The 57,375-nt window shown below is 68.4% G+C and carries 47 protein-coding genes and 1 pseudogene (2 of these 48 running past the window's edge); 23 read left to right on the plus strand and 25 right to left on the minus strand.

The features are described from left to right. The 3 genes in view from treZ to malQ are tightly spaced (at most 21 nt apart) and all read left to right on the plus strand, a layout consistent with a single transcriptional unit that may run on beyond the window. Positions 1–1,425, plus strand: the 3' portion of a protein-coding gene (gene treZ, locus VFR90_RS17070; RefSeq protein ID WP_326407366.1) for a malto-oligosyltrehalose trehalohydrolase. Its footprint begins 387 nt before the window's first position; the window shows 1,425 of its 1,812 coding nt (coding positions 388–1,812); its start codon lies beyond the left edge, outside the window; its stop codon occupies positions 1,423–1,425. Then, positions 1,422–4,280: a malto-oligosyltrehalose synthase gene (gene treY, locus VFR90_RS17075; RefSeq protein ID WP_326407367.1), complete on the plus strand. Its 2,859-nt coding sequence runs from the start codon at positions 1,422–1,424 to the stop codon at positions 4,278–4,280. Before treZ ends, treY begins: the two co-directional genes overlap by 4 nt. A 21-nt stretch (positions 4,281–4,301) precedes the next feature. Beyond that, complete coding sequence (gene malQ, locus VFR90_RS17080; protein WP_326407368.1) at positions 4,302–5,804, plus strand: 4-alpha-glucanotransferase; 1,503 nt, start codon at positions 4,302–4,304, stop codon at positions 5,802–5,804. 28 nt (positions 5,805–5,832) lie between these two features. Here the strand turns inward: malQ and VFR90_RS17085 are convergent, their stop codons facing one another. The 3 genes from VFR90_RS17085 to VFR90_RS17095 all read right to left on the minus strand — a co-directional run bounded on the left by VFR90_RS17085 (position 5,833) and on the right by VFR90_RS17095 (position 11,738). Further along, positions 5,833–6,705, minus strand: coding sequence for a hypothetical protein (locus VFR90_RS17085; protein ID WP_326407369.1), 873 nt, complete (start codon positions 6,703–6,705; stop codon positions 5,833–5,835). A 372-nt stretch (positions 6,706–7,077) separates the two neighbouring features. After that, positions 7,078–9,273: a glycogen debranching protein GlgX gene (gene glgX, locus VFR90_RS17090; protein WP_326407370.1), complete on the minus strand. Its 2,196-nt coding sequence runs from the start codon at positions 9,271–9,273 to the stop codon at positions 7,078–7,080. Then, positions 9,270–11,738 (minus strand): glycogen/starch/alpha-glucan phosphorylase, encoded by a 2,469-nt coding sequence (locus VFR90_RS17095; protein WP_326407371.1) that lies wholly within the window; start codon positions 11,736–11,738, stop codon positions 9,270–9,272. The genes glgX and VFR90_RS17095 overlap by 4 nt, the downstream gene beginning before the upstream one ends. 144 nt (positions 11,739–11,882) lie before the next feature. Here VFR90_RS17095 and glgC point away from each other — a divergent pair, with 144 nt between their 5' ends. Both glgC and glgA read left to right on the plus strand, forming a co-directional pair. Then, on the plus strand, positions 11,883–13,151 hold the full coding sequence (gene glgC / locus VFR90_RS17100; RefSeq protein WP_326407372.1) for a glucose-1-phosphate adenylyltransferase: 1,269 nt from the start codon (positions 11,883–11,885) through the stop codon (positions 13,149–13,151). A gap of 5 nt (positions 13,152–13,156) precedes the next feature. Further along, positions 13,157–14,608, plus strand: coding sequence for a glycogen synthase GlgA (gene glgA, locus VFR90_RS17105; protein ID WP_326407476.1), 1,452 nt, complete (start codon positions 13,157–13,159; stop codon positions 14,606–14,608). Here glgA and VFR90_RS17110 read toward each other — a convergent pair. The 3 genes from VFR90_RS17110 to VFR90_RS17120 are packed head-to-tail and all read right to left on the minus strand — an operon-like array spanning position 14,605 to position 16,902. Beyond that, positions 14,605–15,762 carry an FAD-binding domain-containing protein gene (locus VFR90_RS17110; protein WP_326407373.1) on the minus strand — a complete coding sequence of 386 codons (1,158 nt, stop codon included), beginning with the start codon at positions 15,760–15,762 and terminating at the stop codon, positions 14,605–14,607. The genes glgA and VFR90_RS17110 overlap by 4 nt on opposite strands. Beyond that, positions 15,759–15,932: a DUF2256 domain-containing protein gene (locus VFR90_RS17115; protein WP_326407374.1), complete on the minus strand. Its 174-nt coding sequence runs from the start codon at positions 15,930–15,932 to the stop codon at positions 15,759–15,761. Before VFR90_RS17115 ends, VFR90_RS17110 begins: the two co-directional genes overlap by 4 nt. Before the next feature lie 10 nt (positions 15,933–15,942). Continuing rightward, entirely contained in the window at positions 15,943–16,902 is a 960-nt protein-coding gene (locus VFR90_RS17120; protein ID WP_326407375.1) for a LysR family transcriptional regulator, read from the minus strand. Between the two features lie 74 nt (positions 16,903–16,976). On the opposite strand from VFR90_RS17120, the gene VFR90_RS17125 reads away from it, so the two are divergent. The 4 genes from VFR90_RS17125 (at position 16,977) to VFR90_RS17140 (ending at position 22,822) form a co-directional block, all read left to right on the plus strand. After that, positions 16,977–17,939 (plus strand): sodium-dependent bicarbonate transport family permease, encoded by a 963-nt coding sequence (locus tag VFR90_RS17125; RefSeq protein WP_326407376.1) that lies wholly within the window; start codon positions 16,977–16,979, stop codon positions 17,937–17,939. Positions 17,940–18,120: 181 nt separating this feature from the next. Further along, the gene (locus tag VFR90_RS17130) at positions 18,121–20,007 is read left to right on the plus strand and encodes a TOL_0244 family TonB-dependent receptor (protein ID WP_326407377.1); all 1,887 of its coding nucleotides are present in this window, start codon (positions 18,121–18,123) and stop codon (positions 20,005–20,007) included. 6 nt (positions 20,008–20,013) lie between these two features. Beyond that, positions 20,014–20,586, plus strand: a complete 573-nt coding sequence (locus tag VFR90_RS17135) for a TOL_0243 family YfiR-like periplasmic protein (RefSeq protein WP_326407378.1) — start codon at positions 20,014–20,016, stop codon at positions 20,584–20,586. Between the two features lie 46 nt (positions 20,587–20,632). After that, a complete protein-coding gene (locus tag VFR90_RS17140) occupies positions 20,633–22,822 on the plus strand; it encodes a sensor histidine kinase, YfiR-like protein-associated (RefSeq protein WP_326407379.1) in 2,190 nt (729 codons plus the stop codon). 106 nt (positions 22,823–22,928) lie between these two features. Here VFR90_RS17140 and VFR90_RS17145 read toward each other — a convergent pair whose 3' ends face one another. Together VFR90_RS17145 and VFR90_RS17150 are read right to left on the minus strand one after the other, a co-directional pair. After that, on the minus strand, positions 22,929–25,133 hold the full coding sequence (locus tag VFR90_RS17145; RefSeq protein ID WP_326407380.1) for a xanthine dehydrogenase family protein molybdopterin-binding subunit: 2,205 nt from the start codon (positions 25,131–25,133) through the stop codon (positions 22,929–22,931). Continuing rightward, positions 25,130–25,588, minus strand: coding sequence for a (2Fe-2S)-binding protein (locus tag VFR90_RS17150; protein ID WP_326407381.1), 459 nt, complete (start codon positions 25,586–25,588; stop codon positions 25,130–25,132). The genes VFR90_RS17145 and VFR90_RS17150 overlap by 4 nt, the downstream gene beginning before the upstream one ends. Before the next feature lie 711 nt (positions 25,589–26,299). Here VFR90_RS17150 and VFR90_RS17155 point away from each other — a divergent pair. From VFR90_RS17155 to VFR90_RS17180, 6 genes are read left to right on the plus strand one after another with little or no spacing between them, the layout of a single operon-like run. After that, positions 26,300–28,912: a sigma-70 family RNA polymerase sigma factor gene (locus VFR90_RS17155; RefSeq protein WP_326407382.1), complete on the plus strand. Its 2,613-nt coding sequence runs from the start codon at positions 26,300–26,302 to the stop codon at positions 28,910–28,912. Then, positions 28,909–30,408, plus strand: a complete 1,500-nt coding sequence (locus VFR90_RS17160; protein WP_326407383.1) for an ATP-binding protein — start codon at positions 28,909–28,911, stop codon at positions 30,406–30,408. Before VFR90_RS17155 ends, VFR90_RS17160 begins: the two co-directional genes overlap by 4 nt. Positions 30,409–30,435: 27 nt before the next feature. Next, positions 30,436–33,315, plus strand: coding sequence for a Z1 domain-containing protein (locus VFR90_RS17165; RefSeq protein WP_326407384.1), 2,880 nt, complete (start codon positions 30,436–30,438; stop codon positions 33,313–33,315). Further along, positions 33,299–34,303 carry a PD-(D/E)XK motif protein gene (locus tag VFR90_RS17170; protein ID WP_326407385.1) on the plus strand — a complete coding sequence of 335 codons (1,005 nt, stop codon included), beginning with the start codon at positions 33,299–33,301 and terminating at the stop codon, positions 34,301–34,303. Before VFR90_RS17165 ends, VFR90_RS17170 begins: the two co-directional genes overlap by 17 nt. Beyond that, positions 34,300–36,081 carry an AIPR family protein gene (locus VFR90_RS17175; protein ID WP_326407386.1) on the plus strand — a complete coding sequence of 594 codons (1,782 nt, stop codon included), beginning with the start codon at positions 34,300–34,302 and terminating at the stop codon, positions 36,079–36,081. The genes VFR90_RS17170 and VFR90_RS17175 overlap by 4 nt, the downstream gene beginning before the upstream one ends. 40 nt (positions 36,082–36,121) lie before the next feature. Further along, positions 36,122–36,628, plus strand: coding sequence for a very short patch repair endonuclease (locus VFR90_RS17180; RefSeq protein WP_326407387.1), 507 nt, complete (start codon positions 36,122–36,124; stop codon positions 36,626–36,628). Here the strand turns inward: VFR90_RS17180 and dcm are convergent. From dcm to VFR90_RS17215, 7 genes and pseudogenes are all read right to left on the minus strand, one after another. After that, the gene (gene dcm, locus VFR90_RS17185; protein WP_326407388.1) at positions 36,603–38,141 is read right to left on the minus strand and encodes a DNA cytosine methyltransferase; all 1,539 of its coding nucleotides are present in this window, start codon (positions 38,139–38,141) and stop codon (positions 36,603–36,605) included. The two genes, VFR90_RS17180 and dcm, sit on opposite strands and share 26 nt — an antisense overlap. 219 nt (positions 38,142–38,360) lie before the next feature. Continuing rightward, positions 38,361–38,617: pseudogene (locus VFR90_RS17190) on the minus strand (IS66 family transposase); the annotation flags it as partial. Between the two features lie 90 nt (positions 38,618–38,707). Next, entirely contained in the window at positions 38,708–41,812 is a 3,105-nt protein-coding gene (locus VFR90_RS17195; RefSeq protein WP_326407390.1) for an error-prone DNA polymerase, read from the minus strand. 7 nt (positions 41,813–41,819) lie between these two features. After that, the gene (locus VFR90_RS17200) at positions 41,820–43,148 is read right to left on the minus strand and encodes a Y-family DNA polymerase (protein ID WP_326407391.1); all 1,329 of its coding nucleotides are present in this window, start codon (positions 43,146–43,148) and stop codon (positions 41,820–41,822) included. After that, positions 43,090–43,905, minus strand: coding sequence for a translesion DNA synthesis-associated protein ImuA (imuA, locus tag VFR90_RS17205; RefSeq protein WP_326407392.1), 816 nt, complete (start codon positions 43,903–43,905; stop codon positions 43,090–43,092). Before imuA ends, VFR90_RS17200 begins: the two co-directional genes overlap by 59 nt. A 103-nt stretch (positions 43,906–44,008) precedes the next feature. Further along, positions 44,009–44,722: an SOS response-associated peptidase gene (locus VFR90_RS17210; RefSeq protein WP_326407393.1), complete on the minus strand. Its 714-nt coding sequence runs from the start codon at positions 44,720–44,722 to the stop codon at positions 44,009–44,011. A gap of 34 nt (positions 44,723–44,756) precedes the next feature. Further along, entirely contained in the window at positions 44,757–45,176 is a 420-nt protein-coding gene (locus tag VFR90_RS17215) for a DUF1810 domain-containing protein (protein ID WP_326407394.1), read from the minus strand. 573 nt (positions 45,177–45,749) lie between these two features. Here VFR90_RS17215 and VFR90_RS17220 point away from each other — a divergent pair. Beyond that, the gene (locus VFR90_RS17220) at positions 45,750–46,169 is read left to right on the plus strand and encodes a hypothetical protein (protein WP_326407395.1); all 420 of its coding nucleotides are present in this window, start codon (positions 45,750–45,752) and stop codon (positions 46,167–46,169) included. 71 nt (positions 46,170–46,240) lie between these two features. Here the strand turns inward: VFR90_RS17220 and VFR90_RS17225 are convergent, their stop codons facing one another. Further along, positions 46,241–46,756, minus strand: a complete 516-nt coding sequence (locus tag VFR90_RS17225; RefSeq protein WP_326407396.1) for a hypothetical protein — start codon at positions 46,754–46,756, stop codon at positions 46,241–46,243. Between the two features lie 281 nt (positions 46,757–47,037). Between VFR90_RS17225 and VFR90_RS17230 the strand changes: the two genes are divergently transcribed. Genes VFR90_RS17230 through VFR90_RS17240 form a run of 3 tightly spaced genes read left to right on the plus strand, consistent with a single transcriptional unit; the run spans position 47,038 to position 48,720 of the window. Continuing rightward, the gene (locus VFR90_RS17230) at positions 47,038–47,217 is read left to right on the plus strand and encodes a DUF3606 domain-containing protein (RefSeq protein ID WP_326407397.1); all 180 of its coding nucleotides are present in this window, start codon (positions 47,038–47,040) and stop codon (positions 47,215–47,217) included. 8 nt (positions 47,218–47,225) lie between these two features. Then, entirely contained in the window at positions 47,226–47,996 is a 771-nt protein-coding gene (locus tag VFR90_RS17235; RefSeq protein WP_326407398.1) for an exodeoxyribonuclease III, read from the plus strand. 4 nt (positions 47,997–48,000) lie between these two features. Continuing rightward, positions 48,001–48,720, plus strand: a complete 720-nt coding sequence (locus VFR90_RS17240; RefSeq protein ID WP_326407399.1) for an alpha/beta hydrolase family protein — start codon at positions 48,001–48,003, stop codon at positions 48,718–48,720. Positions 48,721–48,739: 19 nt separating this feature from the next. Here the strand turns inward: VFR90_RS17240 and VFR90_RS17245 are convergent, their stop codons facing one another. Both VFR90_RS17245 and VFR90_RS17250 read right to left on the minus strand, forming a co-directional pair. Further along, positions 48,740–49,786 carry a CAP domain-containing protein gene (locus VFR90_RS17245; RefSeq protein WP_326407400.1) on the minus strand — a complete coding sequence of 349 codons (1,047 nt, stop codon included), beginning with the start codon at positions 49,784–49,786 and terminating at the stop codon, positions 48,740–48,742. A 70-nt stretch (positions 49,787–49,856) separates the two neighbouring features. Continuing rightward, entirely contained in the window at positions 49,857–50,564 is a 708-nt protein-coding gene (locus tag VFR90_RS17250) for a hypothetical protein (RefSeq protein WP_326407401.1), read from the minus strand. Positions 50,565–50,654: 90 nt separating this feature from the next. On the opposite strand from VFR90_RS17250, the gene VFR90_RS17255 reads away from it, so the two are divergent. Next, on the plus strand, positions 50,655–50,921 hold the full coding sequence (locus tag VFR90_RS17255) for a helix-turn-helix domain-containing protein (RefSeq protein WP_326407402.1): 267 nt from the start codon (positions 50,655–50,657) through the stop codon (positions 50,919–50,921). Positions 50,922–50,971: 50 nt separating this feature from the next. Here VFR90_RS17255 and VFR90_RS17260 read toward each other — a convergent pair whose 3' ends face one another. The 7 genes from VFR90_RS17260 to VFR90_RS17290 form a co-directional block, all read right to left on the minus strand. Next, positions 50,972–51,460 carry a hypothetical protein gene (locus VFR90_RS17260; RefSeq protein WP_326407403.1) on the minus strand — a complete coding sequence of 163 codons (489 nt, stop codon included), beginning with the start codon at positions 51,458–51,460 and terminating at the stop codon, positions 50,972–50,974. A 74-nt stretch (positions 51,461–51,534) separates the two neighbouring features. Next, the gene (locus VFR90_RS17265) at positions 51,535–52,320 is read right to left on the minus strand and encodes a metallophosphoesterase family protein (protein ID WP_326407404.1); all 786 of its coding nucleotides are present in this window, start codon (positions 52,318–52,320) and stop codon (positions 51,535–51,537) included. A gap of 54 nt (positions 52,321–52,374) precedes the next feature. Continuing rightward, entirely contained in the window at positions 52,375–52,740 is a 366-nt protein-coding gene (locus tag VFR90_RS17270; protein WP_326407405.1) for a hypothetical protein, read from the minus strand. Positions 52,741–52,766: 26 nt separating this feature from the next. After that, complete coding sequence (locus VFR90_RS17275; protein ID WP_326407406.1) at positions 52,767–53,972, minus strand: AAA family ATPase; 1,206 nt, start codon at positions 53,970–53,972, stop codon at positions 52,767–52,769. Continuing rightward, the gene (locus tag VFR90_RS17280; protein WP_326407407.1) at positions 53,969–54,568 is read right to left on the minus strand and encodes an HAD domain-containing protein; all 600 of its coding nucleotides are present in this window, start codon (positions 54,566–54,568) and stop codon (positions 53,969–53,971) included. Before VFR90_RS17280 ends, VFR90_RS17275 begins: the two co-directional genes overlap by 4 nt. Further along, complete coding sequence (locus VFR90_RS17285) at positions 54,519–54,824, minus strand: hypothetical protein (RefSeq protein WP_326407408.1); 306 nt, start codon at positions 54,822–54,824, stop codon at positions 54,519–54,521. Before VFR90_RS17285 ends, VFR90_RS17280 begins: the two co-directional genes overlap by 50 nt. Then, positions 54,821–55,312, minus strand: a complete 492-nt coding sequence (locus VFR90_RS17290; protein WP_326407409.1) for an LAGLIDADG family homing endonuclease — start codon at positions 55,310–55,312, stop codon at positions 54,821–54,823. Before VFR90_RS17290 ends, VFR90_RS17285 begins: the two co-directional genes overlap by 4 nt. 147 nt (positions 55,313–55,459) lie before the next feature. Between VFR90_RS17290 and VFR90_RS17295 the strand changes: the two genes are divergently transcribed. The 3 genes from VFR90_RS17295 to VFR90_RS17305 form a co-directional block, all read left to right on the plus strand. After that, the gene (locus VFR90_RS17295; RefSeq protein WP_326407410.1) at positions 55,460–55,690 is read left to right on the plus strand and encodes a helix-turn-helix domain-containing protein; all 231 of its coding nucleotides are present in this window, start codon (positions 55,460–55,462) and stop codon (positions 55,688–55,690) included. 284 nt (positions 55,691–55,974) lie between these two features. Beyond that, positions 55,975–56,760 (plus strand): TIGR04255 family protein, encoded by a 786-nt coding sequence (locus VFR90_RS17300; RefSeq protein ID WP_326407411.1) that lies wholly within the window; start codon positions 55,975–55,977, stop codon positions 56,758–56,760. Between the two features lie 128 nt (positions 56,761–56,888). Further along, positions 56,889–57,375 carry the 5' portion of a hypothetical protein gene (locus VFR90_RS17305; protein ID WP_326407412.1) on the plus strand. The gene runs 8 nt beyond the window's last position, so the window shows 487 of its 495 coding nt (coding positions 1–487); its start codon is at positions 56,889–56,891; the stop codon falls past the right edge of the window.

Below are 57,375 nucleotides of genomic sequence, written 5' to 3' on the forward strand. Positions count from 1 at the left end.
GGCCGCTACGCGAGCGCCGCGGCGCGCCTGAGCGAGCTGGCGAGCCTGGGCATCACCGCGATCCAGCTGATGCCGCTGGCCGACTTCCCCGGCCGCTTCGGCTGGGGCTACGACGGCGTGCTGCCCTTCGCGCCCTTCCACGGCTACGGCCGGCCCGACGAGCTGAAGGCTTTCGTGCAGGCCGCGCACCGGCTCGGGCTGATGGTGTTCGCCGACGTCGTCTACAACCACTTCGGGCCGGACGGCAACTACCTGCACGCCTACGCGCCGGGCTTCTTCTCCGAGCGCCACGTCACCGGCTGGGGCGCGGCGATCAACGTCGACGACGACGCGCGCGGTGCGGCGACGGTGCGCGAGTTCTTCATCGACAACGCGCTCTACTGGCTCGACGAGTTCCGCTTCGACGGGCTGCGCTTCGACGCGGTGCATGCGATCCCCGACGAGCGCCGGCCGGGCTTCCTGCACGAGCTGTCCGAGCGCGTGCGCGCGGCCACCGCCGGCCGGCACGTGCACTTGGTGCTGGAGAACGATCACAACGATCCGGCGCGGCTCGGGCCGCCGGGCACGCCGGGCCGCTACGACGGGCAGTGGAGCGGCGACGTGCACCACGGCCTGCACGTGCTGCTCACCGGCGAGCGCGACGGCTACTACGCGGAGTACGACGCGCCGCTCGAGCAGCTCGGCCGCGCGCTCGCGCACGGCTTCTCGCGCCAGGGCGCGCCGCATGTCGCCGGCTCGCGCCGGGCCGCCGAGGGCCAGGCGCCGCTCGGCGCGGTCGTCAACATGCTGCAGACGCACGACCAGATCGGCAACCGCGCCTTCGGCGAGCGGCTGCTGGCGCTCGCCGGGGCCGACGCGGTGAAGCTCGCCGCGGCGATCGTGCTGCTCGCGCCGACGACGCCGATGCTGTTCATGGGCGAGGAGCTCGGCGCGACCACGCCCTTCCTCTACTTCTGCGACTGGCAGGGTGCGCTGCGCGACGCGGTGCGCGAAGGCCGGCGCAAGGAGTTCGAGCATTTCCCGCGCTTCGCCGAAGCGGCACGCGAAGGGCGGCTGCCCGACCCGTGCAGCGAAGCGACCTTCGAAGCCTGCAAGCGCTGGCGCGAGGCCGCCGCAAGCGATGCGGCGCGCGCCTGGCGGGACTTCCACGCAGCGCTGCTCGCGCTGCGCGCGCGGCTGCTGACGCCGTCGCTTGAAAGCCTGCCGTTCGACGGCCACGAGGCCCGCTGCCACGGCACGCTGCTTCAGCTGCACTGGCGGCTCGGCGGCGGCAGGCGCTGGCTGATGCAGGTGAACCTGTCGGCCGAGACGGTGGCGCACGATGCGGCGGCCGGCTTCGAGCCGATCGACGCCGATCCGGCCTGCGCGCTCGGGCGCATCGATGCCGACGGCTTCGGCCCCTGGTCCGGTCGCTGGCTCGCATGAGCACGCACGCCCCGCGCATCCCGCGCGCCACCTACCGCCTGCAGTTCCACGCCGGCTTCCGCCTCGCCGACGCGACCGCGCGGCTGCCGCACCTGGCGGCGCTCGGCGTCAGCGATCTCTACGCCTCGCCGCTGCTGCGCGCCCGCCCGGGCAGCACGCACGGCTACGACGTGATCGACCCCGAGCGCCTCAACCCCGAGCTCGGCAGCGACGCCGACCTCGACGCGCTGGTCGCCGCGCTCCATGCGCGCGGCATGCGCCTGCTGCTCGACATCGTGCCCAACCACATGGGCGTGCTCGAAGCCGACAACCCCTGGTGGCTGGAGGTGCTGGAGCACGGTCCCGCCGCGCTGCACGCGCGCGCCTTCGACATCGACTGGCAGCCGCCGCAGCGGGAGCTGCACGGCAAGCTGCTGCTGGCCGTGCTGGGCGGCGCCTATGGCGACATCCTCGAAGCCGGCGAGCTGCGGCCCGTGTTCGACGCGCAGCGCGGGCAGTTCGTGATCCGCTACTTCGACCACCGCTTCCCGATCGATCCGGCCGACTACGCCGCGCTGCTGCGCGCGGTGCCCCTGCCGGCCGGGCTGCAGGCGGTGAAGGCGAAGCGCGTGCTGCCGCTGATCGAAGGCTTCGCGGCGCTCGCGGCGCGCGACATCGAAGGCGAGTTCGGCCGCGCGCGCCGCCGCCGCGAAGCGGCCGCGCTGAAGGCCTCGCTCGCGCAGGCGCACCGCGAGGTGCCGGGCTTCGCGGCCTGGCTGGAGGCCTGCGCGCAGGCGCTCGCCGGCCGCGTGGGCGAGCCGGCGAGCTTCGACGCGCTCGACCGCCTGCTCGAACGCCAGGCCTGGCGCCTCGCGCACTGGCGCAGCGCCGGCGCGCAGATCAACTACCGGCGCTTCTTCGACATCAACGGGCTCGCCGGCCTGCGCGTCGAGCACGACGAGGTGTTCGAGGCCGCGCACCGGCGCGTGCTCGACTGGGTCGGCCGCGGCCTGGTGAGCGGCCTGCGCATCGACCACCCCGACGGCATGGCCGACCCCGCGGCCTACTTCGAGCGGCTGCAGCGCCGCTGCGCCGAAGCCCAGGGATTGCCGGCCGATGCCAGCCCGTCGATCTACCTCGTCGCCGAAAAGATCCTGGCCGACGACGAACCCTGGCGGCGCAGCTGGCCGGTGCACGGCGACACCGGCTACCGCTTCGCGAACCAGGCGCTGGGGCTGTTCGTGGATGCGTCCGGGGCCGAGGCCTTCGACGCGCTGACCGACGCCTTCGTCGGCAGCAGCGTCGGCTTCGACGCCGAACTCGACGCGGCCAAGCGCGCGACGATGAACGTCTCGCTCGGCGCCGACCTGAAGCTCTTGACCGAGCTGGCGCGCAGCCTCGCGCTGCTCGACCGCCACACCCGCGACCTCACGCGCGACGACCTGCGCGACGCGATCGTCGAGCTGGCCGCGGCCTTCGACGTCTACCGCAGCTACGTCAGCGAGCGCGGCGCGGCGCCGCTCGACGTGGCCTGCATCGAGAAGTGCGCGGCGCGAGCGCGGGCGCGCGTGCGGCCGTCGCAGGCGGTGCACGTCGATTTCCTGCGCACGGCCTTGCTGCACGATGGGGACGAGCCCGACGAGCGCCGCGCGCTGCGGCTGCGCTTCGTGCTGCGCTTCCAGCAGTTCACCGCGCCGGTGATGGCCAAGTCGATGGAGGACACCGCGTTCTACCGGCATCACCGGCTGGTGTCGCTCAACGATGTCGGCGGGGATCCGCGCCGCTTCGGGTTCACGCCGGCCGCACTCCACGCGGCCAACCTCGATCGGCTGCGCGACATGCCGCACACGCTGCTCGGCACCTCGACGCACGACAGCAAGCGTTCGGAGGACGTGCGCGCCCGGCTGAACGTGCTGTCCGAGATGCCGGCGCTCTGGGCCGCCGCGCTCGACCGCTGGCACGGCCTCGCCCAGACGCAGTGGCGCATCGGCGAGGTGCCGGAGCCGCTGACCGCGAGCGACGAGCTGCTGCTCTACCAGACGCTGGTCGGCGTGCTGCCGGCCGACTTCGCCGACGACGCCGCGCTGCCGCCGCTGCGCGCGCGGGTGTGCGCCTACATGCTCAAGGCCGTGCGCGAAGCCAAGCAGCGCAGCAGCTGGCTCGAAGGCGACGACGCCTACGAGGCGGCGCTGCAGCGCTCGATCGAGGTGCTGCTCGCGCGCATCGAGCCCAACCCCTTCCTCACCGACCTGCGCCGCTTCGTCGCGCAGATCGCGCCCTTCGGCGCGGCGAACAGCCTGAACCTCGTCGCGCTCAAGCTCACCGCGCCGGGCGTGCCCGACGTCTACCAGGGCTGCGAGGACTGGGCCTTCGCGCTGGTCGATCCGGACAACCGGCGGCCGGTCGACTTCGACGCGATCGGGCGGCGGCTCGCGGCGATCGATGCGCGGCTCGCCGAAGGGGCGGCGCTGCCGGCCGACCTGCACAAGCTGTTCGTCACCCGCGCGCTGCTGCGCTGGCGCGCGGAGGCGGCCGGGCTGTTCGAGCACGGCGACTACCGGCCGATCGAGGCGCAGGGCGCGCTCGCCGAGCACGTGTTCGCGTTCGCGCGCCGCGCGGGCGATGCGTGCAGCCTGAGCGTCGTCACGCGCTTGCCGTGGCGGCGTTGCGAGGGCGATGCCGAGCGGCTCGCCTCGGCCGCGTCCTGGCGCGACACCGCGATTGCGCTGCCCGATGGGCCGGCCACGGGCGCCGCGCCGCACGCCTGGATCGACGTGCTCAGCGGTCGGCGCGTCGACGCCGATGGCGCTAGGCTTTCGCTCGCCTCACTGCTCGCCGGTGGCCTGCCGCTTGCAGTGCTGAGGCCCGCGACCTGAACCCACGCCCTCGTCCTGACCATGCGATTCCCGCGCAGCGCCGGCCTCCTCCTGCATCCGACCTCGCTGCCCGGCCCGCACGGCAGCGGCGATCTCGGGCCCGACGCCTATCGCTTCGTCGACTGGCTCGCGAGCGCCGGCCAGACGCTGTGGCAGCTGCTGCCGCTCGGCAACGCGGGCGCCGGGCATTCGCCGTATTCCAGCCCCTCGGCCTTCGCGGGCAACGTCGCGCTGATCGACCTGGCCGAGCTGCAGCGCCACGGCTGGCTCGACGCCGACGACCTGCGCCCCGAGCCCGGCTTCGACGCGCGCCGCGTCGCCTTCGCGCAGGTGCTGCCGTTCCGCATGCAGCGGCTCGCACGCGCGGCGCTGCGCTTCGCCGCCGTGGCCACGCCGGCGGCGCGCGACGACTTCGAAGCCTTCTGCGCCGCGCATGCGAGCTGGCTGGGCGACTACGCGCTGTTCGCCGCGATCGGCGAGGCGCATCCGGAGCGCGACTGGTGCGACTGGCCGCGCCCGCTTGCGCGCCGCGAACCGGCCGCGCTGGCCGAGGCGGCCGAGGCGCTCGCCGGGCGCGTGTTCTTCTGGCAGTTCACGCAGTGGTGCTTCTTCCGGCAGTGGCGCGCGCTCAAGGCGCACGCGATGCAGCGCGGCGTGCGCATCGTCGGCGACGCGCCGATCTTCGTCGCGCACCACAGCGCCGACGTGTGGGCGCGCCCGCAGCTGTTCGAGCTGGACGCCGAAGGCCGCCCGACGCTGGTCGCCGGCGTGCCGCCCGACTACTTCAGCCCCACCGGCCAGCGCTGGGGCAACCCGCTGTACCGCTGGCCCGCGCATGCGGCCGAGGGCTTCGCGTGGTGGACCGAGCGCATCGGCCGCACGGTCGAGCTGGTGGACGTCCTGCGCATCGACCACTTCCGCGGCTTCGCGGCCTGCTGGGAAATCGACGCGCGCGAGCCGACCGCGATCCACGGCCGCTGGGCGCCGGCGCCCGGCGAGGCGCTGTTCGACGCGGTCGCGCGCGCGCTCGGGCCACTGCCGATCATCGCGGAGGACCTGGGGATCATCACGCCCGACGTGACCGCGCTGCGCAAGCGCTTCGACTTCCCCGGCATGGCGGTGCTGCAGTTCGCCTTCGGCCGTGCGAACCCCGGCGACGTGCGCTACCTGCCGCACAGCCACGAGCCCGACAGCGTCGTCTACACCGGCACCCACGACAACGACACGACGCCGGGCTGGTGGCGCGCGGTCGACGAGGACGTGCGCCACCACGTGCGCGAGTACTTCGCCTGCGACGGCTCGCAAGTGCACTGGGACTTCATCCGCGCGGCCAACGCGAGCGTCGCCGACCTCGCGATCGTGCCGATGCAGGACGTGCTGGGCCTCGGCAGCGAGCACCGGATGAACCTGCCGGGCACCGCCGAAGGCAACTGGTCGTGGCGCTTCGGCTGGGACGACGTGCCGCAGGATGCGGCCTGGCGGCTCGCGCACCTCGCCTCGCTGTACCAGCGCAGGCCGGGTTGAGCGCAGGCCGCCTCGTGGCGGCCTGCGCTCAGTCCTGCGGCGGCTCGATCGGCGGCCGGGACTGCCGGTCCAGGCTGCGCGCCTCGTGCAGCACCGCATCGACGGTGCGCGGGCTCGATGCCTGGCTCTCGCTCAGGCCGTAGGTGCGGGCCGCCATCGATGCCGCCAGGCTGCGCTGGTCCGACGCGGACATGTCGGCCAGTGCGTCGCGCGCGCGCTGCGCGAAGGCCTGCGAGACGACCTGCGCCTCGAGGTGACGCGGCCAGACCGTGGGTTCGCGGCGCTTGCGAAGCAGCCGACCGGCCACGTAGTCGTCTTCGTCCGGATGGACCAGCGGCACCAAGGTTTCATAGCGGGTCGCTTGCTGCACGGCCTGCGACTTGTCGAGCGGCAGGTCGGCGTTCGGCACGACGCCGGCCCAGGCGCTGTCCTTCAAGCGCACCACCGGTCCGTTCGACCATCCGTCCAGGACGGCCGTCGATTCGGGATCCCGGCGGCCTTCGACGCGCAGCTCGCCCCAGCTGTGCCCGCTCTGGACGTCGACCACGTCACCGCCGTCCGCGTACGTCGCGAGCGTGACGCGCCCTCCGGTGCGCGACACCACGTCGCCATCGCGCATCCGGTGCGCGTGATGCACCAGGGTCAGCCCCGCATGCTGGTCGCAGACGCCGGCGCCCATCTGCGTGGCCATGGCCAGCTGGCTCCATGTGTCGTGCCCCGATTCGGCGACCGACGAGCCGATCCCGTTGTGGCCCCGCGACGGCTCGCTGTCGGCCGCCACGTTGCCCCGGCCGTACTTGAGCAGCATGCGCACGTCGTGGACCGTCGCCGCAGCGTCGGCGAAGCGCCGCGGCGAGGCGACGGGATCGCCCACCGCATGCGCGGCGACGTGATAAGCCACCTGCTGTACTTCTTGCATCGCGAGCCGGCCCTGCAGCCGTCGCCCCGGCTCCCGGGCGACGATCGGCGCAGGCCGCGGAGCGAGCGGCGACTCACCTCCCGATGAAGACCTCGGGCTCGAACTGACCGACGAAGATCCGGCGGCATCGCCGCCGCGAGAACCCGGCACCGGCGCATGACGGCCGGCGCCCACCGAGCTCCTCGAAACGCATCCACCCATGCAACGCTCCTGAAGACGACCGCGCCGCAAGGTGGGCCGCAGGGTGCCGATTGAACGCGCCGCGGCCTGCGCGCCGCGCCTGCCAAGCGAAGCCTTGTGGCAAAAGCGGAAGCGACCACGCGGGCGCGGCGCCGTCGGCTTCGCTGCGTCGGCTCAAAGCCGCAGGTTCGCGCCCGCAGCGGCCAGCAGCAGCACGCTCGCCGCCGGCAGCACGAGGTCGCTCTCGCCCTGCCCGCTCCAGGCGCCGAGGCCGCGCGGATGGGTGCTGTCGAGCAGCACCTCCCAGACGCCGGCGGGCAGGCGGTGCGGCCGGGCCTCGGCTTCGGCGTTGAACAGCAGCAGCAAGGGCGCCTGCGCACGGCCCGGCTGGCCGATCAGGCAGCCGAAGGCACGACGATGGCCGTCCTGCCAGGCATGGCCGTGCAGGGGCTCGCCGTCGACGTCGAGCCAGGCGAGGTCGTGCAGGCCGCGCGCGTCGGCGACGCCGTGGTACCAGGCGTCGGCGAAAGGCCGCGCGAGGCGCCGCAGCGCGATCACGCGGCGGGTGTAGGCGATCAGGTCCTCGTCGGCCGCGGCCCAGTCGATCCAGGTGGTCGGGCCGTCCTGGCAGTACGGGTTGTTGTTGCCGTGCTGGGTGTGGCCGAGCTCGTCGCCGGCGCACAGCATCGGGGTGCCCTGCGCGAGCACGGTGGTCGCGATCAGTGCGCGGGCGAGCCGCGCGCGCAGCGCCAGCACCGCCGGGTCGGCGCTCGGGCCTTCGACGCCGGCGTTGAAGCCGAGGTTGTGCGCATGGCCGTCGCGGTTGTTCTCGCCGTTGGCGTGGTTGAGCTTGTGCTCGTAGCTCAGCAGGTCGGCCAGCGTGAAGCCGTCGTGCGAGACGACGTAGTGGATCGATTCGGCGGGAAGGCGCCCGCGCGGCTGGAACACGTCGGACGAGCCGCACAGGCGCTGCGCGAACGCGCCGCGGGTGGACTTGTGGCGCAGCCAGAAGCTGCGCGCCTCGTCGCGGAACCTGTCGTTCCATTCGGCCCAGCCGTTCGGGAACGCGCCGAGCTGGTAGCCGTGCGGCCCCAGGTCCCAGGGCTCGGCGATCAGCTTCGCGCCGGCGAGCACCGGGTCCTGCGCGAGCGCGGTGAAGAAGGCGGCGCGGCGGTCGAAGGCGCCCTGCTCGTTGCGGCCGAGCACCGGCGCGAGGTCGAAGCGGAAGCCGTCGACGCGCATCTCGGCGACCCAGTAGCGCAGCGAATCCATCACCAGCTGCAGCACGCGCGGCTGGGAGACGTCGAAGGTGTTGCCGCAGCCGCTCCAGTTCTCGTGGCCGTCGCGCCAGTGGTGGCGGCCGCGGTAGTAGGTCGCGTTGTCGAGGCCCTTGAAGCTCAGGCTCGGGCCGTCCATCCCGGCCTCGGCGCTGTGGTTGAAGACGACGTCGAGGATCACCTCGAGGCCCGCTTCGTGCAGCGCGTCGACCATCGCGCGGAATTCGTTCCTGACGGCCTGCCCATCGTGCGCGGCCGCCAGCCGCGGGTCGGGCGCGAAGAAGCCGATGGTGTTGTAGCCCCAGTAGTTGCTCAGCCCCTGCAGGTGCAGCCGCTCTTCGTCGAGCCGCTGGTGCACCGGCAGCAGGCTCACCGCGGTGATGCCGAGCGCGCGCAGGTGCTCGATCGACGCCGGATGGCCGAGGCCGGCGTAAGTGCCGCGCAGCGGCTCGGGAATCAGCCCGTTCAGCTTCGAGTAGCCCTTGACGTGCAGCTCGTAGATCACCGTCTCGGCCAGCGTCCGGGCCGGCCGGCGCGGCGGCGGCGCGGCCGGGAGCGGGTCGTCGATCACGCGGGCCTTCAGCGCGGTGGCGGCGTTGTCGCGCGCGTCGGGCTGGCGCGGATGCTGGCGGTCGTGCGCGAAGTGCTCGTCGTGCCATTCGAAGCGGCCGACGATCTCGCGCGCATACGGGTCGAGCAGCAGCTTGGCCGGGTTGAACAGGTGGCCCTTGTCGGGCCGCCAGGGGCCGTGCGCGCGCAGGCCGTAGACGAGCCCCGGCCGCGCGCCGTGCAGATGCCCGTGGAAGACGTCGCCGCTGCGCCCCGGCAGGGCCGCGCGGGCGAGTTCTTCGCGGCCCGCGTCGTCGAACACGCACAGCTCGATCGACTGCGCGTGCGACGACGCGACCGCGAAGTTGACGCCCTGCGCATCGACGCTGGCGCCCAGCGGCCACGGCCGGCCGGGCTGCAGGTCGAGCCCGGCCGGCTCCGGGCCCTCGGCCTCGGGCCGCGACCGCGTCGGCGCTTCGAGCAGCGGCGCACGCGAGGACGGGCTCCACCACAGCCCGCGCAGCGACCGCAGCAGTCGCGTCATCCGCCGGCCTGCTGCACCGGCACCCGCCAGATCTCGCGCGCGTACTCGCCGATCGTGCGGTCGGACGAGAACACGCCCATGCCGGCGACGTTGGTGATCGCGCACGCGGCCCAGCGGTCGGCGTCGCGGAACAGCGCGTCGACGCGCTTCTGCGTCGCGACGTAGTCCTCGTAGTCGGCCAGCAGCATGTAGGTGTCGCCGCCCCACAGCAGCGCATCGACGAGGCCGCGATAGCGAGCCGGATCGTCCGGCGAGAAGGCGCCGCCGGCGATCGCGTCGAGCACGCGCTTGAGCGCCGGGTTCGATTCGTAGTGGCGCATCGGCTGGTAGCCGTGCTGCTTGAACTGCTGCACCTGCGGCGTCTTCAGGCCGAAGATGAAGATGTTCGCGTCGCCGACGGCTTCGCGGATCTCGATGTTCGCGCCGTCGTCGGTGCCGATCGTCAGCGCGCCGTTCATCGCGAGCTTCATGTTGCCGGTGCCCGAAGCCTCGGTGCCGGCGGTGGAGATCTGCTCGGAGAGGTCGGCGCCCGGCATCACGGTCTCGGCCACCGAGACGCCGTAGTTGGGCACGAACACGATCTTCAGCAGCTTGCCGATGCGCGGATCGTTGTTAACGACCGCGCCCACGTCGTGGATCAGCCGGATGATGTTCTTCGCGGCCCAGTAGCTCGACGCGGCCTTGCCCGCGAAGATCAGCGTGCGCGGCACCCACGGCAGGCCGCCCTCGCCTTGCGGGTTCGCGAGGATCGCGTGGTAGCGCGTCACCGCATGCATCACGTTGAGCAGCTGGCGCTTGTACTCGTGGATGCGCTTGACCTGCACGTCGAACAGGCTGGCAGCGTCGACGACGGTGCCGGTCTTCTGCTCGATCAACCGCGCGAGCCGCTGCTTGTTGGCGCGCTTGACCGCGATGAATTCGGCGCGGAACGCCGCGTCGTCGCGGTGCGCGAGCAGGCCCTCCAGCGCGCCGAGGTCGCGGCGCCACGCGGGGCCGATGCGCCGGTCGAGCAGCGCCGCGAGCTGCGGGTTCGCCTGCGCGAGCCAGCGCCGCGGCGTCACGCCGTTGGTCATGTTGGTGAAGCGCTCGGGCCACAGGCTCGCGAAGTCGGCGAACACCGTCTTGACCAGCAGGTCCGAGTGCAGCGCCGAGACGCCGTTGACCTTGTGGCTGCCGACGATCGACAGGTTCGCCATCCGCACGCGCCGCTCGCCGCGCTCGTCGATCAGCGACAGCCGTGCGAGGAAGTCGTGGTCGTCGGGCCGCTGCTTCGCGGCGAAGTCGAGCAGCTCCTGGTTGATGCGGAAGATGATCTCCAGGTGCCGCGGCAGCACGTGGTGCATCAGTGCGACTGGCCAGGTCTCCAAAGCCTCGGGCATCAGCGTGTGGTTGGTGTACGAGAAGACGCGGCCGCAGATCGACCAGGCCTCGGCCCAGGGCATGCCGTGCACGTCGCACAGCAGGCGCATCAGCTCGGCGACGCCGATGGCCGGGTGGGTGTCGTTCAGGTGGATCGCGACCTTGTCGGCCAGGTTGGCGAACGTGCCGTGCTCTTCCAGGTGGCGGGCCATCAGGTCCTGCATCGACGCGGCGACGAAGAAGTACTCCTGGCGCAGCCGCAGCTCGCGGCCGGCCGGCGTGCTGTCGTTCGGATACAGCACCCAGGAGATGTTCTCGTACTCGTTCTTCGCGCTGGCCGCGCGCGCGTAGTCGCCGGTGTTGAAGGCGTTCAGGTCGATGTGCGCCGGCGCCGCCGCCTTCCACAGCCGCAGCGTGCTGACGTGCTCGCTCGCGTGGCCGGGGATCACCATGTCGTAGGCCTTGGCCTGCACCTCGCCGGCCGCCCGCCACACCGGCGCGCGGCCCTCGCCGCGGTGTTCGACCCAGCCGCCGAAGTGCACCGGGTGGCTGACGTTGCCGCGCGGAAATTCCCACGGGCTGCCGTTCTCGAGCCAAGGGTCGGGATGCTCGATCTGCGCGCCCTGCTTGATCTCCTGCGCGAACATGCCGTACTCGTAGCGGATGCCGTAGCCGAACGAGGGGATGCCCAGCGTCGCCATCGAGTCGAGGAAGCAGGCGGCCAGCCGGCCGAGGCCGCCGTTGCCCAGGGCGGCGTCGCACTCGTGGTCGGCGACGTCCTCGAGCCGCTGCGCGCGCGCGCGCATCGCGCCGGCGGCGTCGTCGTGCAGGTCGAGCGCCGCCAGCGCGTTGCCCAGGGTCCTGCCGATCAGGAACTCCATCGAGAGGTAATAGACGCGGCGCGCCTTGTCGGCGCTTTCGCGCGCCTGCCCGCGCACCCAGCGCTGCGACAGGCGCTTGCGCACCAGGTGCGCGGTGGCGTTCATCAGGTCGGCGGGCCGTGCGTCGGCGGGCGGCACGCCGATGTCGTCGATCAGCGCGCGGTCCAGGCCGGCGGCGACGCCGTCGGGTGGCGAGAGATCGTCGGGGGAGTTGGAAGCGTTCATGCGGTGCGGAGATGAAGCGCGAGGATGCGGGACGGGATCGCAATTTATGCGCCGGGCCGCGGATCTTGCGGCAGGGTCCACGGCAGTCCACCACGGCGCGGGGTTTCGCTTAGGCTCGCGGCTCTCCATCGCCAGGGGCAAGGCATGACACCCGATGAACTGGTCCTGAGCCTGGATCTTCCGAAGCGCGCGGTCGCGCTGGTGCTGGCGGGCGGGCGCGGCTCGCGGCTCAAGGGCCTGACCGACGGGCGCGCGAAGCCCGCCGTGCACTTCGGCGGCAAGTTCCGCATCGTCGACTTCGCCTTGTCGAACTGCCTCAACTCGAACATCCGCCGCATCGGCGTGATCACGCAGTACCGCTCGCACAGCCTGCTGCGCCACCTGCAGCGCGGCTGGGGCTTCCTGAAGAACGAGATGAACGAGTTCGTCGACCTGCTGCCGGCGCAGCAGCGCACCGACGACGAGCGCTGGTACAGCGGCACCGCCGACGCCGTCTACCAGAACCAGGACATCCTCGCGAGCTACGGCGCCGACTACATCGTCGTGCTGGCCGGCGACCACATCTACAAGATGAACTACGCGCGGATGCTGGCGGATCACGTCGCCAAGGGGCGACCGTGCACGGTGGCCTGCATCGCGGTGCCGCGCAAGGAGGCCACCGCCTTCGGCGTGATGGCGGTCGATGCGAAGGGGCTGATCACCGGCTTCGTCGAGAAGCCGGCCGATCCGCCGCCGATGCCGGGCGACCCCGAGCGCTCGCTCGCAAGCATGGGCGTCTACATCTTCAACGCCAGCTACCTCTACAGGCAGCTCGAGCGCGACATGCGCGACGCGAGCTCGAGCCACGACTTCGGCAAGGACATCATTCCGCACGTGGTGAAGCTCGGCGATGCCGCCGCGCACCCGTTCGCGTTGAGTGCCGTCGGCACCCGCCACAACGGCCAGCCCTACTGGCGCGACGTCGGCACCGTCGACGCGTTCTGGGACGCGAACATCGACCTCACAGCGACCGACCCGCTGCTCGACCTCTACGACACGCGCTGGCCGATCTGGACCCACCAGCTGCAGCTGCCGCCGGCGAAGTTCGTGCACAACAGCGACGATCGGCGCGGCTCGGCGATCGAGTCGGTCGTCTCGGGCGGCTGCATCGTCTCGGGCGCGGTGTTCCGCTCGGTGCTTTTCTCCAGCGTGCGGGTGCACTCGTTCACCCGGGTCGATTGGTCGGTGCTGATGCCGCTGGTGAAGGTGGGGCGGCATGCGCGCATCAACCGCGCGGTGATCGACCGCGGCTGCGTCATCCCCGAAGGCCTCGTGATCGGCGAGGACCCGGTGGCCGATGCCGAGCGCTTCCACGTTTCGGAGAACGGGATCACGCTGGTCACGCGCGACATGCTCGCGAAGCTGGCCGCATGACGTCGATGCGGGTGCTGCAGGTCGGCGCGGAGATCTACCCGCTGGTCAAGACCGGGGGCCTGGCCGACGTGATGGGCGCGCTGCCGCAGGCGCTCGCGCGCCAGGGCCCCGACGTGCGGCTGCTGCTGCCGGGCTGGCCGGCCGTCGTCGAGGCGGTGCGCGAGCAGCGGGTGGTGCGCGAGCTGGGGCCGGTGTTCGGCGTGGCGCGGGTGCAGCTGCGCCTCGGCACGCTTCCCGCGAGCGGCCTCGCGGCCTACGTGATCGACGCGCCGATGCTCTTCCGGCGCGACGGCAACCCCTACCTCGACGCCGGCGGCGCCGAGTGGTGCGACAACCTGCAGCGCTTCGCGCTGCTGGGCTGGGTCGCGGCGCAGCTTACCGCCGGCGGGCTCGACGACGCCTGGGCCCCTACGGTGCTGCATGCGCACGACTGGCATGCCGCGACCGCCTTCGCCTACCTGGCCGCGCACCCCGAAAGCCATCGCGCGGCCACCGTCTTCACCGTGCACAACCTCGCCTACCAGGGCCTGTTCCCGAGCGCCGACTTCGGCCTGCTCGGCCTGCCCGCGCGCTTCATGGCGCCGAGCGCGCTCGAATTCCACGGCCAGCTCTCCCTGATGAAGGCGGGCCTCAAGTTCGCGCGCCGCATCACCACGGTGAGCCCGAGCTACGCGCGCGAGATCACGACGCCCGAGTTCGGCTGCGGCCTCGACGGCGTGCTGCGCGGCCGCGCCGACGACGTGAGCGGCATCCTGAACGGCATCGACGACGGCGTCTGGAACCCGGCCGCCGACCCGCACCTCGCCGCGCCCTACAGCGCCGCCAGGCCGGCCGGCAAGGCGCGCTGCAAGCAGGCGCTGCAGGCCGAGCTGGGGCTTGCGCCGCGCAAGGGCGCGATGCTCTTCGGCGTGGTGAGCCGGCTCACCGCGCAGAAGGGGCTCGACCTGCTGCTCGCCGCCGCGCCGACGCTGCTGCGCCACGGCGCGCAGCTCGCGCTGCAGGGCTCGGGCGATGCCAAGCTCGAGGCGGCCTTCGCCGCGCTGGCGGCGGCGCACCCGGGCGAGGTCGCGGTGCGCATCGGCTACGACGAGGCGACCGCGCACCGGCTGATCGCCGGCGCCGACGCGATCGTCGTGCCCTCGCGCTTCGAGCCCTGCGGCCTGACGCAGATGTACGGCCTGCGCTACGGCAGCCTCCCGGTGGTGAGGCGCGTCGGCGGGCTGGCCGACACCGTGGTCGACGCGAGCCCGCAGGCGCTGCACGACGGGCGCGCGACCGGCTTCGTCTTCGATGCCGCGACCGGCGCCGGCCTGGCCGGCGCGCTCGAAGCCGCGATCGCGGCGCATGCGCAGCCCGCGCTGTGGAAGACGCTGATGCAGCGCGCGATGCAGCAGCACTTATCGTGGGACGACGCGGCGCGGCGCTACCTGGCGCTGTACGAGGCGGCGCGCGGCTAGGAGCCGGTCGCCGCGGGCGTGCGATCGCGCACCGCCGTCCACCACGCCGAGAACGAGCGCAGACGCCGGCCGGGCTCGGGCCAGATCGCCGGCGGCTCGCTCAGGCCGAGGTCGATCGCGAGCCGGCCGAGATGCGGATCGGCGCGGCCGTGCACGCACGCGGCTTGCAAGAGCGCGGCCCGCAGTTCGCCGGCTTCGCCGATCCAGCGGTGCGGCGTCAGCGCACGCATGCGTTCGGTCACCGCGCGCCAGCGCCGTTCGCTCCACGGCCAGCGGCGATGGAAGTCGGCTTCGAGGATCGCGACCGGCAGCAGCGCCGCGGGCGGATCGCGCAGGCACCAGGGATGCACCAGCCAGACCGCTCGGCCGCTCAGCACCGCGGCGTCGGGCGCGGCGAAGCCGGCGTCCGCGGGCGGCATGCCGGTGGACGCCGGCTCGTCGATGCCGGGCGCCGCAGGGTCGGGCGCCAGCACGAAGCCGGCGTCGCGCGCCATCGCGTCGATCGCCTCGTAGGGCGTGTCGAGCGCGGTGCGATCGACCTGCCACGCCGGCGGCGCGAAACGCCGCACGTTCTCGGCATTGAAGAAGTAGGGCTTGCTGCTGCCGGTGCCGGCGACCCATTGCCACGACAGGTGGTTGCTCGCCAGATCGCCGTCGAGCAGGTGCGCGTACAGCCAGTCGGCACCGGCGCGCCAATGGACCTTGCGCAGGTGCACCACATAGGACGCGAGCCACATCCGCGCGTGGTTGTGCAGTGCGCCGGTGGCGTAGAGCGTTCGCACCGCGGTGTCGATCACCGCGAGGCCGGTCGCGCCGCGGCGGATGTCCGCCGGCATCTCGCGCGCGTAGCTCGCGTCGGGCAGCAGCCCGGCGTGCAGCGAGCCGAGGATCGCGTCGCCGTCGTGGCGCCAGGCGTGGCGGAAGAACTCGCGCCAGCCGAGCTCGAACACCAGCTTGTGCTGCGGCGCGAGCGCGTGGCGGCGCTGCAGATCGGCGAGCGTCTCGCGGGTGTCGAGCACGCCATGCGTCAGCCAGGGCGACAGGCCGGTCACCGCGCCGTCGAGGTGGTTGCGCGTGGCGGCGTAGTCGGCCGGGCGCACGGCCGCCAGCCGCGCCTGCGCCGCGGCCCCGTCCAGCGCGATCGGCGGCGTCACGGCGGCTTGGCGGCCGCGCGGCGCCGCCGGCAGGCTTCCGAGCAGTAGCGCACTGCGTCCCAGTTCTTCGCCCAGGCGCGGCGCCAGCTCATCGCACGGCCGCAGGCCAGGCAGGGCTTGCTCGGCAGGTAGCCCTTGTTGCCCTTGAAGTCGCCGGTGCCGCGCGTCATCGGGCGAGCATCACACAGGCCGGTCGCGCACCTTCAGGCGCGCGCGCAGGTCGTCGAGCAGCGTGCGCGCCGGCAGCGACAGCGCGCGGTCCTTGCGCCACACCAGGTACCACTGACGGCGCAGCGGGAAGCCGGCGACCGGCAGCACCGCCAGGCCCTCGGAACCCGGCTCCTTCGCCAGCGCATGGCGCGACAGCACCGCGAGGCCGAGGCCGGCGCGCACCGCGTGCTTGATCGCCTCGTTGCTGCCGAGCGCCATGCGCGGCGCCCAGGCGATGCCCTGGGCCGCGAAGGCCTCCTCGGCCGCGGCGCGCGTGCCCGAGCCGGCCTCGCGCACCAGCAGCGGCTCGCCGGTCAGCTCGGCCAGGCGCAGCCGCGGCCGGCGTGTCAGCGGATGGCGCTTCGCGGCGACCACGACCAGCGGGTTTTTCAGGAAGGGCCAGCGCGCGAGCGGCAGGTGCGCCGGCGGCAACATCATCGCGGCGAGGTCGTCGGCGCCGCGCTCGAGCCGCGCGACGACCGCGTCGCGGTTCTCGACCGCGAGCTCGATGCGGATGCCCGGGTACAGCCGCGCGAAGGGCCCGAGGAGGTCGGGCAGGAAGTACTCGGTGGTGGTGACCGCGGCGATGCGCAGCACGCCCTGCTTCAGGCCCTGCAGCGCCGCGGCGTCCTCCTCGAAGCGCTGCCAGCACGCGCCCATCTCGCGCACCGCCTCGGCAAGGCGCAGGCCGTGCGCGGTGGGCACGAGGCCGCGCCCGCGCGGCTCCAGCAGCACCAGCCCGAGCGCCGCGGCGAGCTCCTTGAGCTGCGTCGAGATCGTCGGCTGCGCCAGGTGCAGCGCGCGCGCCGCGCGACCGACGCCGCCCAGGCGCACCACTGCCTCGAAGCTGCGCAGTTGCACGAGGCTCGCGCGCGGCGCGCGCTCCAGGCCGGCGGGGAATGCGGCGGTGGCCGTTGCAGGAGGATTCATCGGTTCGTCCGATCAGATCAATCCGAACATATCACTTGTTCGGATGCCAACCGGCCGCGAGCATCCGCGCCGCGATGCAGACCTTCCTCGACCCCGCGATCCTGTTCTTCGTCTTCGGCCTCGTCGCCGGCGCGCTGCGCTCGAACCTGCAGATCCCGCCGCCGATCGCGCGCTTCCTGTCGCTGTACCTGCTGATGGCGCTCGGCCTGAAAGGCGGCTTCGCGCTCGCGCAGTCGGGCCTCACCGCCGAGGTGGCGGCGAGCCTGGGTTGCGCGATCGCGCTCGCGGTCGTCGTGCCGCTGCTCGGCTACGGGCTGCTGCGCCGCAAGTTGTCGCGCTACGACGCCGCGGCGGTGGCCGCGACCTACGGCTCGGTCAGCGCGGTCACCTTCATCACCGCGATCCAGTTCCTCGACACCCAGGGTGTCGCCTACGGCGGCCACATGGCCGCGGCGATGGCGCTGATGGAGTCGCCCGCGATCGTGATGGCGGTCGTGCTCGCGAACCTCGCGCGCCGCGCCGACGGCACGCAACAGGCGAGCGAGACGCACGGGCTCGGCAAGGTGCTGCACGAATCCCTGACCGACGGCGCGCAGCTGCTGCTGCTCGGCGCGATGGTCGTCGGCTTGCTCACCGGCGAGGCCGGCCGGCAGGCGATGCAGCCCTTCGCAGGCGACCTCTTCAAGGGGATGCTCGCCTTCTTCCTGCTCGACATGGGGCTGCTCGCCGCGCGCAACGTCTCGGGCCTGAAGGGCCAGTCGGGCTGGCTGCTGGTCTACGCGATCGTCGGCCCGCTGGTGCATGCGGGCCTGGCGCTCGCGCTCGCGCTCGCGGTCGGGCTCTCGCCGGGCAACACGACGCTGCTGATGGCGCTGGCCGCGAGCGCGTCCTACATCGCGGTGCCGGCGGTGCTGCGCGAGGCGATCCCCGAGGCCAACCCGTCGCTGTACTTCGGGCTCTCGCTTGGCCTGACCTTCCCGTTCAACATCCTGCTCGGCATCCCGCTGTATGCGGCAGTGGCGCAACGCGTGGCCTGACTCGGCCGAGCTCGCGCCACACCCTGATCCCGCTTCCGGCGCGCGCATCGGCCTCTCTCGCACGAGCCGGCGAAGGCGTCCGCGCGCTGGTCTGCGCTCAGTAACATCCGGCGCGACCGCCCCCGGCGCATCCAGACGAAGGACGATATCCGTGCGGGCCACTCCTCCTTGCTTCGCGTCAGTGATCGTCGCCTCGCTGCTCGGTTGCTCGACGGCTGCGCTCGCGGACAGCACCTCGACGGCGACGGCCCCTGAGCTGGCCGAGCTCACGCTCGAACAGTTGAGCAACCTCGAGGTCACCTCCGTTTCCGGCCGATCCGAAAACCTGCAAAGCGCGGCCGCGTCGATCTATGTCATCACGGCGCAGGAGATCCGCCGCTCCGCCGCGACCAACCTTCCCGAGGCCCTGCGCTTGGCGCCGAACCTCCAGGTTGCGCAGACGAGCGCCGGGCAGTTCGCCATCAGCGCACGCGGCTTCCAGGACCTGATCGCGAACAAGCTTCTGGTGATGGTCGACGGCCGCACCATCTACTCGCCGTTGTTCGCCGGCGTCTTCTGGGACGCGAACGACGTCGTGCTCGAGGACATCGACCGCATCGAGGTCATCAGCGGCCCGGGTGGCACCTTGTGGGGCGCCAATGCGGTGAACGGCGTCATCAACGTGGTGACCCGAAGCGCGGCGCAGAGCGAAGGCACGCTGCTTTCCGTCACGCGCTCCGCACAGGGCGGGCGCGAAGTGGCGCGCTGGGGGACGCGGCTCGGCGATGACGGCCACCTGCGCATGTACGGACTGGCGGTGGACCGGGACGACACGCAACTGCCCGACGGCACCAGCCAGCAAGACAGCAGTTCCCGACTCCAGGCGGGCTTTCGAGCCGACTGGTTGCTGGGGCAAGGCGCCCTCACCGTGCAGGGGGACGCCTACCGTGGCGGCGACGATCCCGCCAACGCGCGCGCTCCAAAACTCCGGGGCCGCAATTTGCTCACGCGTTGGCGCAGCACCCTGGGCGACGGCTCCGCCTACACGGTCCAGGCGTACTACGACTTGGCCGACCGCGACGACATCGACCTTTTCCGCAACCGCGTCGAAACCCGCGACGTGCAGTTCAGCCACGAGCCGGCCGTCGCCGTCGGCAAGCTTCTGTGGGGCGCCGGATACCGGACGGCCAAGGACGCCAACGTCGCCAATGCCCTTGTCCTCTTCGTGCCGAGCGAACGTGAATTGAGCTGGTCCAACCTGTTCGCGCAGTACCAATGGACGCTTGTGCCGAAGCTCCAGGCCACGGCCGGCATCAAGCTGGAGCGCAACAGCTACACCGGGGTGGAGAAGCTGCCCAGCCTGCGTCTGGCATGGCTGCATTCCGCCGACGCCACCACCTGGGCCGCCGCATCGCGTGCGGTGCGCGCGCCGGCACGCATCGACAAGGACTTTTACTTCCCCGGACAGGCGCCGTTCCTCATTGCCGGCGGGCCCAACTTCCAGTCGGAGGTGGCCAACGTCTACGAACTGGGCCACCGCGGCCAACGCGGCGGCCAGCTGAGCTGGTCGGCCACGCTGTTCCGGGCCGACTACAAGGGCCTGCGCAGCGGCGTGCCCGGCCAGCCGCCCCCCAACACCGTGGAGAACCTCGTCGAGGGCCATGTGCAGGGCCTCGAGACGTGGGGAACGTGGCAAGCAGCACCCTCTTTCCGGCTTTCCGGGGGCTACCTCCGTCTGCACAAGAGCCTTCGCTTCTGCTGCGGGCTGGACGCGAGCCGGACCGAGTTTCCCAACCTGGGTGTCGACCCCCGGGAGCAGTGGTCGCTTCGCGCCGCCTTCGACGTGAGCCGCGACGGAGAGATCGACGTGATGGTGCGCCGGGTGGGTGGCTTGTCGGAATCCGTGCCGGCCTATGTGGCCGTCGATGCGCGTGCCGCGTGGCGCGTGACGACAGGGGTCCGACTCGCCGTTCTCGGTCGCAACCTGTTCGACCGTCGGCACGTCGAGTACCTGAGCACGGGCGCCGGAGGTGCGCCCAACAGCGAGTTGAGCCGGCGGCTCATGCTGCAGATCACGTTCGACATGTAAGCCGTCATGTCCGGCCGCTCGTCCGCTAGCTTGTTGATCGGTCGCCGGGTGCTCCTGGCACTGCTGACCTCGCTGCAGTGCGCGGCCATGGCGCAGACGCCTGCGCCCGCCATGCCGACGGAAGCGGCAGTCAAGGCTGCGTTCCTGTTCAAGTTCCCGGGCTTCGTCGATGGCCCGGCCGGCCCCTTGCTACGACCCGGCCAGCCGGTGGTCATTGGCGTCGTGGGCAGCGAGGAAGTGGCATTCCAGCTCGACCAGATCAATCGCGCTCGATCCGAGGGCGGCAACGCCGTGGTCCTTCGACGACTTCGCGATGGAGAAGCCGCATCGGACCTGCATGTGCTGTTCATCGGCGCTGGACGCGAGTCGCGCGTGCGCGAGTCGGCCGCGGCGGTGCGTCATGCGGTGCTGATCGTGACCGAGCAAGAGAACGGGTTGCGTCTGGGTGGCATCCTGAACTTCGTCGTCGAGGGAGGCCGCGTGCGTTTCACGGCATCGATGCCCGCCGCCGAGGCGCGGGGCCTGCGGCTCAGTGCTCGCCTGCTTGCCGTGGCGCAAGCGGTCGAGACGGGGCGCTGATGCCTGTGCGCACCCCGCCCCTCGGCTTAAGCCGTCGGCTGCAACGATGAGCTGGCCCGGCTTCCTGCGTCGGTCGCTGCGCGCGAAGATCACGGCGCTCGTCATCATGACCACGCTTGCCGCCCTCTTGCTGATGGCCACGGCGTTGATCACGTATGCCACTCGGGACTACCGGCAGTCGCACCTCGCCGATGTACGAACGCAAGCGCAGGTTCTCGCCCGAGCCGGCGCCGCTGCCCTGGCGTTCAAGGATCGCAAGGAGGCCTTGCAGAACCTTGCCGTGCTACGAGCACGATCGGACATCCTTCAGGCGGCCCTGTACGACGCGGACGGCAGCCTGTTCGCGGCTTACTCGCGCGAGGGGACGCCCACCGTACCCGACTCGGGCTTGGCGCCGCAGCATCGCTTCGACGGCGACCGCTTGAGGTTGCTCGAGCAGGTACGCGAAGGTGGTCAGACGCTCGGCACCGTCTACCTGGAGTCCGAGCACCGCTTGCGTGAGCGGCTGACCGCCTACGTGCTGATCCTTTGTGTTGTCATGGCTGTTGCCCTGGCCGCGGCCCTGGGCTTGTCCGCCTGGCTGCAAGGCGTCATCACGGCGCCGATCCTCGACGTGTCAAGAGCCGCCAAGGCGGTCGTCAAGGACCACGACTTTTCGGTCCGCGTCGCCAAGACGAGCGATGACGAGATCGGCGCGCTTACTGCCGGCTTCAACCAGATGCTCGAGGAGATCGACCGGCAGACAAAGGCTTTGGTGGAGAGCGAGCAGCGGTTCCGCACCGTGGCAGACAGCGCTCCGGTGCTCATCTGGCTCAATGATCAAACCGGAGCCGCGTTCGTCAACCGCGCGTACCTCGAATTTCTGGGGGTGCGCAGCCAGGTCGATGTCAAAGGCTACGACTGGACGCAGTACGTGCATCCAGACGATCGCAACGGCTACGTCGACGCTTGGCGGCGATGCGCCAGCGAGCGCCAGATCTTCGACGAGGAGTTCCGCTTCCGGCGCCACGATGGCGAGTACCGCTGGATGCGCTCGGTTGCGGTACCTCGGCTCACCGCCGAAGGCCAATGGCTCGGCCATACCGGCTGCACCTTCGAGGTCCACGACACCCGCATGGCGGCCGACGCGCTGCGCGAGGCAGACCGCCACAAGGATGAGTTCCTCGCCACGCTGGCGCATGAGCTGCGCAACCCGCTCGCACCGATCCGCAACGCCGTGCAGCTGCTGGCGCTGAATGGCGACGTGCAGCACATGCCCGCGCTGCTGACCATGCTCGAACGGCAGGTCACCCACATGGTCCGGCTGGTGGACGATCTTTTGGACGTGTCTCGCGTGAGCCGCGGCACCATCGAGCTGCGGCAGGAGCGGCTGGATTTGACCGCACTGATCCGAACCACCATCGAAACCAGCCGGCCGCTGATCGACGCTGCTGAACACCAGCTCGAGCTGGTCATGCCAGAAGAGCCGTTCCACGTTCATGGCGACGCGGTGAGGCTCACCCAGGTCTTCACGAACCTGTTGAACAACGCCGCTCGGTACACCGACAAGGGGGGCCGAATCGAAGTCACGGCTTGGCGTGACGGCAATCAGGCGGCGGTGTCGGTGCGCGACAACGGCATCGGACTGGCGCCGGATCAGTTGCCGCGCCTCTTCAAGATGTTCTCGCAGCTGGCGGGCAGGACCGCGCATGCTCAAGGGGGGCTTGGCATCGGCCTGTCCTTGGCCGACCGGCTCGTGCGGATGCACGGAGGCTCGATCCGCGCTGAAAGCGAGGGGCTCGGCAAGGGCAGCTGCTTCACCGTGTGGCTGCCGCTGTCTGCCCACGCCGGGACTGAACCGTCCCGCGAGGCCCCCCTCGCGGCGCCGAAGGCTTCGGCGCGGCGGCGCGTGCTGGTGGTCGACGACAACCGCGATGCCGCGGACAGCCTCGCGCTGCTGCTCGGCGTGCTCGATGCGCACGTCGACGTGGCCCACGGGGGCGCCGCGGCGCTGGATGCCTTCGAGCGCTTCAAGCCGGAGGTCGTGATGCTCGACCTCGGCATGCCCGGGATCGATGGCTTTGAGGTTGCACGGCGATTGCGGCAACGCACCGACGGTCAGGCAATCACGTTGGTCGCGTTGACCGGTTGGGGCCAGGCCGAGGACCGGGCGCAGACCCGTGCGGCCGGCTTCGACCATCACCTGGTGAAGCCGGCGGACATGGAAGCGTTGCGGACGGTGCTGCAGGCGGTCTGAGGGCCGGGGCTGCTTCTGACCTGCACCCGAGCGCCAGGGCGGCGCGAGGGGCGCGAAGGCATCGGCGCCCTGCCTCTCGCGGGGGCGACGTGCCAGCCGCGCAGCTTCAAGCCCGCTTGAGCTGGTCGGCGATCGGCAGCCGCCGCACCCTTGTTCCCGTGGCGGCGAAGACCGCGTTCGTGAGCGCGGGCGCCGCGCAGGAGGTGCCGGGCTCGCCGATGCCGCCGGGCTTGTCGGTGCTCGGCACGATGATGACGTCGATCTGCGGCATCTCGTTCATGCGCATCACGCGGTAGTCGCCGAAGTTGGCCTGCACCACCCGGCCCTTCTCGAGGGTGATCTCCTGCCAGAGGCCGGCGCTCAGCCCGAACACGATGCCGCTTTCGATTTGCGCGTTCACGGTGTCGGGATTCACCACTTGGCCGCAATCGACAGCGCAGACCATGCGATGCACCTGCACATCGCCTTCCGCGCCGACCGATACCTCGGCCACCTGCGCCATGTAGCTGCCGAAAGCCAGCTGCACCGCCACGCCGCGCCCGGTCTTGCGGCCCGGCCGCGCCGGCGGCCTCTGGCCCCAGCCCGCGCGGTCGGCCGCGAGCTTCAGCACCGCCTGGTGTCGCGGCGACTTCTCCAGCAGCTTCATGCGGAACGACACCGCATCAAATCCGCCGGCGGCGGCCAGCTCGTCGATGAAGCTTTCGACGACCCAGATGTTGTGCGTGGCGCCCACGCCGCGCCAGAACGCAGTCGGCAGCACCGGCTCGTGCCGCATGTACTCGACCCGCACATCGGCGATGCCGTAGGGCATGTCCTTCGCGCCTTCGACCGCATCGCTGTCGACGCCGTCCTTCACTGTCGAGGGCGCGAATCGGGCCATGATCGACGAGCCCGTGATGCGGTGCGACCACGCGACCGGCTGGCCTTGCTCGTCGAGCGCGGCGGAGAGGCGGTCGAGGTAGTACGGCCGGTACATGTCGTGCTGGATGTCTTCCTCGCGCGACCACACGACCTTCAGCGGTGCGGGGCTGGGAAGCTGCTTGGCGAGCCGGGCCGCCTGATCGATAAAGTCCACCTCCAGACGGCGCCCGAAGCCGCCGCCGATGTAGTGGTTGTGCACCTGGACTTTCTCCGGCGCGAGCCCGGTCGCCTTCGCCACCGCCGCCTGCGCGAGCACCGGCACCTGCGTGCCGACGTAGACGTCGCACCGGTCGGCCTTGAGGTCGATCGTGCAGTTCATCGGCTCCATCGTTGCGTGCGCGAGAAAAGGCATCTGGTACGTCGCGTCGACGCGCTTTTTCGCCTTGCTCAGCTGCGCGCGGGCGTCGCCGTCGTCGCGGGCTACGGCGCCTTGCTTCGTCACGGCTTCCATGTCCTTGACGATGCTTGCGATGGTGACGTTCGCGTGCCCGCCGTCCTGCCACGTGGGCGCGGCCGCGGCCAGGCCTTGCTTGGCGGCCCACATGTGATCGCCTGCCACCGCCACCGCGTTCTCGAGCCGCAGCACGTGGCGCACGCCGCGGACGGCCTTGGCCTTGGCCTCGTCGACGCCGGCCAGCTTGCCGCCGGGCACGGGCGAAGCCGCGACCGTCGCCACCAGCATGCCCGGCAGCCTCACGTCGATGCCGAACCTCGCTTGCCCGTTGACCTTCTCGGGCGAGTCGAGCCGGCGCGTGGCCTTGCCGATCACGCGGAAGTCCTTGGGCTCCCGCAGGGGCACGTCGGCCGGCGCCTTCAGCCTGGCCGCCGCGTCGACCAGCTCGCCGTAGTGCGCCGAGCGTCCCGTGGCCGCGTGCGTGACCGACCCGGCGGCAGTCCGGCATTCCTTGGCGTCGACCTGCCATCGCTCGGCCGCCGCCTGAACGAGCACCGCGCGCGCAGTTGCGCCGGCTTGGCGCAGCGGCTCCCAAGCGCCGCGCACGGAGGTCGAGCCGCCCGTGACCTGCCCGCCAAGCAACGGGTCGGCATAGCGGCCGTTGTCGGGGGGCGCCTGCACCAGCTTGACCTTCTGCAGGTCGACGTCGAGCTCTTCGGCGATCAGCATCGGAAGGGCGGTGAAGGTGCCCTGCCCCATCTCGACCTTGTGCATGACGAAGCTCACCGTGCCGTCGCGCGCGATACGGATGAAAGCGTTGGGTTCGAGGTCGGGCGCCTCCTTGGCGCTGCGCGAACTCGCGGTGCCGACGGCCGATTCCGCCGGCTTCTCGCTGCGCCCCGCGCGGTCGCAGCCGGCGAGCGAAACGCTGACCAGCAGCCCGCCGCCCGCGGCCGCGCCGGTGACGATGAAGTGGCGCCGCGAAAACATCGTCATGCCGTGCTCCCCGCCGCCTTCTTGATGGCGATGCGGATGCGCTGGTAGGTGCCGCAGCGGCAGATGTTGCCGCTCATCGCGCCGTCGATGTCCTCGTCGGACGGCTTGGGCCGGCTCTTGAGCAGCGCCACGGCCGACATGATCTGGCCCGACTGGCAGTAGCCGCACTGCACGACGTCGATCTCGCGCCACGCGGCCTGCACTCGCTGGCCGACCGCATCGCGCGCCATCGCCTCGATCGTCGCGACCTGCTTGCCCTCGACCGAGGCCAACGAAGTGAGGCAGGACCGGACGGCCTGGCCTTCGAGGTGGACGGTGCAGGCGCCGCAGGCACCGATGCCGCAGCCGAATTTCGTGCCGCTGCTGCCGATCACGTCGCGCAGCACCCACAGCAGCGGCATGTCGGCCGGCGCGTCGGTGGTCACTTGCTCGCCGTTAAGAATGAATTGAGCCATGGGGCCTCCGGACTGCAGCCATGACGGGCAACTCGTATGCCAGAGTGACCGCACAAGGGGTCGCTTGGCGACTTCTCACTCTGGAAACGAGCCCCTCTGGGCTCTGTGCGAGCACGGCCATCTCTTGGCCTTGAATCGGCATGCGGCCTTGACGACTTGCTACCGCCCGGAGCAACGCCGACAACGCCGGCTTCTACCGATGTGCTGTCGTGGCGGCGAGGTTGACATCGCAAGCGGTCGGCGCGGTCTCTGATGCCAGGCGGCGTCCCGCCTACTCCTGCTACCGACACATGCAGAGGGTGCTGACAGCAGCGCCACAAAGCAAAAGGCACCCAGCGGCGGATGCGCGCTAAGTGCCTGTCATGTCGGAGTGATTCTGGTGGCGCTTCAGGGAAGCGCCACCAAAACTTCACCGCGCAGCGGCGAAGCGCTTGTAGATCAAGGCTTTGACGAGCCGCCGGGGAGCCGGGTCGCCTGCCAAGTGGCACCCCCAGGTGGCACCCCTGAGGAAGATATCACGCAGCTCAGTGAGACCCAAGGCTGGTCGCGCGCCCGTCGGGCACATTCATGGCGTTGCATGCGCAGCACGAACGACTCATGTCTTGCGAGGCAACGTAGTCCCGGAGGGCATCTCAATGGAAGCGCGTTGCGGAAGGATGTGGAGTCGCTCGGGCGTTGAGCTCGAACTGGTTCCATGACAGACGCGCGCTCGTGAGCGAATCGAACGTTGCTGGCATTCGGCCCCTGAGCCACGTTCTGCGGATGGCGGTCGTGGCCGGCGTCGAGAGCGCCGTCAGGCTTCACATCGCCCGGGGCGACGACCTCAATGCACGCGACGCGAGAGGCATGACTCCTCTCATGCTCTCCGCGGCCGCGAACCGGCCGGCAATCTGCAGGCTGTTGCTGGGCGCCGGGGCCGATCACGGCTTGGTGGACGCCTCGGGAAGGTCGGCCCTCGAGATTGCCATCGCGGCGGGAGCTGAAGACGCGGCCGCAATCCTTGGCTCCTTCCAACGGCCGGCCGCAACCTTCCCGGAATCCGGGGCCGCGCTCCTCCACCTCGGTCCCGACCGTGTCATCGAGGCCCTCCGCATCGACGATCCGATCGTCATCCACGCCACGTCCAAGGCGAGCTCTGGTGATGGGGGCCCATCCGAACCTGCGACCCGAGTCGCATCGCCTGAACCGGAAGCCTCCACCCTCCCGGCGCCTTCGATCGGAATTGCAGATGGCTCCGAGTTCGACCTGTCGGCCTGGGAAGCCGAAGAGGAGGCCGCACCACCCAAGGCCGACATCGTGGTTCTGACATCGGCAAGCGGGATCCAGGTCGCGATCGCGTCCCACAAGCCGATCGACACCTCGGCAGATTGGGACGACATCGACGCCTGCCTGCCCGAGCTGGCTCTGCCGCTGGCCCGCACCGACGACGCAGAGAGCCGCACGCTGCTACGGCGCCTGCTGCTGCGGGCGATCCGCGAAGGGAGCGTCCCCGGCATCAATGTTCAAGCGCTGTCGACCAACGAGGATCGATCGGCCAACCCCGAGGCGGAAGCCTACCTAGCCAAGGTCGTCAACGATCTTGGCGCCGAGGTCGACGAACGCTTCGAATACTCCAACGCTAACGAGAGCTTCGAAGTGTTCGTCGACCCTTCGGAGACCCAGGAAGAGGAGGCAGCCCTCGATGAAGCGCTGAGCGCGATCGACCGAGCCGCCTCGCCGCGACATGAGCCTTTGCGCATCTACCAGCGCGAGTTCCAGAGGCTGCAGCTGCTCACGGCCGAGGAGGAGATCGAGCTTGCGCAAGCCATGGAAGCGGCCCTTGACGCCGCCCTCGTTGCCCTGGCCGGCTGGCCGGTTGGCATCGCACGGACGCTGTCCGCCGGCATGGACGTCATGGCAGGCTTGCGCCCGTTGTCGTCCATGTGCATAGCCGTCGCACAAACGGATCCTGAGCTTGCCTCAGTGCACGACGCGGACTTCGACGCTCCTCCGATCGAGGCTGCGAACCGCGACATGGAAGAAGACGAAGAACAGGCCGACGATGCGACGGCCGACGCCGGGTTCGCCGACGCGCTGCGTCGGTTGAGCGCACTGGCAGAACGGACGGACGTTGTGCAACAGCCGACCGCGGAGATCCGCGAAGCGCTGTCCGCCATCCGCCTCAATCGACACTTCCTGCTCAAGCTGGACGATGCGGCGGACGGTCCGGCGCCATCTCCCACCTTTAGGTGCGCGATTGACGGCTTCCGCAAAGCTCGCGACCGCATGGCCGCGGCAAACCTGAAGCTGGCCTTCTTCCACGCCAAGAAGTACCTGTACAGCGGTGAGCCTCTGGACGACTTGGCGCAGGAGGGCAATATCGGCCTCCTCAAGGCGGTCGACCGTTACGAGTGGCGACGTGGATTCCGGTTCTCGACCTACGCCACTTGGTGGATCCGGCAACAGATCAGCCGCTACGTCGCGGACAAGGCTCGCACCATCCGCGTGCCGGTCCATGTCTACGAGAAGCTGCAACGCATGCAGCACTTGGCCGGAACCATCGAAACGACATTCGGCCGCGAAGCGACGCTCGATGAACTGGCTGCGCAGATGGAGATGCCTTCCCGCAAGGTCGCCGCACTGCTGAGCATTGCACCCGAGCCCTGCAGCATCGACGAACTGCCCGTCGACGAGATGGTGGCGATAGAGGCTCGCGAAGCCTATACGTTTCCGGATCCTGCCGACATCGTCGACGAGCGTCAGTTGCGACTGGCCGTCGAACACCTGATCTCTTCCCTGTCGGAGAGGGACAGCAAGGAAGAGCGGGTCCTCCGGCTGCGCTTCGGCATCCGGGTCGATGACGCTCTGACACTTGAAGAGGTCGGCCAGCGCTTCTCCGTGACGCGCGAGCGGATACGCCAGATCGAAGCCGGCGCGCTCAAGAAGTTGAGGCATCCCGCAAGGTCCGAGCCCTTTGCCCGACGTGCCCTGGGCATCAAGCGCAAGCCGCCCCCGTGCGATGCCTCAGACCCAACAGACGGTATCGCAGAGCCGCCCGACACCTTTCAGGCGATGCCAAAGGCGGCCGCTGCGAACCGGCCAGCCATCGCCCACCCTTCGCACGATGTCGTTCAGCCGCCAAGCTCCGCGAAGGGTTCGGGCCTGGATCGGCTGCTTGCACTGGCTGCCAAACTTGAAGTCCCGGTCGAAGACGGGCGATCGAGGGAGTCCGGCCGCATCTGGGTGAGGCTCCTTGCTACTCCTGACAGCACCCGTCGAAGGCTTGTGCGCAAGCTCCTTGAATTCGGATTCGAGCACTCTCCAGGGAAGGGCTACTGGAGATGACCCCCAAGACCCGCACGGCTCCACCGCGCGCGATCGCGATGCTCGAGTCCCTGCGAGGTCTGGGTTACTCGACAGCGGCGGCGCTGGCCGACATCGTCGACAACAGCATCTCCGCCGACGCCCGCAAGGTCCGCATCGACTTCCAATGGGACGGAGCAGACAGCCGCGTGCTGATCGTCGACGATGGGCGCGGCATGAGCGACCCGGAGCTCGAAGCGGCCATGCGGCTGGGCGACAAGAGTCCGTCGACCGAGCGCTTGGCGCACGACCTGGGACGCTTCGGCATGGGCCTGAAGACCGCTTCGCTATCGCAAGGCCGCCGACTCACGGTAGCCAGCGTCAGGGGCGGTGCGCAGACCTGCCTGCGGTGGGACCTCGACGAACTGGCGGCTGATCCAAACAGCGACTGGCTGCTGTTCGAAGGCCCCGCCGTGGGCTCCCAGCGGCATCTGTCCGGCCTGGACAGCCAGACGAGCGGAACGCTGGTGCTGTGGGAGAAGCTCGACCGCATCGTCACTGCCGGCTACACGGTCGACGACTTCCTGGCCTTGACGGTCGCCGTGGAAGCGCACCTCGCGATGGTGTTCCATCGCCTGCTGCAAGGCCCGAGCGCGCGCATCAGGTTGCTGCTCAACGGCCGGGCCATCGAGCCTTGGGATCCATTCATGTCGGGGCACCCCGCCAAGCCCTGGACCTCGCCGGCAGCCCCGTATCGAACCGAAAGCGGTTTGGTGGTGGCACGGTGCCATGTCCTGCCGCACCAGGACAAGCTGACCAGAGAAGAGTTCAAGAAGAACGAGGGCCCGGCGGGCTGGACCGCGCAGCAAGGCTTCTACGTCTACAGGAACGAGCGGCTGCTCGTCGCAGGCGGATGGCTCGGCCTCGGACCTTCAAAAGCATGGAATCGCGAGGAGGCACACCGCTTGGCGCGCATACAGGTCGACATCCCCAACACGGCCGACGCCGACTGGAAGATCGATGTTCGCAAGTCGATCGCCCGCCCGCCGGTTTCGCTTCGTCCGTGGATGACGCGCTTGGCCGAGGACACCCGAGAGCGCGCGCGTCGAGTGTTCGCCTACCGCGGAACGCCTCAGCCGACGCAGCGCAACACGCCGATCGAGCAGGCGTGGCGGATTGACCGCGTGAAGGATGGCATCCGCTACCGGATCGAGCCGACCCACCCGGCCGTGGCCGCGGTACTGGCCCGTGCGGGCGAGCTGACGCCCCTCGTCAAGGCAATGCTTCGCGTGATCGAGGAATCCGTTCCCGTCCAGCGCATCTGGCTGGACACGACCGAAAACAAGGAGACGCCCCGAACCGGCTTCTCAGGCGACCCGCCGGAGGCGGTCGCCACCGTCTTGAATGCGTTGTTCGCCGACCTGATCGGGCGACGAGGCATGGCGGTCGAAGCGGCGAAGCGCACGCTGCTCTCGACCGAGCCCTTCCACAACTACGCAGGGCTGATCGCGGAGCTTGGCAGCCCTAAGGCGGTTTGAACCAAGCAACTTGCAAGGGAGAAACGAATGCCAGCGTTCAATGCGTCGACCTCGACGGCGCTCAGCATCGCGCAAAGTCTGTTGGTCGCGGAGAGGGACAAGCGCGCGATCACGGCCGCCCTCATTGGTGAGAAGGTCGCAATCGCCGCTTCCGTCGTCTCGCAAAGCAGCGAGGAGCCCGTCGATCAAGCCGCCGCCGTCGCTGAGCTGATCCGCCGATTCAGCTTGTGGATCGGGCAGGACACCGCACTGTCGGACACCACCGGCCATGAGGCCTGGCTCAACGCGGCCCGCAAGAAGGATTGGCGCTACTGGCCCCGCTATCGCGACTTGCTTGAACGAAAGATGTCGGCAACGGCCGTCGACGCCGTGGACAAGTCCACCGACCGAATCCTCGGGCTGATGGAAGACCCGGCCCGCACGGGCGCATGGAATCGACGCGGACTGGTCGTCGGCCACGTCCAGTCCGGCAAGACCGCCAACTACTCGGGACTGATCTGCAAGGCGGCTGATTCCGGCTACAAGATCATCATCATCCTTGCGGGCCTCCACAACAACCTGCGCTCCCAGACGCAGATTCGGCTCGAAGAGGGCTTCCTCGGCTACGAGACATCTGCCAAGGGCGACATCGTCAAGCTCATCGGGGTCGGCGCGCACGGCCGGGACTTCGAGATCAAGCCGAATTGCGCGACCAACCGGACCAACACGGGCGACTTCAACACGAAGATCGCGAAGCACCTGGCGATCTCGCCGGAGCAGCGTCCCTGGCTCTTCGTGGTGAAGAAGCACAAGGTCGTGCTCGAACGGCTGCTCAAATGGATCCGAGGTCATGTGGCCGACGCCACCGATGCCGCCGGCAACCGGTTCGTCTCGAATCTGCCGCTGCTCCTCATCGACGACGAGGCCGATCATGCGTCTGTCGATACAGGCGAGCAGCACATCGGCCCCGACGGCAAGCCCGACGATGACCACGAGCCCAAGGCGATCAACAGCAGGATCCGCAAGATCCTCAACACCTTCGCCAAGAAGGCGTATGTCGGCTACACGGCCACCCCTTTCGCCAACATCTTCATCCACCGCCAGAACGAGACGCAGGAGGAGGGCCCCGACCTCTTCCCGCAGTCGTTCATCGTCAACTTGGCCGCGCCCTCCAACTATGTCGGGCCGTCACGCGTCTTCGGCCTGCATGCGCCGGAAGGACGCAGCAGCTTGCCGCTGACGCGCGTGATCAACGACCACGCAAGCGAGGACGGGCTCGACGGCTGGATGCCGGCCAAGCATCAGAAGGACCATTCGCCCACGCATATGGGCCAAGACGCGCTGCCGCCTTCGCTGCGAACGGCGGTGCATTCATTTGTGTTGGCATGCGCAGCGCGCGAGGCCCGCGGGCAGGGGGCGGACCATTCGTCGATGCTGGTCCACGTCACTCGATACACCCTCGTTCAGAAGGAGGTGCATCGTCAAGTGGAAGACTTCGTCAAGAAGATGAAGCTCCGCATAACGCGCGGGATCGACCACGAAGCGCTGCTCGACGAGCTGCGCGAGCTGTGGGAGACGGATTTCGTCTCCACGACCGGGGCGATCGCCCCACGACTCACCGAATCGGAAGAGCCACCAACCGCCCTCCCCTGGGCGGACATCGTCGCCCAGCTGCCCGACGTGCTCTCGGACATCGACGTTCGCATGGTGAATGGCAAGGCGAAGGATGCTTTGGACTACGCAGAGGAGGCGACCAAGGGCCTCAAAGTCATCGCGATCGGCGGCGACAAGCTCGCCCGGGGCCTGACACTCGAAGGCCTATGCACCAGCTACTTTGTTCGAACTACGAAGATGTACGACACGCTGATGCAGATGGGCCGCTGGTTTGGCTACCGGCCCGGCTACATCGACCTGTGCCGCCTCTACACCACGGAAGAGCTGGTCGAGTGGTTCGGGCACATTGCCGACGCCTCCGAGGAGCTTCGCGAGGAGTTCGACGCGATGGCAGAAAGCGGCGCGACACCGCGCGACTACGGACTGCGTGTGCAGTCGCACCCGGTCCTGCTGGTGACTTCACCGCTGAAGATGCGCACGGCGAAAAATCTGCAGCTTTCGTTCAGCGGCGAGCTGCTCGAAACCGTGTCGCTGCACAGCGACGACAGGATCCTCGGGCAGAACCTGGATGCGACCAACAAGCTGATCGCCGCCTGCGGGAGTGCGCATGAGACCAAGCCCAAGCGCGCACGCAACAGCCTGGAGCAACAGTGGGAAGGCTTCCTCTGGAACGGCGTACCAGCCGAACACGTTGCCGACTTCTTCGAATCGTTCACCACCCATCCGAAGGCGCGGAAGGTCAACAGCGCACTCCTGCGCGACTTCGTCTGGTCGATGGCGGCGACCGGCGAGCTCACCTCGTGGACCGTCGCGTTGCTCGGCGGAGGCTCTGGCGGCCCCCACACCTTCGCCGGCGGCCTGACCATCGACGCGATGAGCAAGCGCACAGCCGACAAGGACATCTCGGACCGTTATGCGATCGGACGGCTGCTGTCGCCGCGCGACGAAGCCATCGACTTGGACGACACGGCTTGGACCGCAGCGCTCGCAAGGACGAAGAAAATGTTCAACCCGGACGCCGGGCGCCAGAAGGACGGCGTCAGACCCAGCGAGCCCGACACGCCCAACGGGCCTTCGATCCGATTCATCCGCGGCAAGGGATCCGCCGCAGATGGTGTCGAACCAGCACCGCAGCGCGGCCTCCTGTTGCTGTATCCGCTTGATCCCCAGCAATCGGGGAGCGACGTGCTTGCCGGCCGGAAGGACCCGGTCATGGCCTTCGGAGTCAGCTTCCCGTCGAGCGACTCCGGGGTAAAGGTCGAGTACGCCGTTGATCACCTGCTTTGGGCACAGGAATATGGCCCGGCCGATTGACGACATTGAGCTTGCCTGGCGGTCGCTGCGTGACAGTTTGGACGCCTCAGGCTGGCGCAGCATCTCCGTCGCAGTGATCGGCTCGTGCGCTTTGCGGGCTGGGCTGAGCTACCCAGGCAAGAACGAAGCACTGCTCGCCAGCTTCTCCTCCTCGGCCGTTCCGGCAACCGAAAAGCTTCCCGCCGGGCAGGGCTTCGACGTGGCGCGCGTCGAGCAGGGTGGCGACGGTTTGACCTGGCTTGCGCTCACCCGGAGCGCGAATGGCAGCCTGGAGCTGTTCGCCGCGATGGTGGTCGACGTGGTGCACTCGATGCGCATCGAGCCCGGCGCCGACGACAAGAGGCTTGCAAGAGTCTTTCTTGGACGCATCCGCGCGTGGCAGGAGTTCATGCGCAAGGGCGCCCAGCCCCTCAGCCCCGAGTCCGAGATCGGCTTGGTGGGCGAGCTCACGCTGCTGCGCGCGATCGTCGAAGCGGGGGTGTTCATGAGTGCAGCGATCGAATCCTGGGTGGGTCCGCTCGATGGCGTCCAGGACTTCGAGCTCGGCACGGGCTCATTGGAGGTCAAGACCACGCTGTCTGCAGCGGGCTTCCCCGCCAAGATCGGTTCGCTTGAGCAGCTCGATGATTCGGCTCGCCAGCCGCTTTTCCTGGCCGGCGCGCGCATGCGCCAGATGGAGTCCGGACAGAACCTGTCGGCCCTCGTCGCCGAAATACGCTACGCAGCCAGGGGCGACGCCGAGGCAATGCGACTGCTGAACGAGCGGCTGATCGCTGCCGGCTATCTCGATGCCCATGCCGACCTCTACGTGCGGCGCTTCGCATTGGTCGATGCTCGGTTCGTCGAAGTGAAGGATGGCTTCCCCCGGCTGACGCAAGGCAGCGTTCCGCTGGGCGTCACCCGGGCCACCTACGAGATCGATCTGGACAAGTTCGCCGGAACAGACGTCCCGGCCGTCGACGCACTCAAGAGGCTGGGAGCCGTATGAGTTCAAGCCTGCCCGACTTCCTGCTCGAGACGCAGGCTGCCGTCAGGTCACAGATGCGGGACGGCGCACTCTATGAGGAGCTGGTCTTCGCTGGCATCGTGATGGAGCACATGTCGGAGATCGGCATGACCTTCGAGCCCGTGGAGTGCCACTTCGAGGGTACGGTCGGCAATGCCATGCTGCGGCTGAGCGGCTACTCGATCGCCGATGACGGAGACCAGCTCGACCTGTTCGTCAGCCTGTATGCCGGCGTCGATGTGCCGACATCCATCCCAGACGCCGACACGAAGATGGCCGCAGAGCGGTGCCTTCGCTTCCTGACCCTGTGCGCCGAGGGCAAGATGACGCAGAAGATCGATCCGTCGAGCGAAGTGCGCTCGCTGGCCGATACCCTGCAGGCCACATACAACGACCTGGAACAGATCCGCGTCTACGTCATCACCGATCGTGTCGCGAAATCCAAGAGCTTCAAGACGCGGGACATAGGCGGCAAGGCGGTGCGTCTCGAAGTGATGGACATCGAGCGGCTGCATCGGCATACATCGGAAGGCAAGCCGCGCGACGAGTTGGTGGTCAACTTCAACGAGGTGTCCGGCTCGCCGCTGCCCTGCGTTTATGTGCCGGGCGAGAACGATGACTACGACTACGCCATGACCGCAGTTCCAGGCGAGGCCCTGCGGCTGCTCTACGAGAAGTTCGGCGCCCGCCTCCTAGAGGCCAACGTCCGATCCTTCCTGAGCGTCAAGGGCAAGGGGGTCAACGCCGGCATCCAGTCCACCCTGCGCTCAGCCCCCGAGCGATTTATGGCCTACAACAACGGCATCGTGATCGTTGCCGACGAGATGCTCTTGGGCAAAACCGCTCACGGCGCAGAAGGCATCGCTTGGCTGAAGGGCTTGCAGATAGTCAACGGCGGCCAGACGACGGCCTCGCTCTACTTCACAAAGAAGAAGCACCCGAACACGGACCTCAGCCGGGTCAGAGTTCCCGCGAAGATCATCGTCATGAAGGCTCAGGACTCCACCAAGGAAGAGGCCCTGGTGTCCGACATCTCTCGCTTCGCCAACAGCCAGAACGCCGTAAGCCAATCGGATCTTTCAGCCAACAAGCCATTCCACGTCGAGATCGAGAAGCTCTCGCGCTCGGTCTACTGCCCGGATGGTGTCGGCCAATGGTTCTACGAGCGTGCCGCCGGCAGCTACAACACCCTGCTTGCCCGGGAGGGAACGACGCCGGGAAAGCTCAAGGCCTTGAAGGACGCGATCCCCGCTGCCCGGCGCGTGACCAAGACCGATTTGGCCAAATACCTCAATGCCTGGAACCGCAAGCCCGACATCGTCAGCATGGGTTCGCAGAAGAACTTCGATCGCTTCATGGCCTCGTTGTCACCCGCCGATGGCCAAGACGCCTCATTGCCAACGGTCGCCGACTTCAAGGCGATGATCGCCAAGGCCAAGATCTACCGTGAGGCGCAGAAGCTGCTGCGACCGATGTTCCAGGCCTTCCAGGCCAACGTCACCGCCTACACGGTAGCGGTTCTTTCCGAGAAGCTGGGTGCGCGCATCAATCTGGACCTCATCTGGGCCAAGCAGGCCATCTCGGCGGAGCTGCTGTCGCAGATCGCAAGCTGGTCCAAAGAGGTGAACGAGGCCCTGCATTCCACGTCCGGCGGGCGAATGGTGTCCGAGTGGGCAAAGCGTCCGGAGTGCAAGGACGCCGTGATGGGCGCGAGCTACTCCGAGCACGCCGACGATATCCCGGAGGTGAAGGCTGCCTGAACGGCGCGCCGAAGCCCATCGACATTTGCAGGATCAGGTCGTGGTCGACGTCGTCAGCCCCGCCAGACGCAGCCAGATGATGTCTGGCATCAAGGGCAAGGACTCCTTGCCCGAAAGGCTTGTGCGCAAGGCGCTGTTTGCCATGGGCTACCGGTTCCGGCTTCATCGGCGCGACCTGCCAGGCACACCCGACCTCGTGATGCCGCGACGAAAGATCGCGCTCTTTGTGCACGGCTGCTTCTGGCACGCTCACCGTGGATGCAAGTACGCGAAGACGCCGTCGACGCGCCCAGAGTTCTGGTCCGCCAAGCTGCAGTCCAACGTTGCCCGCGATCAGCGCGCAGTCGAGAAGTTGACGGAGATGGGCTGGCGGGTGCTGTGCGTCTGGGAGTGTTCGATACGCGACCGCGAGGCCGCCGCCGGCTTGTCCGCGGCCCTGAGGCTGTGGATCGAAAGTGACGCGAAGCTGGGCGAGATTGGCGGCCCGTCAACGAACCAAGCGATGGTCGGGCGCCGCGCGCTCACTGTCTCCGTGGAGAGGTCATGAAGTCGAGAATGATCTGACCGATCTGCTTTGCCAACAGCGGTGGTACAGCGTTGCCGACCTGTCCGTACTGCTCCGTCCTGGTTCCTTCGAAGAAGTAGTTGTCGGGGAAGGTCTGCAATCGGGCCGCCTCACGCACGGTCAGACTGCGGCACTGAGCCGGATCGGGATGGATGTAGTAGTGACCATCCTTCTTGATGTGCGCCACCACCGTGGAAGATGGATGCTTGCCCATCTGCACACGGAATCTGTCTTTGAACGGAATGGTCTCCTCGTCCACGTTGACATGGTCGGGCAGCAGCTTTGGTGGGAAGTTGCGCAGGTCCGGAGCGTACTTTTGCGTCGCGGCGAAGCAGGCAGCAAACACGTACCGGTGCAGGTCCGAGCGCATGTGTCTCCGCGTCTCATGGTGCAAGACTCCGCCAAGCTTCGGATCCAGGTACCACCTTTGAAGATCATTGGGCATGGCCCCGCCGGGGGCGACGTCGCCTTCAATGAAGGGCGCGCCAAACGTCGCGTGCTTTTCCGCCCGCTTGGCGAACTTTTCCATCGCCGCTTCGATATCGCCCCGCAGGGGCAGGCGCCAGCCTTTGAGCTTGAGCGGTGCTTCGCCAAGGGCCTTGATCCAAGCCTCTTGCGAATCAGGCTCCTTGGACAGCCGACTGCGCAGAGGTGGCAGTCCCGCCAATGCGGCACTCACACCGACCTTCTTCGGCATCTTGCGAAGCAGAAATCTCTCCGGACGCCCTGCGAGCGCGGGTGTCGCCGCTGCCAAGTCTGAGCGGATGCCGAAGAGGATCACCCGGTGTCGGCTTTGCGGGATGCCGTGGTCGTCGGCTTCGACCACGTAGTCGTTGGGTTCGAGCTCGCCATCTTGCTTGTTGACTACGAGAGAACGAATTTCATAGCTCAGGTCTGCCCGCGGCGCCTTTAGATCGGCAAGGATGCGCTCGAAGATGTGCTTTCCGGCGTTCTTGGAGTTGAGCATCCCCTTGACGTTCTCCATCACAAAGACGGCCGGCGCGAACTCTCGAATGATCCGCAGGTATTCGGTGTACAGGAAGTGCCTAGCGTCGGCCTCGAACTTCTTCACGTCCTTCCTGCGTAGCCGCGACCGGCCTGCGAGCGAGTAGGCTTGACAAGGCGGGCCTCCAATGAGCACCCAGTCGGTCTGACTGCCAATCGCTTGGCGGATCCATCCATCGACTTCCTCGGGCGGGATCACGCCGAGCTCGGCGCATCGCGCCTCCTTGGCTGCGTGTTCGGCGGCGTCCTTGACGTCAGCGTGAGCCAGAAACTGGTCTCGCGTGATCGCGCCGCGCACGTAGTCGTAGTAGCAGCTCGGAACCTTGCCCTTGGGGAAGCTGCGGAAAATCGCTCGTAGCAGAAGGGTGCGATGGGCGACAGGATCCTTCTCGATTGAGACCTTCACCGCGAAACCGCGCGCGCCCGCCGCATCAACGACGGACGAGAAACCTTCGCACAACCCTCCAGGTCCGGCGAACAGATCGATCACCGGTATATCTACTTGTCTTGTCTGCATGTCTGATGGTTGGCGGCACAGCTTTAACCCCGACCAAGTGCTACCTATCGCATGCGCTGTCATTCTGCCAGGCCATGAGTATGGTGTGCGCATGTTGGCGACGAGGGTGATTTCGGTCCGAGCGGCCCCTCATCGGCAAAGCTTCGCTGCATTGATCGCAGGGGTCAGCAGGACGCCGCAGGCACCGACTTATTGCGGCAGAGTCGAGCGCGGAATCACCGAGCCAGCGCGCCCGACGATGCCTTCGTGGCGGACATCGACTGGTGGTCAACTTAATTGGCCACAAGCACCTGCGCGAGTAGGCAGGCCGTCGGAATGCTCTTCTCGAGGATGTGCGCCGGCACGGGTGCGTGCACCAGCGTCTTGCACTTCGCGCACACCCACTTCCCGCGGATGTTGCGCTCGAAGCTGAAGACGCCGGGCACGTAGTCGAGCCTTTCGGCCATGTCCTAGCCGATGCGCTCGAGTTGGTCGCGTCCTCAGATTGAAGCGCGACAGGAAAATTCGTAAAGCTTGGACACATCCTCAAGCTCGTGGACTCAATGAAAGTCGCGGCTTTCCGCCGACCCCGCAAGCCTCCCGAGCCAAGGCGTCATGTCCGCGAGCCGCATCGCGATCAAGCTGCGCACATCCCCCATGCGCTGCCATTTCCCATACACCGCCATCAGCTTCGAGTCGAGCAGCTCCCGCCGCTGAGCCTCGCGAATGCTGCGCCAACAGATGACCTGCACAACGCCGGTCTCGTCTTCGAGCGACACGAAGATGACTCCGTTCGCCGTGTCCGGCTGCTGCCTCAGCGTCACGATTCCGCAGTAGCGCACCAGCCGCCCGTTCGGCAGGTCGTCAAGCTCTTTCGCCGTCATGAGATGCCGCCCCCTGAGCATCGGCCTGAGCAAGTCCAGCGGATGCCGCCTGAGCGTCAAGCCCATCGCCGCGTAATCGAAGACGATCTCCTCGCCCTCGGGCGCCGCCGCCAACTCCAAGAAGGCCTCGTCGACTGGTGCCTCGCGCATCAGCGCCGGCGGCCGCCTCAGCGCTGATGCCTCCCACATCTGCTGCCGTCGATGCCCCGAAAGGCTCATCAAGGCGTCGGCCGCTGACAACGTGCGCATCTCGTGCTGTTCGAGCCCAGCGCGTCGTGCCAGGTCCTCGGCGCTCTCGAAGGGCTGCTCATGCCGAGCTTCGACGATCCGATCGACCGACTCCTTCCTGATCCCGACGATGAGGCGCAGCCCGAGTCGCACGGCGGGCGGCTCGGGCAGCCCTTCAAGCGTGCAGTCGTAATCGCTCGTCATCACGTCGGCCGGCCGCACCACGACCGCATGCCGCTTCGCGTCCTGCACCAGCTGCGATGGCGAGTAAAAGCCCAGCGGCTGCGAATTCAGCATCGCCGCCAGGAACTCCGCCGGGTGATGGCACTTGATCCAGCAGCTCGCGTAGACCAGCAGCGCGAAGCTCGCCGCATGGCTCTCCGGGAAGCCGTACTCGCTGAAGCCCTTGATCTGCTCGAAGATCGCCTTCGCGAAGGCCTCGTCGTAGCCGCGCGCCGTCATGCCGTCGACGATCTTCGAGTAGTAGCGCCCCAAGCCGCCCTTGCGCTTCCAGGCCGCCATGGCCCTTCGCAGCCCGTCGGCCTCGCCGGGCGTGAAGCCGGCCGCCAGGATGCTGATCTGCATCACCTGCTCCTGGAACACCGGCACGCCAAGGGTCCGCCCGAGCGCCTCCTTGAGAGCCTCGCTCGGATAGCTCACCGGCTCCTTGCCCTCGCGCCGGCGCAGGTAGGGATGCACCATGCCGCCGACGATCGGCCCCGGCCGCACGATGGCGACCTCGATCACCAAGTCGTAGAAGCAGCGTGGCTTGAGGCGCGGCAGCATGCTCATCTGCGCGCGGCTCTCGATCTGGAACACGCCGACGGTGTCGGCCTTGCAGATCATGTCGTAGGTGACCGGGTCCTCCGCCGGGATGTCCTGCAGGCCGAATTCGTAGCCCTTGCGCTCGGAGATGAAGTCGAGCGACTTGCGGATCGCGGTCAGCATGCCGAGCGCGAGGCAGTCGACCTTGAGCAGCCCGAGCGCGTCGAGGTCGTCCTTGTCCCACTGGATCACGGTGCGCTCGGGCATCGAGGCGTTCTCGATCGGCACCATGCGGTGCAGCGGCCCCTTGGTCAGCACGAAGCCGCCGGTGTGCTGGCTCAGGTGCCGCGGGAAGCCGATCAGCTGGTCGGTCAGCACGAGGAGCTGCTGCACCTGAAGGTCCTCGACCGACAGCCCGGCCTCCGCGAGCCGCTCGGGCTGCACCCGGCTGCCCTCGAACCACTTGTGATCCTTGGCCAGCCGGTCGACCAATTCCAGCGAGAAGCCCAGCGCCTTGCCGACATCGCGGATGGCGCTCTTGGGCCGGTAGCTGATCACCACCCCGGTGATCGCGGCACGCTCGCGGCCGTACTTGCGATAGAGGTACTGCAGCACCTCCTCGCGCCGCTCGTGCTCGAAGTCGATGTCGATGTCGGGCGGCTCGTTGCGCTCCTTGCTGATGAAGCGCTCGAAGAGCACGCTCATGCGCGCCGGGTCGACCTCGGTCACGCCGACGCAGTAGCAGACCACCGAGTTCGCCGCCGAGCCGCGGCCCTGGCAGAGGATGTGGCGCGAGCGCGCGAAGGCGACGATGTCGGCGACGGTCAGGAAGTAGTGCTCGTAGCGCAGCTCGGCGATCAGCTCGAGCTCGTATTCGATCTGCGACTGCACCTTGGCCGGCACGCCCGCAGGCCAGCGGCGGCCCGCGCCTTCGTAGGTGATGCGGCGCAGGTACGAGGATGGCGTCTCGTCCGTCGGCACCACCTCGTCGGGGTACTGGTAGCGCAGCTCGTCGAGGCTGAAGCGGCAGCGCGCCACGACCTCGAGCGTCTCGGCAAGCAACTCGGCCGGATAGGTCTGCGCGAGGCGCAGCCGTGAGCGGAGGTGGCGCTCGGCGTTGGGCTGCAGGTCGAGGCCGCAGTCGGTCAGCGGTTTGCCGAGCCGAGTCGCGGTGAGCACGTCCTGCAAGGCCTTGCGTGAGCGCACGTGGAAGTGCACGTCGCCACAAGCGACCAGGGGAATGGCGCTCAGCTCGCCAACCTCGCGGACCCGGTGCAGCCACATCTCATCGTCGAGCAGCCGCAGCAGTTCGACGCCGAGCCAGCAGCGGCCCAGGAAGTGCTCGAGCAGCCAGCGCGCTGTGGCTTCGAGCTGGGGCGCTTCCGACATTCGAGCCGGTGAGGCGATGACGACGCAATGGGTGAGCTCGCCACCGCAAACATCGGCGAGAGCGAGGCGGTAGCTACCTTTCTCCGAGGCGCGGCGCAGTTTGGTGATGAACGCGCAGAGGTTGCCGTAGCCCTCGAGGTCGCAGGCGAGGACGGTCAGCGTGAAGGGGTGGTCGCACTCAACCGCGAACTGGCTGCCGATCAGCAGCTGCAGCGCCTGCTCCTTGGCCGCCACGTGCGCCCGCACGATGCCGGCGACGCTGCACTCGTCACTGATCGCGAGTGCCCGGTAGCCGAGCTGCTTGGCCCGCTCGACCAGTTCCTCGGGCCGGCTCGCGCCCCGCAGGAAGCTGAAGTTGCTGAGGCAACGCAGCTCGGCGTAATCGGGCAGGCTGGCCATGGCCTGCTCACGCGAAGACGCCGTGCAGGAACCAGGCGGTTTCGTCCTGGGCCAGCCGCGCTTGGAAGACCCACAGCACGCCTGCGTGCTCGCTCAAGGCGACCCAGTAGTCACGGGCGACATGGCGCGTCCTCGATTCGCCTTGCTCCATGGCGCGATCCCACCAACCGCCTTCGACGCGGTGCGGGCCGGCGAGGAGTTGCAGCGCCCCCTGGTACAGCGGCCGGTCGCTTCGCATGGCGAGGCGCAGGGGCTCGGGCAGGACGAAGCTCGGTTGCGGGATGTCGACCGCGCGGCGTCGGCTGCGTGGACGGGGTTCGGCGGCCGGCTGCCAGTGGCACATCCACTCCATGCGATGGTCTTCCCGCAGCGCGGGGCGCAGCACGCGCTCGGGGCCGAGACGGGCCGCGATGCGTTCCAGCACGAGCGCCAGGCTCTCATCGGCGGAGCGCGGTTCGGGCAGCAGCGACAGCGAGCGTTCGTCGAGCGGCTGGACCTCCAACGCGAGCAGCTCGAGGTCGCCGACCGGCGCTCGCAGCTCGACTTTGGCGAGGTGCTCGGCCAACAGCCGGCTCAGGTGCTCCAGGTCGCGCGTCGCTTGAGCGGTGCGAATGGTCAGCTCGTCGCCGTCGCCGGCGTCCTTGCTGCGCATCGCGTCGTGGCACCAGCGCAGCGTGAACGCGGTGACGCCGTGGTGGCGCGCGGCGAGCCAGCCGCTCATCTGCAGCAGGAGGCGGCGGGCGCCGAACAGCAAGGCAGGTGCTAGCTCGACGCGGGCCATCAGCTCGAGCCGGGCGCGGAAGGCGTCGGGCAATACGGCCCAGTGATGGGCTTCCGGGCGCAGGCCGTAGGCGCGGTCCATCGCCGCGAGCAGTTCGGCGTCGAAGCGACGGCTCAGGCCGCCGCGCGGGAGCGCTCGAACCTGCCCGAGCGTGCGACAGCCCAGGCGGTGAAGCGTGGGCGCATGCTCTAAGACCGCGGTGAGGGTCTCGAGCGGAAGCTGATCGAGCAGCTGGTCGAGCGGCCGCGCGATGCCGTTGATGACGCCGGCGCGTGCGCAGGCGAGCGCCGCAAGGCTGTTCGGTGCCCAGCTGACCTGCAGCACTCCGAGTTCGACGCTCTCGTCACGCAGGCGCTGCGCGAGCCGGCGCTTGCCGCCGAAAAGGCGCAGGCTCGCTTCCACCTCCATGACGACGGCCGGCTGCGGCTGCGAAGCTTCGACGACGGCGACGCGGGGCGTGAACTGCAGGCACCAGGTCGCGAGGCCGTCGAGCGCTTCAATGCGCCGCGATGCGTCGATGGACTGGAGCGCGGGCAGCAGCGCGGCCCACAGCATGGCCGGTGTCCCGGGAAGGCGCGGCGACGGGCAGCGAGCTCGGACGGCGCAGGCGCGGCGTGAGGATCGCGTCGAGGCCGCCAGGTACGGAGGGCAGCGCGAGTGGGGCTTCCTGCGGCGGGCCGCGGCGCTTGAGGACGCGCACGGTGATCGCCCAGTCGGGCTGGAGGCTCAGGCTCACGCGCAGTGGGGCGGCCGAAGGCTCGTGCTCGGCACCGATCGGCCGGCACAGGAAGACGAGGCTGTCGCTCGCCTGCGCACTGATCTGCAGACGGCGGATCTGCTCCTGCCGCGCCTGCGGCAGCCAGGCGACGATGGCCCCGCCGGCGTTGGCGCGGATGAGCTGTTCGGTGACCCAGAGCCTCTCGGACGGCGTCTCCGCCTGGATCCAGGCAAGGCGGCGCTCCTCGAGGCCGGCGTGAAGCAAGCCCGGCAGGTGCGGGCGTTTGGGCGGGCCGACGACGACGACGTCTTGGCCGGCGGCTACGAGCGAGCGCAGCGCTGGCGCGATCAGGCGCCACTCGGCGACCGTCGGCTGGCTCTGCAGGATCTCGGTCAGCGACCGAGTCGGCCAACCGCCCCCCGGGAGTTCAGCGTCGAGCGCAGGCCAGCCGGAGCCGACGACCGGCGCCGAGGCACGGCCGAGCTCGGCGCCGCGCCATACCGTCGCGTCGAGCAGCGCAACGGGCGAACGGCGTGCAGGGTTGGGCGCTGGCGGAGGCGTGGGCTCCTCCTGCCAGTCTGGGACGGCAGACATCGGCGGGGACGGCAGGGGTACTGTATGAATTTACAGTACCACGGCAGTGCCGGCATGTCGAGGTCGAAGGTGACGCTCCTCGGCCAGCTTTGGACCTGAGCGGTCAGCCGGCCGTGTCGAACAGGTCGTTGTCGGGCGGCTTCGGCGGCCGCACGACGCGGCCGTCGGCGCGCGGCGCACGCGACGGCAGCGGGAAGGGACTCGCTTCGAGCGGACCGTTGTAGCGGGCGAAGTAGCTCGTCGCCGCCTCGATGCCGCAGGTCAGCCATGGCAGGTATTGCTCTGGCTTGAGGATGATCACCATGCGCTTCTCGTCGCCGGGCTTGTGGAAGCGCTTCATGACCGGGTGCTCGTCGGCGTTGACCGTGAGCATCGCGAAAGTGAAGAGCTCCCTCCCGTCGGGCGCCCGCCATGCGCGGTAGATGCCCGCGATACCCATCGGCACGTCGTCGGGCTGGCTGATGCGCCAGCGGACTGCCCTCCCCGACTCCCAATTCGGCTCGTAGATCGCCTCGGCCGGGATAACGCAGCGTTGGCTGCCGGCCCAGGCGTGCTTGAAGCTCGCGAGCTTGTGGACGGTCTCGGAGCGGGCGTTGTAGGTACGGCGGCCATAGGCCAGCTCGGTCGCGAAGTGCGGCAGCAGGCCGAAGATGCCGTCGCCGGCGACGAGCGTGTCCTTGTGCTCAGGATCCAGGCGTATGAAGGGCGCCGAGCCGAGCGGGAAGACGTCATGGCGCGGCTCGTCGCGCGCGTGCTCGACACCGAAGTAAGTCAGTAGGCGGCTTCGTTGGGAAACCGGGACGTAGTTGGCGCACATGAGCCCTCCGCGTTGGTAGCCATGCTGCCAGCGATCACAGCAAAGCAAGTGTGAGCGGGTCGGGCTGGCCGTCGTAGTAGCGCTCGAGCACCTTGGCGAAGGCCGGTTCGCTCGGCACTGCCGCGGCGAACAGCGTCATGGACGAGCGGAGCTTGAGGTCGTCCAGTGGGCCGAAGATCGCCTCAGCGGAGGTAGCGTTAGCTTCGAGAACCCATTCGCAGCACTGCTTCAGCCGCGGACCAAGCAGAGCGTGCTGCTGGTACTCGCGCGCCTCGTCAATCGAGGACAGACCGTAAAGCCTGGCGGTTTCGCTTCGGCCGAGGGCGCGATGCTGAGGAAAGATGAACCACATCCAGTGCGTACGCTTGCGACCAGCTCGCAGCTCTTGACGCACAGCGTCGAAGACCGGCTCCTGCGCCTGTACGAAGCGCTCAAGCGAAGGTGACGTGTCCATACCTGGGAACTAAAGCAAGCAGCTTACCTTCTGACTTTCGGCCCACGGTCTGTCCGACCGCACCAGCCCACGCGGCGTTTGTGGGCCAAACGTCGTACGCCGCGTGCGCACCAGTGGATCCCACGCTGCCAAAGAAAAGGCTCCCGAGGGAGCCTTGAAAGAGTGCCGCCGCAAGCGGCTACAGGGAGGCCTTCAGTGTGACGCGACCATCGCGCCGTGCAACTCCCTCTTGAGGCGGAACTGAGTGGTGTCGGGCCTCGGGCGCCACGGTTGTTCGATGAGCAAAGTCGATGGTCCGGCGAGCTTGCGCAAACGGCTCGCTGGCACGCGAGGCGGCCACGTATGCGCCGCCGTCAATACGGATCTGCACAACGTGCAACGTCTACGGGGCGGCAGGCCAGCGCTTGGCGTCATGATCGCGTCGTACTGAAGGCTGGCGACACACGAATGGCACGTCCGACTCGCATCCTGATGGTCCGAGCAGCCTCTGCAAGTGAGGAGCAGCGAGCAGCCGCACTTGCGGGCGCCATCAGCTTCTTCGCCGCGGCGGGGGTGTCTCCGTACGACGCGGCCATGCAGGACATCTACTGCAGGAACAAGGCGCTTCTCGTCTCCGACTTTGTCATCGACGATCAGCTGGTCGAGCTTTGGCGTTCGGCGCAGTCGATGGTCCGCGACCGATGCGGTCCCGATGCCCGGCTCCTCTTCGAAGCGGTTCTTTATTTCGGGAGACCGTCGACGTTGCGCGTCGTCGCAGACGGTGCGTCGAGCGATGATTTACGTCGGGGACTCGAGGCTGCTGTCGCGGTGATACCGGCCGAGCGAATCGTGATGACGATGACGGCGCAGTGGACCCGCGAGTCGCTTGGCGACTCAGGTGACTACGCCACCACGGTGCCAGAGGAAGCGTTGGCCGACAGCGAAGCGCTGGCCGCGGCGGAGCGAGCGACCCGAACCATTTGTGGACCGACGGCGCGGTTCGAGTTCGACTGAGTGCGCGACGTAGCGCTGACGTCAACACGGGCTGTAAGCAGCTAAGCGCACTACACGCGAGATGCAGTGCATCAGCGCATCCAGTGAGCCGCGGCCTCGAGCAGTCGTTCACGCACCCGCTGCTGTCGCGCCGGGTCGCTGTTGCCGCATGCCAAGCGGCACAACCAGTCGGTGGGGGACTCGAAGTCGCAGTGCGATGCCTCCCCGATCGACTCGTCGCGCCAGAGCGCCGGCAGCACGGTGCTCCAGAGGGCACCTACCGCATCGGCGTTGCAGCGCGATGGTGGCGCGAACAGCAGCAGGGCTTCGGTCTGCAGCCGGCTGGCCGCCGCCAGGCCGAGACGCTTGCCCTCGTCCGCCAGCGTCCGGTCGAACGGATCGAGGCCGACGAAGCCGACGACGCCTGGCGCATCCGCGGCCAGCAGGCTGGACAGCCCGCCCGCCGAAAGCCGACGAGCATCACCTTCTCCACCGGAGGGCCGAAGGCATCGCCCTTGCGCAGCAGGCCGACGAGCTCGATCGCCGCCGTGATGCTCAGCAGCGCGGCACTGCATGGGCGAGCGATGCGGCGCAGCGATGTCACGCACGCATTGTCGATGCCCACCTAGGGACGACCGCGACCACTTGGACGCGACGAGGGCTTGCGCACCGCGGCCAACGAGGACTCGGCGGCTGAAGGCTAAGTCGAAAAGGCGCCCTTCAACCCTCTTTCGACTTCCATCGGTGAAGCATCCGCGAGCGCACATGGGCACGCGGGATGCCGAACGCGTTCGTCTGGCCCGTTGAGGTGTCGAGCAAGGGCGCGACACCGCAGATTTGCTGCCCGAGCCGGACTGCGTAGGTCGGGTCCAACCAAGAGGAGCGCGACATGGCTGACGACACCACCCAGTCCGGCGGGCAAGACCGAACCCGGATCAGCATCCATCAGGACCACGAAGTCCGAGACTGGTCGAAGAAGTTCGGCGTGACGCCGGAGGAGCTCAAGGCCGCGGTGGCGCAGGGCGGCACCATCGCAGCGGACGTCGAGCGCCATCTCAAGGGCCGCTGAGTGAACCGATGCGACTGGCGAGCTGGAACATCAACGACGTCAACAAGCGCCTCGATCTCCTGCTCGCCTGGCTGAAGGCGACCCAGCCCGACGTGGTGGCGCTGCAAGAGCTGAAGTCCACGACCGACCGCTTCCCGCGCGCGGCGCTCGAAGCCCTCGGCTATCGATGCCTTGTCGTAGGCCAGAAGACCTGGAACGGTGTCGCGCTTCTCGCGCGCGACGCCGAGCCGGTGCCCGTGCTGACCGCCCTGCCCGGCGATCCCGACGACGCGCAGGCGCGCTACCTGGAAGCGGCGGTCCATGGCGTGCTGGTCGCCTCGCTGTACGCGCCCAACGGCAACCCGCAGCCCGGTCCCAAGTTCGACTACAAGCTGGCGTGGATGGCTCGACTTCAGGCGCGAGCCGACGAGGTCAGCAGCGCCGCGCATCCGATGGCCCTGATCGGCGACTTCAACGTGGTGCCGACCGATGCGGACCTCTACTCGCCCAAGAGCTGGCTCGACAACGCCTTGCTGCAGCCCGAGCCGCGCCAAGCCTACGCGGCGCTGCTGAAGCGAGGGTGGACCGATGCCCTGGCGCAGATGGAAGGCGGCCGATCGATGTACACCTTCTGGGACTACCGGCGCAACCGGTGGCCGCGCGATGCCGGCTTGCGGATCGACCACATCCTCTTGAGCAAGACGCTGCGACCCCGGCTCCGAACGGCCGGTGTGGATCGCGCCGTGCGCGGCGTCGAAGGCAGCAGCGATCACGCGCCGGTGTGGGTCGATCTGGCCTGAGCGCATGTCCTCGATCCGCGATGCGATGAACCGACGCACGATCCACGAACACGCGCTTGCGGTCACCGACGAAGCCGGGCTGGCCGTGTCGGCTCTGCTCACGCTGCCGGCCGAGCCCTCGGCGTGCTACGTCTTCGCCCATGGCGCCGGAGCCGGCATGGCGCATCCCTTCATGCACGAGGTCGCGCACGGGCTGGCCGCACGCGGCGTCGCGACGCTGCGATACCAGTTTCCTTCCATGGAACGGGGCTCGAAGCGGCCGGACGTGCCGGCCGTGGCCCATCGCGCCGTGCGGGCGGCGGTGGCCGCCGCGAGCCGAAGCACCCGGCTTCCGCTGATCGCCGGCGGCAAGTCGTTCGGCGGGCGGATGACCTCGCAAGCGCAGGCGTTCGAGCCCTTGGCGAATGTCCGGGGCCTCGTCTTTCTGGGGTTTCCACTGCATGCGCCCGACAAGCCTTCGGTCGAGCGCGCGAAGCATCTCGCGGACGTGGCCGTCCCCATGCTGTTCGTGCAGGGCACGCGCGACAAGCTCGCGCCCGTCGCCGGGATCGAGGCCGTGACCGCGAGCCTGCAGGACCGCGCCACGCTGCTCCTGCTTGCGGACGCCGATCACGGGTTCGACGTGCTCGTGCGGTCGGGGCGAACGCACGAGGAGGTCATGGCGCAGCTCCTCGACGGCGTTTCGGCCTGGGTCACTGCGGTCATGGGCGGGGCTGCCGCATAGCTTGAGCTGACGCCGCCACTCACCGCGTCGAGAACGTCCACGTCTTGCTGACACTGGTGGCTGCGTTGAGGGTGGCCGAGAGCGTCACCCCGTAGGCCGTTGCCGGGCTCAACGCAGCACGGGGGACCAGCACGACCGAGCCCTCGTTGAGCATCGGGTCCTGAACGACGGCGATCCCAGCCGCTGCCTGCACCTTCGGGCCGACCATCACGACGGCCGGCACCAGATTGCCGCCGGCATCACGCAGCTCGAACTTGGTGAGGTGCGCATCGAGCGTGCCGGCCGCCTTCAGGTTTTCGAAGTCCGTGTTCTTGATGCTCACGAGCACCGGCGAGCCCGCCGTCAACGATGTGATCTCGCTGGGCAGCGGGCGCGGTACTTCGTAGCCGATGTAGAACGTGCCTTCGACGCCGGTCTGGCCCGCGTACGGATAGGCCATCACCGAACCGGCCGGACGCACTTGGCCGTAGGTCGTCTTGAGACCCGTGTTGAACACGCACATCGGGAAGCCAGCCGCGTCCAGCGCCACGCCCACTCCAACGTCGTTCCAGACGTACAGCAGCGAGTCGGCGTGATAGACCGTGTTGAGCAGGCCCAGGCTGCAGTCCGCGCCAGATCGCGACGCGCCGGTGCCGCCGATGTCCTCGCCGACGGCGAGGCCGGTATAGCCCGCCTTGGTTGCGCGGGCGCCTGGCGTCGCGGCGTAGAAGCCCGTGCGCGATGCGTCCTGGTCGTGGCTGACGGTCTGGTTAATCGACAGGTAGCTCGCGTGCGCCCCGGCGGCGACGTCCAGCGTCGCAACCTGTTCGAGTTCGCCAGCACCGGCGGCCTTGCGCAGCTCGTTGAGCTTGGCGAAGGCACTGGCGTGCACGCTCGACGCGGCGTAGCTGGGCGCGGCAGCTGCAGCGTTCAGGCTGCCTGAGGCCGACACCACAACAACCGCAGCCGGCGGCGTGCCCGCTGTGCTGGCCACCGGCTCGGAGCTTCCACCGCCGCCGCCACAAGCAGCGAGCGCAACCGAGAAAGCCACGACAAGGGAGGACGAAGTCAGGCGAGTCAGATTCATGTGAGAAGTGCAGAGGAGTGCGAATGACCGGACGCACCAGCTGCCGGCGCGACGACGTGGTCGACGCCGGCTATGCGGCGGAAGACATCTCAGGCGCGGTCGACGGATCCACAGCCGACTCCTCACGCCGCGGCGCGGGTTCGGCCTTCAGGGCCTTCAACCCAAGCTCGCTGATTTCCTCTGTCAGAGCCGCCGCTCGTCCTTCGAAGCCACCCATCATTCCGAAGAACAGCCAGCAGAAGAACGAGACCACAGCGCCGACGATGCTCATCATGGCGGCCATCACGAGCCGATCCTTCGGCGGCACGGTCAAGAACGAAATCAACCCCGGCAGGAGAGCACCGGTCAGGGTCCACGTCAGAAAGCTGCGGCCGATGCCGATGGACATCTTCCACTGACGCAAGACTTCCTTGAGGCACAACACGTCGCAGAACACCTTGCCGGTCGTGTGATTGCGAGCACCGAACAGCCACGTCGTGCCGCTCCACGTGGGGCCTCCGTACACCAGCGAGACGACATGACCTTCGCGCACCGGCAAGGACAGATCGTCAAGATCGACCGAGTGCTCATGTCCGTCTTCGAGCCGAAGCCAGACCGAGTGCTTGGTGTGCGTTCGCGAGTGGATCTGCCCCGGAAGCACCGTGTAGCGGTTCAGCACCTCGGGTGCGGACTGGTGGATCGACGTGGTCGTCGACGTCGAGGCGCTGATCACCGTACCGGTCAAGGACTGAAGACGGATCGACTGCCCGTTGTCGAGCTTGTGTTCGGTGACTTTCATGGGACGGCTTGATCGGAGGGTCAAGGCAAGGCGAGAGTTTGTGACTCAAATGCGGGTGACGCAAACAACGGTGACGGCAAGACTTCACACGTGCCGTCCGCTCGCAAAGCCGTCGTCGAACAGATCGCGTCAGCGCGTGAACTTCTTGCGATCAACATGATTCGGCTGCGCAAATCCTTCGGATGGAGCCAGGACGAACTGGCGCTCGAGGCGGGCCTGCACCGGACCTTCATCGCGCACGTCGAACGGCAGAAGCGCAACATCTCGCTCGACAACGTCGAGCGCATCGCGGTGGCGCTGGACGTGCCTCTGCGCGAACTGTTTGCGCCTTTGACGATCGCAAACGCTCGCTCGTGAACTGAGGGGTTGAGCCACGCACAAGCGTGGCGACGCCCGCCGGGCCGGGCTCAGCGAGGAGGCCCGTCCCTTTTGTTGCCCTCTTCGGCCCGATGCTCTTCACAGAGCACCACGAGCCAGCGTCCGAGGTTGCGTAGCGCTCCTGATGCTCCACAGGTCGCACAGGTCACTGCGGACTCGTTCTCCGCTCGGACGACGAGTTCGCGAAGACGTTGGCGCTCGGGCGACGCGGGCTGCGCCGGAAGCGTCAGACGCTGCATACCGTCCGCCGCGCGAAGGTCGACCACGAGGTCGCCGGCCTTGTCGATCCGGTAGTAGAAGCGCAGCTTGCCGAACTTCTCCTTGATCTGTTCGACCTCGAAGCTCGGCAAGCGCTCGGGACCGAGCACGTGCTCGATCGACGTGCAAAGCTGATCGACGAGGCCGTACCAGCCGGCCGGAACGAAGCTCGCCACGCGCGGCGCGCGCCCACGGAACAGCGCCGGATGCGCTTCGATCAGCCGGGCGAGCGGGGAATCGATTTCGTGAGGAAGTGCCATGGAGGGATGAATGAGGATCGAGTGCGTGCTGGTCTCGACGGAGGGCGAGGTTCTTGAGTCGTCGTTCGGTCGCTTCAGTCGCACCAACCATCTACGTCATCGATGAACCGCTGCCGATGGGCACGCTGCCCATCGAGCTCGCCCGTCAGGACCACTTCCGCGCGCCCTTCCGCATCGATGGCCGAGATGCCGCGCAGTCCGACGCCATGGCTTTTGAAGCCTTGCGCTTGCCATCTCGCAGAGCTGTCGATGCGGTCGTGGTGATGGCCGTGGATCACGACGCCCGCATCCATGGCCTGAGCCAGCGTATCGATCAACGCGAAGCCGTTCGGGTGGTAGCCCGGCGCCTCGTGCGTGATGAGCACGTCGGCGCGCAGGTCGGCCAGCGCATCGACGGTCTCGGGGTAGATGGTTCCCCAGTGCTTGCGCGGCGGTCCCTCCTGCCATCGGTCCTGACGCGGCGTCGCCTGCGCGTGCTCCTGCATCGTCTTGAACGCCGGCGCACCTGCGCGTGCCGCGGAGGCGCTCGGGTGCCAGACGGTCTCCCGGAACACGCCGCCCAGCCCGGCCAGCCGCTGGCCGTTCGGCAGCTCGACGACGCGGCCATGCACGTTGCAGCTCGCGAGCTCGCTGCCCCACACCCGCATCCACAGCTCGTCGCTGTCGGCGTCGTGGTTGCCATGGATGAAGAACACCGGGATGCGCCGCTCGATGAGCGGTGCGAGTTCGAGGTGCAGCGGGCGCTCGGGCTCCATGTCGCCGAGCAAGACGACGGCCGAAGCCTTGGTATGGCTCGCCGCCACGACGATGTGATGGAAGCGACCGTGCGGGTCGCCGCAGTAGAGGATCGGTCGAGTCATGTTGTGCTTCTGCCCTGTCGATGAGTGCTGAGCCGTTGGGGACGGTGAATCGGCTCAATCCTGGGACGCCGCATCGATCAGCCGTGCGATCTCGTTCGTGACGTCGCTCGCCTGCGCTCCGCGCGCATCGAGCCACTGGTCCCACACGTAGAGCCCGTCTACGCTGTGGCCGGGCTCGCCGCAGAGCCGGTACACCCGACCGCTTCGCGTCACCGCCTGCCGGTCCTCCGCATCGAAGACCGTCACGGTCGAGCTCACCCGACCCTCGGCCGCATCCCGGTTCCAGCCGACCAGATGCCGCTCGCCGGTGCTGAGTTCGAACACCCGCCACCGCTCGAGGTGGATCACCGGCTGCTGCTTCACGGCCGGCACCGCCCAGACGCCGCCGGTGATGCCCAGCCGCTTGAGTCGTTCGTCCATCGTCTTCCTCCCTTCCTGTCCTGATCTCAATGCAGCCGCGGCCGGTCGGCCGGCTCGAGCTCGTTCCACACCTGCTCGACGTCGACCCGGCGCTGCTTGTCCTGCAGCGCCGCGGCCGCGAGCCGCTCGACCGTGCGCAGCATCAGCCGCGGGCTCATGCGCGCGAGCACGTAGGCGCACTTCGGATCGAAGCTGATCCGGTCTTCGAGCTTGAGCTGGTGCAGCACCTGGTCGATCAGCCGTCGCGCCACCTCGATCGCGTCGTCGCCGCTCGGCGGCGCGATCGAGAAGATCTCGAAGCGGCTGAGCAGCGGCATGCCGATGCCGTGCAGGCTGTTGGCCGTCGCCACATAGGTCACCAAGCTCGCGTCGAACTCGATGTCGACCGAGATGTCCTTGATATGCCGGGCCGTCTGCCGCTCGAGCGCGCCGTGCAGCTGGGCCAGCGGATCGAGGTCGTGCTTGGTGCTGCTGCCGGCGCTCTTGTCGAGCTCGTCGAGCAGGATCACCGGGTTGGCCATGGCACCGAGGCAGACGAGCTGGAACAGCAGGCCGCTCTCGCTGTTGCTCCAGAACTTGTCGGCGCCGCGCAGGGCCGAGCCGGCCGAGGGCTGGTCGAAGGCGATGGTCGCGTGCGGCACCGCCATCAGCTCGGCGAGGCGCTGGCTGAAGAGCGTCTTGCCGACGCCGGGCGGGCCGAGCAGCAGCAGCGGCGGGATGCGCGTCGGCGTGTTCGTGACCTCGGCCAGGCGCAGGGCGTTGCGCACCAGCGCCACCGGCGCGCGGAAGTTCGGCATGCGCGCCTCCAGATCGGCCAGCGCGGACTTCCAGCCGTCCGGGCGGCCGATCTCGCGGTCAGGCCCGAGCGCGGCCAGGCGCTGGCCGATGGTGACCAGCCGCTCGCGCGCCTCGCGGTCGGGGCTGCGCGCCTTGACCCCGTCCTCGCTCAAGGAGCGGATGGCCGCTGCGAAGTCGGGCAGCACGCGGTGCCAGCGTGGCGGAGGCTCGTCCGGGAACGCGGGCAGCGAAGGCTCCGGCTCGGCGGCCTTCTTGCCCTCCTCGAGCTCCTTCGCGCTGGCCTTCTGCTGCTCGCGCAGGGCCTCGACCTCGCGCTGCGTCCGTCGCTCCACGTGCTTGCGCCATTGCTTCGCCGCGCGTTGTGGCAGGACGAAGTGGCTCCCGTTTGCGTAGACCAGTTCGTAGCCGACCGGCAGGTCGTCGCGGTCTCTCATCGGCACACTCCCGGCTGCTGCAGGGCCGCGACGAGCTCGGGCACGTGCTGCTCGAGCAGGCCCACGCCTTCCTCGCAGATCGCGAGTCGATCGACGACATAGGGCTCCGCGCGCGCAACGGCCTCGATCAGATCGAGACCGGAGAAGCGGTCGTCGACGACGGCATAGGCTTCGCCGCGGTGGTGCCGCTGCAGCCAGAGCGCGACCTCGGCGGCACGGCCCTCGCCGAGCAGGTGCGGCGTGCGCCAGCGGTCGCCCGCCTCGAGCCGCTGCGCCACGAAGGGCAGGCCGGCGGCTTCGAAGATGGACGTCATCTGCGCTCGGTCGAAGACGAGGCGCCACAGCGAGCTGACGACGTAGCGCAGACGGCTGTGGCAGGCTGCGTCGATTTGTGCGAGAGCTGCTTTGGCGTCGGCGCTGAAAAGCCGGCCGTACATCGGTTCGGGGTCAGGCAAGCGACCCGCGACAGCGGTCTCCACCCAGAGGCGGCCTTCCAGGTCGAGGCACAGGACATCGTCGATGTCGAGGAAGACGATCGGGGCAGGCTCAGTCATGGGCGACCCTTGCCGGAAGTGCCGACACCGGGGCTTCTCCACCGAGCCGATGGGCCTCGACGACGACGTTGCGCGTCCCGACGCGCAGGCTGAACGCGTAGCGGTCGCCGGCATTTGCATCGAGCAGCTGCTCGCGATTGCCGACGCAGCGGACCACACCCTTGTCCGTCAGCAGGGTGCAGTCGAACTGGCCCGCCCAGGCCAGCTTGCAGTGGGTCACCGTCCCGACGACGGTCACGACCGGCTGGGGCCTGAGCAGGGGGTCCGTAGCCGGTACGAGAAGCGGCGCGCCGCTCACTTCATCGCCCTCAGTTCGAGGTAGTACCGGTGCCGGATTTCTTGCACGGCATCGTCGACGCGACGCCCGCGTCGATGCGCGCCGAACTGACCCTCAACCCAGAAGCGTAGGGCTGTGAGCGCCTGATTGCGCTTGCCGACGAAGTGCGGCAGGAGCTTCTCGATCGCCTCGCTGGCATAGCGGCCGGTGTAGTTCAGCGTGTAGCACTGCCGCTTGTGGTTGGCCTGCCGCTTGGTCTTGTAGAGCCCGCTGCGGACGCCGACGGTGCGGCGGAAGTGCTCGAGGACCTCGAGGTTGTTCTGCGCCACCGACACGCCGAGGCGATAGGACGGTCGGCCACGATTGGCGGCGCGCGTGATGTGGATGCAGGATTCGCCGTCGGCGAAGCCGGCGGCCCATCCAAGATCTTGGTCCGCGCCCGGTGGGGCGTCGGTAGAACGCGTTTGGGCGACTTTGGAGCCGCCGAGTGAACCCTGGGACGCTTTCATGGAACGTGGAGCCTTTCCGGACGACCTCGCTGAGCGGCACAATGCTGCTCTTCATGGATTTATGTCGTCTGGAATGACATGATAGGCAGCAGTACGTCGCCTGTCAATGCAATTTGCTATCCTGAATGACAACAACTGCACAAGCCGATGATCAAGTGCCACGTCTCTCGTCTGATGGGTGAACGAAGAGTCCGAGTTGCAGACGTCGCGCGCGACACGGGGCTGCATCGAAACCTGGTGGGGCTGCTGTGGCAGGGTGAGGTGCGTCGGATCGAGATCGACGCGCTCAACTCGTTGTGCGCCTACTTCGGGGTCCCCGTGGGCGAGATCTTCGAGTACGTCGCGGACCCGACAGATGGGTCGCCGGTAGTCACGTGAGCGAAAGCGTCAGCAGCGAGGGACGGCAGCAACGCAGCGGTTGCGGTCCTTCAACTGTGCTGTCGAGTTCACGGTGTCCACCACATCGCGATCATTGAGCGTGGCGATTGCGCGCGGCGCAGGACGACCGGTCACGAGGGTGCTGCAGACCTTTGGAGGATGACGATGCCCGCGCCAAGCTCCACGGCAAGCTGGCGCGTGAAGTCCTAGGGGATTGCCTTTGACTCGGAGCCTCTATATTTGTCAACCAAAGTGTAAACTGCAAAGCCAATGAGGAGTCGCATATGGGCGCGCCGCTGAAGAATCCCCCGGTCTACTTCACGGTGTCACAGGTGCGCTTCAACCCGCTGCTGAAGCTCACCGACTTCCTGCCTTCCATCCAAGAGGGTCTGCGCAATGCCGGCTTTCCCGCCTTCACGGTGCACACCACCATCGCGATACAGCTCGCCGTCAAGGACGGCCAGACCATTCCTCAGCCCGTTCCACATGAGCAGTACCTGTTCGCCAACGTCGAGCAGACCCACTGCTTCGTCCTGAGCTCTGACTCGCTCACGTTTCAGTCGACCGACTACGGGACCTACGAGAGGTTCTCCGAAGTCTTCCTGGAAGGGCTTGCCTTGGTCCACAAGGAAGTCGCGCTCGCCTTCACAGACCGCGTCGGGTTGCGCTATCTTGACCATGTGTTTCCGAAGGAGGGGGATAGCCTGGCGCTGTACCTTGCATCAGGGGTCCAAGGCTTGAGTGCTCAGCTTGGCGGGCAACCGGTGCACTCATATTCGGAGGCGCTCAACGCCGTCGGCAACGTGATGCTACGTGCGAGGGTCGTCATTCAGAACGGCGGCCTTGGCTTTCCTCCCGACATCCTTCCTCAAGGGATGGCGGTCCAGCAGCGCTTCCAGCAAGCTCAGGGCAGGCACGCCATCTTGGACACCGATGGCTCTGTTGAAGGTCGAGCGCTCTTCTCGCTCGACGCGGTTCGCCAGCATCTGCACTCAATCCATGAGGTCATCGAAGCAGCGTTCAAAGCGACTGTGACCGAACACGCACTTGAAGTCTGGAACGAAGCATGATTGGCCTCCTACCCGTCCCAGCCACAGCGGACTTCGCGGCAGTCCACTACCGCCCAGTCCCTGCGGTTTACAGCCGCGTTCAGGTCTTGGAGCGGCCACTTCCCCTTCAGGTCGTCGGAACTGGCGGCGTGGCCAGCGCGCATTTCGTGCGGGAAGCCTTCGGCTACCAGCCGTACGAAGTGCTGGAGCAACCGCAGGTCGTTGAAGATGCGCCGTACGCCACCCTCATGGAGCAGGTGAAGTCTCGCTTCGGCCGCACCATGTCGCGGCTGCCCGAGGTCTTTGGTGTGTCGCGCCAGACGCTCTACAACTGGCTCGAAGGCGAGACACCGAAGGCTGTCCACCAAGAGCGACTTCGGCAACTTGCAGAAGCTGCAAAGGTCTTCGCTGACCTCGGCATCAAGCCGACCACGCCCATGCTTGACCGGCCGGTGGCCCAGGGCAAGTCGTTCCTGCAGTTGATGGCTGCGGGTGCCAACGGCCAAGAGGCTGCGAAGAAGCTCATCCGCATCGTCCAGCGAGGTGCCGACTCGCGCGCCAAGCTGGACGCTCTCCTGGAGGGACGCAAGGCAAAGCTCTCAGCCTCGGACATTGGTGCACCAGCGCTCGATGAGA

Origin of the sequence: Methylibium sp., from assembly GCF_035762065.1 — a bacterium.
In the GTDB taxonomy this organism is placed as follows: domain Bacteria; phylum Pseudomonadota; class Gammaproteobacteria; order Burkholderiales; family Burkholderiaceae_C; genus Methylibium.

Excerpts from the sequence above, each read along its gene's own strand:
- treY (WP_326407367.1), top strand. The coding sequence starts at position 1,422 with ATGAGCACGCACGCCCCGCGCATCCCGCGCGCCACCTACCGCCTGCAG.
- malQ (WP_326407368.1), top strand. The coding sequence starts at position 4,302 with ATGCGATTCCCGCGCAGCGCCGGCCTCCTCCTGCATCCGACCTCGCTG.
- glgX (WP_326407370.1), bottom strand. The coding sequence starts at position 9,273 with ATGACGCGACTGCTGCGGTCGCTGCGCGGGCTGTGGTGGAGCCCGTCC.
- VFR90_RS17095 (WP_326407371.1), bottom strand. The coding sequence starts at position 11,738 with ATGAACGCTTCCAACTCCCCCGACGATCTCTCGCCACCCGACGGCGTC.
- glgC (WP_326407372.1), top strand. The coding sequence starts at position 11,883 with ATGACACCCGATGAACTGGTCCTGAGCCTGGATCTTCCGAAGCGCGCG.
- glgA (WP_326407476.1), top strand. The coding sequence starts at position 13,157 with ATGCGGGTGCTGCAGGTCGGCGCGGAGATCTACCCGCTGGTCAAGACC.
- VFR90_RS17115 (WP_326407374.1), bottom strand. The coding sequence starts at position 15,932 with ATGACGCGCGGCACCGGCGACTTCAAGGGCAACAAGGGCTACCTGCCG.
- VFR90_RS17120 (WP_326407375.1), bottom strand. The coding sequence starts at position 16,902 with ATGAATCCTCCTGCAACGGCCACCGCCGCATTCCCCGCCGGCCTGGAG.
- VFR90_RS17125 (WP_326407376.1), top strand. The coding sequence starts at position 16,977 with ATGCAGACCTTCCTCGACCCCGCGATCCTGTTCTTCGTCTTCGGCCTC.
- VFR90_RS17135 (WP_326407378.1), top strand. The coding sequence starts at position 20,014 with ATGTCCGGCCGCTCGTCCGCTAGCTTGTTGATCGGTCGCCGGGTGCTC.
- VFR90_RS17140 (WP_326407379.1), top strand. The coding sequence starts at position 20,633 with ATGAGCTGGCCCGGCTTCCTGCGTCGGTCGCTGCGCGCGAAGATCACG.
- VFR90_RS17145 (WP_326407380.1), bottom strand. The coding sequence starts at position 25,133 with ATGACGATGTTTTCGCGGCGCCACTTCATCGTCACCGGCGCGGCCGCG.
- VFR90_RS17150 (WP_326407381.1), bottom strand. The coding sequence starts at position 25,588 with ATGGCTCAATTCATTCTTAACGGCGAGCAAGTGACCACCGACGCGCCG.
- VFR90_RS17160 (WP_326407383.1), top strand. The coding sequence starts at position 28,909 with ATGACCCCCAAGACCCGCACGGCTCCACCGCGCGCGATCGCGATGCTC.
- VFR90_RS17165 (WP_326407384.1), top strand. The coding sequence starts at position 30,436 with ATGCCAGCGTTCAATGCGTCGACCTCGACGGCGCTCAGCATCGCGCAA.
- VFR90_RS17170 (WP_326407385.1), top strand. The coding sequence starts at position 33,299 with ATGGCCCGGCCGATTGACGACATTGAGCTTGCCTGGCGGTCGCTGCGT.
- VFR90_RS17175 (WP_326407386.1), top strand. The coding sequence starts at position 34,300 with ATGAGTTCAAGCCTGCCCGACTTCCTGCTCGAGACGCAGGCTGCCGTC.
- VFR90_RS17195 (WP_326407390.1), bottom strand. The coding sequence starts at position 41,812 with ATGGCCAGCCTGCCCGATTACGCCGAGCTGCGTTGCCTCAGCAACTTC.
- VFR90_RS17200 (WP_326407391.1), bottom strand. The coding sequence starts at position 43,148 with ATGCTGTGGGCCGCGCTGCTGCCCGCGCTCCAGTCCATCGACGCATCG.
- imuA (WP_326407392.1), bottom strand. The coding sequence starts at position 43,905 with ATGTCTGCCGTCCCAGACTGGCAGGAGGAGCCCACGCCTCCGCCAGCG.
- VFR90_RS17210 (WP_326407393.1), bottom strand. The coding sequence starts at position 44,722 with ATGTGCGCCAACTACGTCCCGGTTTCCCAACGAAGCCGCCTACTGACT.
- VFR90_RS17215 (WP_326407394.1), bottom strand. The coding sequence starts at position 45,176 with ATGGACACGTCACCTTCGCTTGAGCGCTTCGTACAGGCGCAGGAGCCG.
- VFR90_RS17220 (WP_326407395.1), top strand. The coding sequence starts at position 45,750 with ATGCAGGACATCTACTGCAGGAACAAGGCGCTTCTCGTCTCCGACTTT.
- VFR90_RS17230 (WP_326407397.1), top strand. The coding sequence starts at position 47,038 with ATGGCTGACGACACCACCCAGTCCGGCGGGCAAGACCGAACCCGGATC.
- VFR90_RS17235 (WP_326407398.1), top strand. The coding sequence starts at position 47,226 with ATGCGACTGGCGAGCTGGAACATCAACGACGTCAACAAGCGCCTCGAT.
- VFR90_RS17240 (WP_326407399.1), top strand. The coding sequence starts at position 48,001 with ATGTCCTCGATCCGCGATGCGATGAACCGACGCACGATCCACGAACAC.
- VFR90_RS17245 (WP_326407400.1), bottom strand. The coding sequence starts at position 49,786 with ATGAATCTGACTCGCCTGACTTCGTCCTCCCTTGTCGTGGCTTTCTCG.
- VFR90_RS17250 (WP_326407401.1), bottom strand. The coding sequence starts at position 50,564 with ATGAAAGTCACCGAACACAAGCTCGACAACGGGCAGTCGATCCGTCTT.
- VFR90_RS17260 (WP_326407403.1), bottom strand. The coding sequence starts at position 51,460 with ATGGCACTTCCTCACGAAATCGATTCCCCGCTCGCCCGGCTGATCGAA.
- VFR90_RS17265 (WP_326407404.1), bottom strand. The coding sequence starts at position 52,320 with ATGACTCGACCGATCCTCTACTGCGGCGACCCGCACGGTCGCTTCCAT.
- VFR90_RS17270 (WP_326407405.1), bottom strand. The coding sequence starts at position 52,740 with ATGGACGAACGACTCAAGCGGCTGGGCATCACCGGCGGCGTCTGGGCG.
- VFR90_RS17275 (WP_326407406.1), bottom strand. The coding sequence starts at position 53,972 with ATGAGAGACCGCGACGACCTGCCGGTCGGCTACGAACTGGTCTACGCA.
- VFR90_RS17290 (WP_326407409.1), bottom strand. The coding sequence starts at position 55,312 with ATGAAAGCGTCCCAGGGTTCACTCGGCGGCTCCAAAGTCGCCCAAACG.
- VFR90_RS17295 (WP_326407410.1), top strand. The coding sequence starts at position 55,460 with ATGATCAAGTGCCACGTCTCTCGTCTGATGGGTGAACGAAGAGTCCGA.
- VFR90_RS17300 (WP_326407411.1), top strand. The coding sequence starts at position 55,975 with ATGGGCGCGCCGCTGAAGAATCCCCCGGTCTACTTCACGGTGTCACAG.